The sequence below is a fragment of the Streptomyces sp. NPDC101151 genome (genome assembly GCF_044768335.1).
Taxonomy (GTDB): Bacteria; Actinomycetota; Actinomycetes; order Streptomycetales; family Streptomycetaceae; genus Streptomyces.
The window spans coordinates 1-57398 of the sequence record NZ_JBIWPP010000010.1 but is presented as its reverse complement, the minus strand read 5'-3'; the positions used below and the strand labels follow the sequence as shown (position 1 = coordinate 57398).

Here is a 57398-nt window from a genome sequence, read left to right as displayed (position 1 = left end):
GCCGGTCATCGGCCGCCCTCGGCCGCGAGCGCGGTCGGCACGACGTCCGCCGCAGGACCGGGACCGGTGATCGGCGGCACCGGCGCGTCCACCGTACGGGCCAGTCGCGCGCCCTCGGGTCCGTACACCGCCCGGGGCTCGGGGAACAGCCGCAGCAGGGCGAGGAACAGGACGGCGGCCGTCGCGAGCGACAGCGGCAGGCTGATGTCGACGCCGTTCACCAGGTTCCCCAGCGGGCCGACGAACTGGCCCGGGATGTTGGTGAACAGGACACCGATCACCGCGGCGACCCACCAGGCCGTCATGCCGCGCCAGTTCCAGCCGTGCGCGAACCAGTAACGGCCGCCGCGCTGACGGCGGTTGAAGACCTGCAGCGCGTCCGGGTCGTACCAGCCGCGCCGGGTGTAGAAGCCGAGCATCATCACGACCATCCACGGCGTGGTGCAGGTGATGATCATCGTGGCGAACGTCGAGATCGACTGCACCAGGTCCAGGCCGAACCGGCCGATGAAGATGAAGGCGATGGACAGCGCGCCGACCAGCAGCGTCGCCTGGACACGGGACAGCTTCGGGAATACCGACGAGAAGTCCAGGCCGGTGCCGTACAGCGAGGTGGTGCCCGTGGACATGCCGCCGATCAGGGCGAGCAGACACACCGGCAGGAAGAACCAGCTCGGCGAGATCGCGAGCAGCCCGCCCACGAAGTCGGGCGCGGCCGGGTCGACGTACTTCGGTGCCTTGGTCGCGATGATGCTGGCGGTCGCCAGACCGAACACGAACGGCAGGAGGGTCGCGATCTGGGAGAGGAACGCGGCGCCGACCACCTTGCGGCGCGGAGTGCCGGCCGGGATGTAGCGCGACCAGTCGCCGAGGAACGCGCCGAACGACACCGGGTTGGACAGCACGATCAGCGCCGCACCGATGAACGACGGCCAGAAGAGCGACTGGGTCGAGGCGTCCGCCGAAGCCGTGAAGACACCGGCGTACGACGGGTCGAAGTCACCGGCGAACGCGATCGCACCGAGCAGGAACAGCACGGTCGCCGAGGCAACGGCGATCTTGTTGACGAAGAGCATGAACCGGAAGCCGTAGACGCACACCGCGAGGACCAGCCCGGCGAACAGGGCGTACGCGACGACGTACGACAGCGTGCCGCGTTCCAGGCCGAACAGCCGGTGCGCGCCGCCGACCAGGGCGTCGCCCGAGCTCCACACCGAGATGGAGAAGAAGGCGACGGCGGTCAGCAGCGACAGGAACGAGCCGACCACCCGGCCGTGCACGCCCAGGTGCGCGGATGAGGACACCGCGTTGTTGGTGCCGTTGACCGGACCGAACACGGCCATCGGGCACAGGATCAGCGCGCCCGCGAGGACACCGAGGAGGGTGGCGGCGAGCCCTTGCCAGAAGGAGAGCCCGAACAGGATCGGGAACGCGCCGAGGACACAGGTGGAGAAGGTGTTGGCGCCGCCGAAAGCGACCCGGAACAGATCGAGCGGGGTCGCGGTGCGGTCCGCGTCGGGGATGCGCTCGACACCGTAGGGCTCGACCTCGGTGAGCGAAGGCGGCGGCGCGGTGGGGGAGTCGGGGGGCGGAGGGGTCAACGGGGGCTCCAGCGAGGATGCGGCGATGGAGCGCTTGGTGGCGCGGCGGTGGCGAACGACCGTCGGTGCCGCGGGGTGTGCGGCACGGGCTGGGGCCGTCCCGGAGGGTTCTGCCGACGCTACGGCGCCGGCAGAACCCCTGCCAGAGGATGAATCATCCATCTTCACCGTCGTCGGTGGAGGAATCAGCCACCTCCTCGGAGTCCGGCCCCTGCGCCCGTACCCGCTGGACGTGTTCCAGGGACTCGCGCAGCTCGGTCAGCCAGTCGTCGGTGTGCCGCTGGACCAGGCGCACGCACCAGGCGAGGGCGTCACTGCGGCTGCGTGCCACGCCCCCCGCGATGAGCGTGTCCAGGACCTGGCGTTCCGGCTGGCGCAGCCGGGTCATCACCGGCGCGGCCACATGCGTGAACAGGGCGCGCTCCGTGCCGCAGACGACACCCCAGGACACCTTCCGGCGGAACAGGTGCTCGGCCTCGCGGGCCGCCTCCATCCGGGCCTCGCGGGTCCGCTCCCGGAACTCCTGGATCCGTGCCCGTACGGCGGACTCCCGCTCGGCGTCCGAGGCGTTGCCGGCGAGCCGGGGCTCCGGGATGCGTCCGATCACCGTGATCTCCTCGCGGTCGGCGGTCACCTCGACCAGTTCCTCGAAGAGATCGTCGGACAGCCGGCCGGCGAACCAGCCGCGCAGCTTCGCTTTCTGCTCAGTTGTAATCATGTAATGAGGATTACTCCAGCCATTCCATGAACACAAGGCGTCACGAAGGGGTTCGCCGTGGGCAGAGCCGGAATGTTTCAGGCCTATTAACGAAGCGGTGTTTTTCAGCCATCCGGCCGTCGCCCACGATCAAGAGCGGCTCAGTTGAGCGGTCGGCGTGTTCGAATTCCGTGACTTCACGCCACTGTTTCAACACGCAAGGTTACTGAAAGCTGTGGGTCGGATGTGTGTTTCGACGGCGGACTCGGCAGAGTGGCGCTCGCCGCTCCGGCGCCTACCGGGCCGAAGCTGGCACCCGTCTATTCGAGCGGAAGGATGCACACAATGCGGAACACCGCGCGCTGGGCAGCGACCCTCGGCCTCGCGGCCGCCGCCGTCTGCGGACCCCTCACCGGGGGCGCCGCCGCTGCACCGGATGCCGCGCCGTCGTCGCTCTACGCCCCCTCGGCGCTGGTGCTCACCACCGGTCACGGCGACAACGCGGCCTTGGCCACTCCAGAGCGCGCCGTCACCCTGAACTGCGCCCCGACGGCCTCCGGCACCCACCCGGCCGCAGCCCTGGCCTGCGCCGAACTGCGCGGCATCGGCGGCAACTTCGAGGCCCTCAAGTCCCGCGACGACGTCTGGTGCACCAAGGTGTACAACCCCGTGGTCGTCACGGTGGACGGCGTCTGGCAGGGCAAGCGCGTCTCGTACGAACGTACTTTCGGCAACTCGTGCGTGAAGGACGCACTGAACAGCAGCGTCTTCGCGTTCTAGGGACCGGGATCGCGCGGTCACCCCGTATCACCGGATCAGGCCCGCAAATGGGGAGTGCGGCCCCTGGGGCGGGGAACCTGCGATCTCGTACCGGGGCCGACGGGCGGAGTGGGGCCGCCCGCCGGCTACCGGGCACGATGCCGCTCCCCGGGCTGGCCTGTGGGGGGTCGTCCCGGGGAGCGGCGAAAAACAACTGGTTTCAACAGGACCCATGTCACGTACTGGTGACTCGTGTCGCACCAGGCGTGACGGCGGCCGCCCAGGCCTGTGCACGGACTGTTGCCACGCCACGCCGCGGTCGACCGCCAGGGCGCGCCGAGGCCGACCGCCAGGGTGTTCCGCGAGCGATCGCGACGACCCGCCGCAGCGCCCTCAGGCGCCCCGCCGGTGCATGCGCCGCGGCCACCAGGCCGGTACCGCCCGCCGGTAGACCCCGTACTCGGCGCCGAACCGGCGCGCCAGCCCCGGCTCCTCGTGCGGCGCACGAAGGCCCAGATCAGCACCCAGGTCCCGGCCGCGTACGCGAACAGCACCGACCGGGCGACCAGCAGACCCTGGCCGCACAGCGCGGCGACGACCGCGACGTGGATCGGATGGCGTACGTACCGGTACGGCCCGTTCACCACCAGCCGCGCGGGCGGCGCGACGGGCGCCGGGTGCCGAGTCCCTCCGGGCGAACCGGGCAGAGGACTCAAGGATCACGGCGGCTCCGGCCGCCAGGGGAGCGAGGCCGGGCAGTCGCAGCGGAAGCCACCGGTCACCGGCCCGCCGGCCGCCGGTCCACCACGGCACCAGCACGGCGGCACTTCCCGGGATCACGACGAGGCAGAGGGCGCCGCCGTCGCCGACCCCTCGCCTCGCGCATGCCCACACCATGACAGCGGAGAGGGGCCGCCGTCTCCCTGCTGACGGCGGCCCCTCTGACCGGAGGGCTCCGCTAGGCGGTTCGGCGGAGCGGACGCGGCTGTCACATGTGGACGACCGGTGCGGCCCCGGCGTCCTGCTTCGGCACCCCGCGCCGGTAGAGCAGGAACGCGATCACCGTGCCCGCGGCGAAGAAGCCCGCAGACCACCCGAAGGCGGTGGTGTAGCTCTCGATCGTCGCCTGCGCCTGGACCGGCCTGCTCGCGGGGTTGTGGCCCGACAGGTAGTCGGTGGCCGCGCTCGCCGCGAGGGTGTTCAGCAGGGCCGTGCCGATCGAACCGCCCACCTGCTGCATGGCGTTGACCGTCGCCGAGGCGACACCCGCGTCCTCGGCCGCGACCCCGCCGGTGGCCAGCTGCATCGCGGGCGGCATGACCAGGCCGAGGCCCGCGCCGATCACGATCAGCTGCGGCAGCACCGCGCTGACGTAGTCGGAGCCGAGGCCGATGCCGGTCAGCCAGGCCATGCCGGCCGTGGCGATCGCGAAGCCCAGCGGGATGACGGCCTTCGGGCCGATCCGGGGCATCAGGACGGTCGTGCCCACCTGGGAGGCCACCATCAGAGCGCCGACCATCGGCAGGAACGCCACACCGGTCCTCGTGGGGCTGAAGCCGAGGTTGAGCTGGAGGTAGTAGGTCAGGAAGAGGAACACGCCGAACATGCCCGCGCCGGTGATCAGCACCGCGAGGAACGAGGCGCCGCGGTCGCGGTCGAGCAGGATGCGCAGTGGCAGCAGCGGGTGTGCGGTCCGCGTCTGCCACCAGGCGAAGGTGGCCAGCAGCAGCCCGCCCGCGCCGAGGAAGCCCCAGGTCAGCGGCGAACCCCAGTCGTGGGTCTCGGCGTTGGAGAAGCCGTACACCACAGAGAACAGGCCGGCGGCGACCAGGACCGTGCCCGGCACGTCCAGCCTGGCGTTCGCCGCGTCCCGGTGGTTGCCCAGCAGCACCCAGCCGCCGATGAAGGCGACGACCGCGATGGCCACGTTCACGTAGAGCGTCCAGCGCCAGTCGAACGCATCGGTCAGTACACCGCCGAGCAGCAGACCGACCGCACCGCCGGCACCCGCGATGGCGCCGTACACGCTGAACGCGCGGGCCCGCTCCCGGGCGTCGGTGAACGTCGTGTTGAGCAGCGACAGCGCGGCCGGGGCGAGGAGTGCGCCGAAGACGCCCTGCAGGGCGCGCGCGATGACCAGCATGGTGAAGCCGTTCGCGGCACCGCCGAGCGCGGAGGCGGCGGCGAAGCCGACGACGCCGACGAGGAAGGCGGGCTTGCGGCCGAACAGGTCGGCGATCCGGCCGCCGAGCAGCAGCAGTGAGGCGAAGGCCAGCGCGTAGGCGGTGACGATCCACTGCCGGTTGCCGTCGGAGAAGCCGAGGTCGGCCTGGGCGGAGGGCAGGGCGATGTTCACGATCGTGGCGTCGAGCACCACCATCAGCTGGGCTATGGCGATGACCGCGAGGATCCACCACCGCTTGCCCGAGGCCTCGGCGTGGGCTTTCGCGAGAGCCCCGGTGCGGGGACCGTCGGTCAGGGTCTTCTGGGGCATGGGGGCCACTCCAGGGAAGTCGTTCGGCAAGGGCGCGCAACGGCCGCGTAAACGAAACTGTTTCGTACACATTGTAGGCTAGAGGAGATTTAGCGAAACGGCAACGTTTCGTTTTCCGGGCTGCCCCGACCCGGTCCCCAGGGCGGAGCGCGTCCGCTACGGTGGCGCCGTCGGCATGGGGGCTCTGAGTCGAGAATCGGTTACAGGTGGCAGACACTTCTTCTGGTCCCGTAGCGGTGATCCTGACCGCGCTGCACGTCGAGTACGACGCGGTGCGCGCCCGGCTCGAGGACCTCACCCGCAGCAGCGAGAGCGGCACGATCTTCGAGCGGGGCCGGCTGCCCGGCTCCCCGTGGACCGTCGTCCTGGCGCAGACCGGTCCCGGCAACGACAACGCGGCCGTGGTCACCAAGCACGCCTACGACCTGTACCGGCCGAGGGTGCTGTTCTTCGTCGGTGTGGCGGGCGGGCTGAAGGACGACGTCCGGATCGGCGACGTGGTGATCGGCGAGCGCATCTACGACTACCGCGAGAAGCAGAGTCCGCGCGGCGGTCACTACCGGCCCCGGGGCTGGGAGGCGCCGTGGTGGCTCGTCCAGCACGTACAGCGCATCGCCTTCGGGTCCGAGGTGGCCGGCCGGGTGCGGGTCGCGCCGATCGCCTCCGGGAACGTCGTTCTCGACCGGGAGACCTCCGAGCTGGGCGAACTGCTGCGCGGGAACTACGACGACGCCGTCGCGATCGAGATGGAGAGCGCCGGCGTGTGCCGGGCCGCCCATCTCGTCGGCGGGCTCGACACGTTGACGATCCGGGGGATCAGCGACAAGGCCGACGGCGGCAAGCACCGGGCGGATTCGGGCGGTTCCCAGGAGATCGCGGCGTGGTGCGCGGCCGCGACGGCCGTGCGGATCCTCACGTCGCTGCCGCCCGAGCGCACGGTGGGTGCCTCGGCCGGCCCTGACACCGTGGGCTTCGAGGGTCGGTCCGGTGCCGGTTCCGGTTCCGGTTCCGCGTCCCCCGCGTCCGAACACGCGTCGGCCGCCGGCACCGACGCGTCCGAGCCGGGCGGCGGTGATGCCGTCGTATACGGAGCGCGTGGTACGGACTCCGCCGCAGCCGGGACGGACGGTGACGAGCCGCTCGTGTCGGAGGTGGCCGCATCGGAGGTGGCTGGGTCGGAGGTACCCGAATCGGAGGTGCCCGCTACCGCGGCGGTCGTGTCGGAGGCGGCGGATGACGATTCCGTCGTCTCCCCGGTCCGCCGCGAGCGCAGCACCCCGCAGGGTTCCGGCACCTCCGCGGAGCGCCGGGGTGACCCGCCCGTACCCCCGGCTCGCCGCCGCCGGGCGCTGCTGCCGGCGGCCGCGGGACGCGTCCGATTAGGCGAGCGGTCCGCCGGCAGGTTGTCCGGGCGTACCCGAGCCGTCCTCGTGGCCTGTGTCGCGATGGCCGTGGCCGGTGCGCTCGTCGCCTTCCTGCTGAAGGCCACGGGCGACTCCGGCACGGATGACAAGAACTCGGCGCTGGCGCGCTGTTCGCTCGCCCGCGTCAAACTGCACGTCGCCGCGTCCATCGACGTCTCGACCTCGCTGAGCGAGGCCGCCGCGCAGTACAACGCGCGGACCAGCACGGACGGCACCTGTGTCAAGGTCGAGGTCTCCTCCGTCAACTCCGGTACGGCGATGCGCGCGCTGGCCACGGGCTGGGGCGAGGACGACGGTGACCGGCCCGACGTGTGGTCGCCCGCCGGCAGCGAGTGGCTCACCCTGGCCCGCGCCCGGGCGAAGGGGGCGGCGAAGAGGCTGCTGCCCGAGACGGCCGAGCCCATCGTGACCAGCCCGCTGACGATCGCCATGCCCAAGCCGATGGCCGAGGCCCTCGGCTGGCCGGAGTCCACCATCGGCTGGGGCAAGCTCGCCGAATGGGCCGCCGACCCGGCCAAGTTCTGGGAGAGCGTCGGGCAGAAACAGTGGGGCGCGTTCAAGCTGGGCAAGACGAACCCCTCGTACTCCACCTCCGGCCTGAACGCCACCATCGGCGCCTACTACGCCAAGACCCGCACCAGCGCCGAACTGTCCGCCGAGGACATCGACGCGCCGGACAACCAGGCCTTCGTCCGCGCCATCGAGAAGTCCGTGGTCCACTACGGCGACACCACGCTGACGTTCCTGGCCAACCTGCGCGCCGCCGACGACCGGGGCGGTGCCGACGAGGCGCTGAAGTACATCTCGGCCGTCACGGTCGAGGAGGACGCCGTCGTCGCGTACAACGAGGGCTACCCCTGCGGGGCCTACAGCAAGGCGCGCGGCTGCGAGAAGCGGAGCCGCCCGCGCACCCCGTTGGTCTCCTTCTACCCGAGCGACAGCGACCCGGTCAGCGACCATCCGTATGTCGAACTCGCCGGCATGGGCAAGGTCAAGCGGCCGGTGGCCCGGGACTTCCTGGCCTACCTGCACCGCCCGGAGGTCTACGGCAAGTACTTCGCGCCGTACGGCTTCCGGACCCACACGGGCGCCGCCGGCGCCGCCCCGGCCCTGTCGCCGGACAACGGCGCACTGCCCACGGCGAGTATCTCTCAGTACGCGGCCCCCGACGGTGACGTCCTCGACCGGCTGCAGACCGTCTGGCCCACCCTGCGGCGGCGGGCGAACGTCCTCGTGCTGATCGACACCTCCAAGTCGATGGGCGACAAGGTGCCCGGCACCGGCGGCAGCAAGATGGAGCTGCTGCGCAACGCCGAACCCGCGCTCTTCGGCGGGCTCGCGGCCACCGACCGGGTCGGCCTGTGGAAGTTCTCCAACGCGGCCGGTCTCGACGGCAAGCACCACTACGTCCCGCTGGTGGACATCGGGCCGATGGGGGAGAAGCCGGCCGGGCGCGGCGGTGCGACGCGGCGCGCGGTGCTCGCGGACGAGGTCGGCAACCTGGTGCCGAGCGGCGCGACCGGCCTGTACGGCACGGTCGAGGCGGCGGTGGACGCCATGCGCAAGGACTACGACCCGGGCGCCATCAACGCGATCGTCCTGCTCACCGACGGCCGCAACGAGGGCGTGCCGCCCACGCCGTCCCTCAAGCAGGTGCTCGCCGGGATCGGCACCCCCGAGAAGAGGGTCCGCGTGTTCACGGTGGCCTACGGATCGCAGGCCGACCAGCAGGACTCGAACGGCCGGACGGTGCTGGAGGAGATCGCCGCGGCCACCGGGGCGCACGCCTACGACGCCAAGAACCCGAACATCATCAGCGAGGTGCTGACCAGTGTGATCTCGAACTTCTGAGAGCTCGCGCGCCGAGGCCCGGGCAGTCTTCCATTCCTTGACAGGAATATAACCGCAGAGGCATATTGGTCTCATGTCCGACGCCGCGCTCTGGACCGCTCTCGCCGACCCCCACCGGCGGGCCATCGTCGCTCTGCTCCTGGAGCGGCCCCGGCCCGTCGGGGAGATCGTGGAGGCATGCGGGCTGAGCCAGCCGAGCACCTCCAAGCACCTGAAGGTGCTGCGGGAGGCGGGTCTGGTGCGGGTCAGGCAGGACGCGCAGCGCCGCGTCTACGCCCTCGACCCGGCCCCGATCGCCGCCCTCGACGCCTGGCTGGCGCCGTACCGCAGACTGTGGAACAGCAGCCTCGACGCCCTGGGCCGCCGCCTCGACGAGGCCAACGAGCCGAGCGAGCCGAGCGAGGCGAACGAGTCCCAGGACTCCGTCGAGCGGGACGAGATATCGGACGCCACCTGAATCCCCCCATCGTGAAGGACCCGAGCACCATGTCCGTCGACCTCACCGGCACCTATCTGACCCTCGACGACGGCCGCCCAGCCGTCCGCTTCAGCCGTACCTACGACCACCCGATCGACCGCGTCTGGCACTTCGTCACCGACCCGGACGAACTCGCCGCGTGGTTCCCCTCCCGCGCCGAGGCGGACCTGCGCCCCGGCGGCGCCATCCGGTTCAGCGGCGACCCCAACATGCCCGAGTCCACCGGCCGGGTGCTCGCCGTCGACCCGCCCCGGCACCTGTCCTTCGAGTGGGGCGGCGACGAACTCCACTTCGACCTGGAGGCGGCGGACGAAGGGCGCACCCGGTTCACCCTGACCAACGTCCTCGTCGCCGAGAACACCGCCGCCCGCAACGGCGCCGGCTGGGAGGTCTGCCTGACCGCCCTGGACGCCATGGCACGCGGCGAGCGCTCGGCGGGGCCGCACGCAGGGGCGGGCGCGCCGTGGAAGGAGTTCTACGACGGCTACATCGGGGCCGGAATGCCCTCGGGTGCACCCGTCCCGGGGCTGGACTGACCCGCGCTCTCAGCCTGCGAACACCCGGGCCAGGGCCGCGGAGAGCGGCCCGGGACCGGCCGGGGACACCCGTGCGCCGAGATAGCCGTCCGGGCGCACGAGGAACGCGTTGCTCCCACCGGTCCCGTACCGCTCGCGGAACTCGCCCCGGCCATCTCGCAGCACCGGCAGGGACAGGGGACCGGCGTCCTCGTGTTCCGGCAGCACGCAGTAGCAGGCCAGCCGGCCGTGCGCCATGCGGCGCGCGGTGCCGGCCAGCTCGTCGAACCCCTTCGCCCCGTCGGCGCGGTCCGCGTACAGAAGCAGGACGTGGTCCCGCTCGCGCAACACGTCGTAGAGACGGAGCGGGAAGTTCGCGAGCGGGTCCAGCAGGCCGCCGCAGTCCGGTGCGCGCTCACCCGCGGCCGGGCCGGGACCGGCTGCCGGTCCCGGTTCGACGAGCGGGCTGTCCGGGTAGGCGATCAGCAGCTGTGCCTCCCGCAGTCCCACGGTCAGGGGATCGTCCGGGTCGGCCTGGATGCCCTGCGCCGAGTGCCGCAGGGTGCGGCCCACCACTTCCTGTCCCACCGGCCTGCGTTCGGCGTCGTAGCTCGCCGGCAGCCCGGGCCGGGCGACGCCCTGTGTCGCGAGGGCCAGTTTCCACGCCAGGTTGCAGGCGTCCTGGATCCCGGTGTTCATGCCCTGGGCGCCGGTCGGCGGATGGATGTGCGCGGCATCGCCGGCCACGAAGACGCGGCCCTCGCCGTAGCGGTCCACGATGCGGTGGCTGATGCGGAACACCGACGACCAGCGCATCGCCGACGCGGTCGTCGGCCGTGGGGACAGCCGGTCGAGGACGGCCTGGACGTGCTCCAGGCGCGGGGCCGGCCCGGTCTCCAGGCCGTGGGTCACCGCGTCGACCGCCTCCGGCCGGTCCCGCAGCGAGAGTTCGGGCGGGACCAGCATGGACATGCGGTAGCGGTACCGGCCCGGCAGCGGGATGCACACGAGTATGTCGTCCACCGCACCGCCGGGATCGCGGTGCATCGCGCGCACCGTCCATCCCGGTGCCAGGTCCCAGTCCACCTCCACGTCCGCGAGCATGTACTCCTCCGGCAGCGCCCCGCCTTCGAAGGACAGCCCCAGCGTCTTGCGCACGACGCTGTGCGCGCCGTCGCAGCCGACCAGGAAGCGCGAGCGGATCTCCGTCTCCTCGCCGTCCGAGGTGCGCAGCCGGCCGGTGACCCCGTCGGCGTCCTGGGTGAAGGACAACAGCTCCGTTCCGCGCTCGATGCGGTTGCCGAAGCAGGCCAGGCGCTCTTCGAGGATGCGCTCGGTCTCGTACTGCGGCAGCGCGGCGAACCCGTACGGCACCTCGGGCGGCAGCGACATCTCCATGCGCCCCTGTTCGGTGCCGTTCACATAGGTGAGCTGTCCGCGCAACGGAACCGCCGCGTCCAGGGCCGCGCGGGCCACGCCCATCCGGTCCCAGATCTCGATCGTCCTCGGCTGGATCCCCACCGCCTTCGCATACGGCAGCCGCTTCGGAAGTCTGTCGACGAGCCGGCAGCCGACCCCCCGTCTGCTCAGTTCGAGGGCGGCGGTCAGACCGACCGGGCCCGCCCCGGCGATCAGTACGTCGGTGTCCGTCATGCGCTGCTCCCGCCCGGCGGCGGGCGAACGGCCCCGGGGCCGGCTCCGTGCGGCCCCGGCCCGTCCGGGCCCCGCCGTGCTCGTTCTCGGTTCCATGGTCGTCCGCGGGAACCGGCACGGCGACCCGGCCACCCGGCACGGGCGGCCCTCGGCCCTACGCGAGCTGCCTGCGCACCAGCTCGTGCAGCCGCCCCGCGGTGTCCGCCAGCAGCTCGGCGGGCCGGCCCTGCTGGATGACCTTGCCGTCCTCCATGACGACGACCCGGTCCGCGTCCAGCACCGTCGACAGGCGGTGGGCGATGACGATGCGCGTGGCGTTGAGCTTGCGGGTGCTCTCGATGACGATCCGCTGGGTGTCGTTGTCGAGGGCGCTGGTCGCCTCGTCGAAGAACAGGATGCGCGGGCGCCGGATCAGCGCCTGGGCGATCATCAGACGCTGGCGCTGCCCGCCGGAGATCGCGCCGTTGCCCGCGACGATCGTGTGCAGGCCCATGGGCATGCGCTTGATGTCCTCCGCGAGCCCCGCCATCTCGGCGGCCGCCATCGCCTCCTCCGGCGTGTACGGCTCGGTGCCGCAGATGACGTCCAGGATGGAGCCGGTGAACGGCTGGGCGTGCTGCAGCACGACCCCGCACTGGCGGCGCACCGCCGACTGGTCGAGGGCCGCCAGGTCCTGGCCGTCGTACAGGACGCTGCCCGAGACCGGCTTGTCGAAGCCGATGAGCAGCCTCAGCAGCGTGGACTTGCCGCACCCGCTCGGGCCGACGATCGCCACGAACTCGCCCGGCCGGATCGCGAAGGACACGTCGTCCAGGACGAGCGGGCCGTCGTCGGCGTACCGGAAGGACAGCCGGCGGGCCTCCACCGCTCCGGACAGCGGGCCCGGGCGGGTGCTGGCCGTGCGCACCTCGGGGGTGGCGTCCAGGACCGGCCTGATCTCCTCGAACAGCGGCAGCGCGGCCACCGCCGAGACGAACGAACCCGTGAGCTGGGTGACCGAGGTCAGCAGCATCGTCACCGACGTGTTGAACGTGAGGAACGCCGCCGCCGACATCGCGCCCTTGGCCGGCCCCGCCAGCAGCATGAACATCAGCAGGGTGCACACCGGCAGATAGACCGCGCCCAGCACTGTGGTGAGGTTCTTGATCCGGCCGACCCTCTGCTGGAGTTCCCGGCTGCGCGCGAACTCCCGCGCCCAGGCGGCGTACGCGTAGTTCTCCGCTGCCGCCACCCGCAGCTTGGGCAGGCCCCGCAGCGTCTGGAACGCCTGGTTGTTCAGCTTGTTGCCGAGCACCACCAGCCGTCGCTGCCAGCGCACCTGCCACAGTCCGAGCCCCAGGAACACGGCCGCGATGACGACGAGCATGCCGATCGCCGCCAGCGCCATCGGCACGCTGTACCACAGCAGCAGACCGAGGTTCATCGCACCGACCGTCACCGACTGCGCGACCACCGGGCCGACGCCCGCCAGCAGCCGCCGGATCGCGCTGATGCCCATGGCGGCGCTGGCCAGTTCGCCGGTGGAGCGCTGGGTGAAGAACCGGGTCGGGAGCCTGAGCAGCCGGTCCCAGACGGCCGGCTGGAGCGCCGACTCGATACGGCCCTCCAGCCGCAGGATGGTCAGGTTCTCCAGCAGCGTGAACGCGGCCGACACCACGCCGCTGACCATCACCGCCAGGCACACCTGGACGATCAGGCCCTCCTGCGCCCGCGGCACGTACTCGCCGAGCACCTTGCCCGTGGCGATCGGCACCAGCGCACCGATCGCCACCGTCACCAGCCCGGCGAGCATCAGGTTGACCAGGTCGCCGCGCGTGCCGCGCAGGCTGAACCGCAGCAGCCCGAGCGGTCCGAGCCGCCGCTCGGGCAGCGGCCGGTAGAACATCACCGCGCGCGGCTCGAACTCCTCCGCGTTCGCCTTCTCGATCGGCGTCTCACGACCGGTGCCCGGGTGCACGGCCACGTACCCGCCGCGCCGCCACAGGAGCGCGACCGGCGCCCCGGACAGGGCCCGGTGCCCGACCAGCGGGCCCACGTTCTCCCGCCACCAGCGCCCGTCCAGGCGCACGGCCCGGGTACGCACCCGGGAGGCCAGGGCCACCCGCTCCACCGGGTCGAGCCGCTCGCTCTCGGTGCCGCTCTGCGCGGGCTCGGCGAGGGTGATCCCCGCCGCCTCGGCGACGAGCTTGCAGGCCGCGTAGCCGGCGTCGGCGTCGGCGGCCGTCGTACGGCGCGCCGAGCGCTTGCCGATGGAGGCGAGCAGGGTCTGGTCGGCCTGGGCGCGCACCTCCTCACCGGCCTTGATCCCGGCGGCCGTTCGCGTCTCGTGGGTGCGCTCCAGCTGTTCGATCCAGCGGTCCAGCGCGGTCAGCAGCCGGTACTGCTGGTCGACCATGCTCTGCCACAGGGCCGGGTCCATCAGCAGGTCTGCGGAGGCCTCCGCGCCGTACAGCGAGCCGTACTGCGCGCTGCCCGGCGGCACCTGCATCCAGAACACGTCGTCGTCCGCGGGTGCGACGGCCCGTTCCTCGGCCATCGGCGCCTGGAAGAGGACCGACAGGCCGCGGCCGACGCCCAGCGCGAGGGCGTACTCCAGCGGGCTCGACGTGGGCGGAACGTACTGCGGGTTGCCGTACTCGTCGTACGACCAGGTCTGGGTGTGGGCGGGCTGGTACAGCTCGCGCAGGTTGATGCGGTGCACCACGCAGTCCCGCACCGGGCGCGCCACCAGGGTGTGCTGGGGGCCCGCGACCGGGCCGAGCAGCAGCGCGCCCGCCTCCAGCCGGCCGAGATGGTGCCAGTGGCCCTGCTGCGCGGCGTCCACCGCGAACAGGTCGATGGCGCCGGCCGCGACCAGCCACAGCACCTGCGGACCCTCCAGGTCCACGCGGTTGAAACCGGCGCAGTCGACGCGCGTGCCCAGCGAGCCGAGCGCGCCGAGGACGAGGTCGCCTTCGTACCCCTCCTGAACAGTCGTCATCTCACCGCTCCCTGACCAGCGCGGCGTACGCGCCGCCGCGCGCCACCAGCTCCTCGTGCCGCCCGCGCTCCACGACCGTGCCGTGCTGCAGCACCACGATCTCGTCGCTGTCCCGGACCGTGCTCAGCCGGTGGGCGATCACCACACAGGCGCAGCCGCGCCGGCGCAGGTTGTCCATCACGGCCAGCTCGGTCTCCGCGTCCAGCGCGCTGGTCACCTCGTCCAGCACGAGGATGCTGGGCCGCCGTACCAGCGCGCGCGCGATCTCCAGGCGCTGGCGCTGCCCGCCGGAGAAGTTCCGCCCGTCCTGCTCCACCTTGCTGTGGATGCCGCCGGGGCGGCGCATCACGACCTCGTACAGGGCCGCGTCCTTCAGCGCCTCCACCACGGCCTCGTCCGGGATCGACGGGTCCCACAGGGCCACGTTGTCGCGGATCGAGCCCTCGAAGAGGAAGACGTCCTGGTCGACGAAGGAGACGGAGGCGGAGAGCGCGCCGCGCGGAATGTCCTCCAGGCGGCGGCCGTCGATGCGGATCACACCGTCCCAGGGCGTGTACAGGCCGGAAATCAGCCGGGACACCGTCGACTTGCCGCTGCCCGAGCCGCCCACCAGCGCCACCTGCTGTCCGGGGCCCACGATCAGGTCGAAGCCGGTCAGCAGCGGCTTGTCCAGCGGGCTGTACCCGAACGTCACGTTCTCCAGCTCGACATGCCCGTGCAGCCGGCGCGTGGAGTCGCCCCCGCCGGGACGGGCGTAGAGCGGGTCGGCCTGGAAGTTCTCCACGTCCTTCAGCCGGGCCACGTCCGCCGCGAAGTCCTGAATACGGCCCGCCACGCCGTTGAGCCGGGTCAGGGGCGCGGTGAAGCGGGTGACCAGCGCCTGGAAGGCGACCAGCAGGCCGACCGAGATGTGCCCCTCGACCGCGCGCAGGCCGCCGATCCACAGGATCAGCGCGCTGTTGAGCGTGGCGAGCGTCGGCGCGACCACACCCAGCCAGGCACTCGGCACACCGAGCCGCTGCTGCTCCTCCAGCGTGGTGGCGTGCTGCCCCGCCCACTTGCGGAAGTAGCCGTCCTCGCCGCCGGTCGCCTTCATCGTCTCGATCAGCTGAAGACCGGTGTACGAGGTGTTGGTGAGCCGAGCGGTGTCCGCGCGCAGCTTCGCCGTACGGGTCGCGCGCAGCCGTACGACCATGCGCATCGCCACCACGTTGAGCAGGGCCACGCCGATGCCGACGAACGTCAGCTGGGGGTCGTAGGTGTACAGCAGCACGGCGTAGAGCACGACGACGATGGCGTCCACGCCCGCCGCCGCGAGGTCGCGGGCCAGGGTCTCGGCGACCTGGTCGTTGGACTGCAGCCGCTGCACCAGGTCGGCCGGGGAGCGCTGGGAGAAGAATGTGACGGGCAGCCGCAGCAGATGGCGCAGGAAGCGGGCGCTGGAGAGCGTGGAGGAGATGATCCGGCCGTGCAGCAGGTTGGCCTGCTGGAGCCAGGTCAGCACCAGCGTGAGCAGCACACAAGTGGCCATCGAGGCGAACAGCACACCCAGCAGCGAGGTCTGCCCGCCGATGAGGAACATGTCGATATAGGTACGGCTGAGCGCGGGCACCGCCGCGCCCACCGCCACCAGCAGCAGGCTGGCCAGCACCGCCGCGGGCAGGGTCCCCGCGGTGCCGCGCAGCCGGGCCGGCATCGCGCCGAGCACGCCCGGCCTGCGTCCGCCCTTGGTGAAGCCCTCACCCGGCTCCATCACCAGCACGACACCCGTGAAGCTGCCGTCGAACTCCTCCATGGGCACGAACCGGCGGCCCTTGGCGGGATCGTTGATGTACACCCCGCGCCGTCCGAAGCGGCGGCCCATACCGTCGTAGACGACGTAGTGGTTGAACTCCCAGAACAGGACGGCCGGCGCCGCGACCTCGGCGAGGGCGGCCAGATCCATCTGCATGCCCTTGGCGGTCAGGCCGTAGCTGCGGGCCGCCTTCAGCAGGTTGCTGGCACGCGAGCCGTCACGGGAGACACCGCAGGCGATGCGCAGTTCCTCCAGCGGGACGTGCCGGCCGTAGTGGCCCAGCACCATCGCCAGGGAGGCGGCACCGCACTCGACGGCCTCCATCTGGAGCACGGTGGGCGTACGGACCGTGCCGCCGCGGGGCTTGGGGACCGGACGCCTCGCGGGGGCGGCCCGTCTGCGGCTGCGGGTTTCCTGGGTGGTGGTCACGGGAGCAGCCAATCGAGGGGGCGCTGGTCGGTCAGCCGGATCGCACCGGTGGCGAGGGTCATGGAGTCCAGCCGGTACGGCGGACCCTCGGCGCTCGACCACCGGTAGCCGCTCTTCGTGGCCGACGACTTGTCCAGGACGACCAGGACGGCCACCGGGCGTCCCTTCCGCGTGAACTGCTCGCCGAGCTGGCTGTCGCCGAGGAACGTGGAGATCGACTGGGCGGACTGGGCGGTGCGGTCCACCGACTTCACATGTCCGCGCAGTACGCCGTACCGCTGGGTCGGCACCGAGGACACGGTGAGGTCCACGGCGGCGTGCGCCGGGATGGCGGCCGCGTTCTCGGCGGGGACGTACACCGTCGCGTACAGGGGGTCGGAGGCGTGGGCGACCTTCTCGACGGCCGCCACGTCGGTGCCGGTCTGGATGATCTGGCCGATGGTGGCGGCGAGCGCCGTGATGCGGCCCGCGGCGACCGTGCGGACCACGGAATCGCCCTGGCCGGTACGGACCTTGAGCACGGGAGCGTCGGCAGGCAGCCGCTCGCCCTGCCGGGCGAGTACGGCCGTCACCTGGCCGGCCACGGGGCTCTGCAGCACATAGCTGCCCTGCCCGTGGGTGAGGACGGCCTGCGCGCTCACCGTGGAGGCGACCGAACCGGTCACCGCCCACACGGAGGCCGCCGCCATCACGACGACGGTGACGCCGAGCGCGAGCCAGCCCTGGGGACGGGCCAGCCGCACCGGAAGATCCAGCTCCTCCGGGGACTGGAGCTTGGCGAGGGCCTGTTGGCGGAACTGCACGGAACTTCCCTCACCCGAGGAGAGACATCGTCACGACATGCTTCGGAACACCCGAGAGTCCCGGAGCCGGGGGGCGGCTCCGGGACTTCGGTGACACCGAGGTGCGATCAGAGACCGGCAACCAGGCCGGAAACCGGGGCAACGCTCAGGCCGGTGACACCCTCGACGGTGCCGACGGCGGTGTCCACCAGGCCGGAAAGCGGGGCAACGCCGTTCAGGGCGCCGGTCACGGTGTTGAGGGCGTTCACGGAAAGACCGCCGGAGACGTTGTCCAGCTCGGCGTCCGAGATCTCGACGGTCTCAACCTGGGGGGTGGAGTTCATGGTGGAACTTCCCTTCGTATGGATATTTCACAAGGGGGGAAGCGGCCCCCTCTGGGGACAGACGGACGGCCGCGCCCACGGGCACCGGGCCCCCGTTTCCGGGAACCCGGGGGAGTCCCGCGGTGCGATGGATCAAAGCACGCACGCGGGTTGCGCTTCCAATCAAGCAGGCCTCTCACCAGCGCACTTGGCTCGCCCGCAGGCCCAACCGTGCAGGTGTGCGCACGGCATGTCGGCGACTCCTTCACATGGCGCACGGCATCGGCGCAACCCGCCTCTTGCTCGCCCCGCCGCGAATCCGGCACTCCGCGCCAAAGGCGTACCGGGGGGCGTGCGGATGTGCAGAACCGGGGGCGTCAGTGACTTGGTTGAGTATTCAATGTGTAGATTCTCTGAAGCAGGGATTCCGGTACGTGATCGGAACGTACCGCTACCGATCAGTAGCTGAGCGTGTCAGCCCATGAGTGCATAGACCGTGCTCGCGCGGGCGGCGAGCGCACCCGATCCGGCATCGCCCAGCGTGATGTCCGCGAACGCCATCCGCCGGCCCAGCTTGGTCAGGACCGCTTCGATCAGGACATCCGAACCGGTCACCGCCCGCAGGAACGACGTCGACTGCTGCACGGTCGTCATCGGCACGAAGCCCCCTCGCGCGGCCGAGACCGCGATCACCGTCGCCGTGTCGGCGGCGGCCATCAGCGCCTGCCCCGACAGCCCGCCGCCCTCCCGGGCCAGCCGGTCCGACCAGGGCAGACGCAGAACGGCTCGGTCCTCGCCCAACGCCTCCACGGTCAGCCCGAGGTCGAGGACCCAGGGCGCGAAGTTGGCGGAGAGGATCTTGTCGGCTTCGGCGGTGGTCATCGTCATATGGGGGATTCTTCCCGGCCGCACGGCGCGACACGCGGTGCCTGGCCGATTCGCGGCCATGGCACGGAAGTTGGCAAGCGGAATTGAACGCACCGCGTGACCCGCCCGTACCTAGGGCCATCCAGGCGCCCCGATCAGCTGCCCCAGAGCGGCATACCCCCCGTCCCAGGAGGTCGAGAAGTTTGAGTCACAAGCGAATGCCCAAGCGCAAAGCCGCGATAGCGGTGGGCGGTGTCGCGGCGCTCGGAGCGGCGGCCCTCCTGCTGCCCAACGCCAACGCGTCCCAGGATCAGAACAAGGCCTCAGGCGCCGGCGCCGCGAAGACCCTGAAGGCCGCGGACGCCTCGGACCTCTCCGCGCAGCTGCAGAAGCTGCTCGGCGACGCGCTCGCCGGTTCCTACTACGACAGCGGCAAGCAGCAGCTGGTCGTCAACGTGGTCAGCGGTGACAACAACGTCATCCAGCAGGCGGAGAAGGCCGGCGCGGTCGTCCGCCAGGTCGAGAACAGCATCTCCGAACTCAAGTCCGCCGCGCAGGCCCTGAAGACCAAGGCGACCGTCCCGGGCACCGCCTGGGCCGTCGACCCGCGGACCAACAAGGTCGTGGTCACCGCCGACTCCAGTGTCACCGGCGCCAAGTGGAACCGGCTGCAGTCGACCGTGCAGGGCCTCGGCTCGGGCATGGCGACCCTGAAGAAGTCCTCCGGCACCTTCAAGACCTTCGTCTCGGGCGGCGACGCCATCTTCTCCCAGGTGCAGGGCGGCAATGTGCGCTGCTCCCTCGGCTTCAACGTCAAGGCCTCCGACGGCAGCCCCGCCTTCCTGACGGCCGGTCACTGCGGGGTCGCCGCCAAGGACTGGTCCGACTCCGAGACCGGCCAGCCCATCGCCACCGTGGACCAGGCCACCTTCCCCGGCGAGGGCGACTTCTCGCTCGTGAAGTACAACGACGCGAACACCCAGGCGCCCAGTGAGGTCAACACCGGCAACGGCCAGACCGTGCAGATCACCCAGGCCGCGGACGCCACCGTCGGCGAGAACGTGTTCCGGATGGGTTCCACCACCGGGCTGCACAACGGCCAGGTGACCGGCCTCGACGCGACCGTCAACTTCCAGAGCGAGACCGACCCGAACGGCGTGGACACCGTCACCGGGCTCATCCAGACCAACGTCTGCGCCGAGGCCGGCGACAGCGGCGGCTCCCTGTTCACCCAGGACGGCGGCGCCGTCGGCCTCACCTCCGGCGGCAGCGGCGACTGCACCAGCGGCGGCGAGACCTTCTTCCAGCCGGTGACCGCCGCCCTGCAGGCCACCGGGGCCACCCTGGGCGACGGCGGCAACGGCGCGGGCGACCAGGCCGGCGGAGGCGACCAGGCGGGCGGAGGCGACCAGGCGGGCGGAGGCGACCAGGCGGGCGGAGGCGACCAGGCGGGCACCGCCGATCCCTCGGCCTCCGCCGGGGACGAGGCCGGCGCCGGTGACCAGGCCGGCGGCGACCAGATCGGCGGCGCCGCCGACCCGTCCGCCACGGCGGGTGACCAGAGCGGTGCCGGTGACCAGAGCGGTACCGGCGACGCCTCGGGCACCGGGGACCAGTCCGGCGAGGGCACGGGCGACGGGTCGGACTCCCTCACCGGGACCCACTGAGCCGCTCCGCACCGGGACGGCCGTTGAGCCGTCCCGCACCGGGGACCCGACGATTCGTCCCACCCCGGGCCTGACGAGCCGTCTCGCCCCGGGAACCTGACGAACCATCCCGTCCCGGGACCTGACGAGCCGCCCCTTCACCGGGACCCGGCAAGCCGTCCCGACACTCCCTGACCGGCCCACAGCGGTTCCGGCCGGCAGGGACGGTCCGGCCCTCCGGCGGGAGGGCCGGACCGCGGCTGTCGGGGGTGGCGGCTCAGCGGTCCTCGCGCGCCCGCAGCAGCAGCACCGCCACGTCGTCCATCCGCTCCCGCGCCGCCGCGCTGTGCCGTACGAGCTCGTCGGCCAGGTTCTCCAGCGGCTGGTCGCCGACCTCGGCGAGCAGCGCGCCGAGTTCGACCAGCGAGTCCTCGATGTCCACGCCGGGAGACTCCACGAGACCGTCCGTGTAGAGGGCGAGGACCGTGCCGGGCGTCAGGCACACCTCGGTCGTCGGGTACGTGGCCGCCGCGTCGATCCCGAGCAGCGGGCCGCCGGCCAGGTCCAGCACCCGTACCCGTCCGTCCGGGCGTCTGAGCAGCGGCGGCGGATGCCCGGCACGCGCCATCACGGCCTGCCCCCGCGCCGGGTCCAGCCGCAGATACAGGCAGCTGGCGAACAGGTCGGCACCGAGGTCGATGAGCAGCCGGTTGGTGCTGCGCATCACCTCGTGGGGCGCCTGACCCACCGTCGTGTACGCCCGTACCCCGGTGCGGATCTGGCCCATCAGCGCGGCCGCCGTGACGTTGTGCCCCTGGACGTCCCCGATCACCGCCGCGGCCAGCGGAGGGGTCGGCACCAGGTCGTAGAAGTCGCCGCCGATCTCCATGCCGTGGGTGGCGGGCAGATAGCGGGCGGCCGCCTCGATGCCGGGCAGCGGCGCCAGTGAGTGCGGCAGCAGCGACTCCTGCAGCCCCTGCGCCAGCCGATGCTTGGCGTCGTACAGCAGGGCACGCTCCAGTGCCTGCGCGATCAGGCCGCCGAGGCTGGTCAGGACGGCTCGTTCGTCGGCCGGGAAGACGTGCCGGTCGGCGTAGGCCAGCACGCAGGTGCCCACCGGCCGCCCGGATGCGATCAACGGAAGATACGCCCACGCCGCGTACCCGTCCGGGGTTTCGTACCGCTCCGGGTACAGCCGCTCCAGCTGCTCCCGCGAGTCGAAGAAGGCCGGCACCCCGCTGGTCAGGACATGGGTGCCCGGGGTGCGTTCGCTCAACGGCACCCCGTCGAACCGCTCCACGACGTGCGGGTCGACATACCCGCGCTGCCCGAGCACATGCAGCCGCCCGGCCTGCGAGCCGAGGATCGCCATCGCCTGGCAGCCGACCGACGGGGCGACCTCCTCCCACACCAACTGCACGACGTCCTGCACCCCCACCGCCTCGGTCAGCGCCCCGGCCAGACTCAGCACCTGCGAGATGGTCACCAGCCGCGAGGGCCCCGGCCCCGACTGCGGCGCCGCCCGCGCCATCTCGGCCACCGCCCGGGCCCGGCTGATGCGCACGCTCAGTCCGGTCGTGCTCGGATACAGCCGGAACGACAGCCACTCGCCCGGCGGGCGCAACGCCACGAACGACGTCGTCTGCTGGCTGATCAGCGCGGCCCGGTAGCGGTCCTCGTAGATCGGGTCGTTCAGCCAGGGCACCGACGCCCACGGCAGCGTCCCCAGCAGTTCCGCGACGGGTCTACCGAGCAGGTCGGCGGCCGCCGTGTTGGCGAAGGCGATCCGGCCGTGCAGATCCAGCGACACCAGTCCGTACGGCAGCCGGGAGACCATCCGCGCCGCCTCCACCGTGCCCAGCGTGCCCGACACGCCCGACGCCGGCGCCGCCAGCAGGTCGGCCTCGGGGCCGATCGGCAGGTTCTGAGCGGTGGCCCGCTCCAGCCGCAGGGCCAGCCGTGCGCAGCCCGTCGTCAGAATGTCGCGTTCCCGGTCGGACAGTTCCGGCGGATGCGCTCCGGGCCAGGTCACGAACAGTGCGCCGTACACCCTGCTCGCCGTCGCCACCGGCAGCGCGGCCAGCGCGAACGGGTACGGCAGCACCACCGCGATACGCGGATAGCGGCGCGCCATCTGCTCCTCGCCGCCCACCCACACCAGGCGCCGCTCGCGCACCGCCTCCGACACCGGGACCGGCGCGCTCAGCCCCACCCGCTCCCACGGTGCCGCGAACGCACGGGGCATGCCCGCCATCACCGCCATCTCAAGGACCGGCTCATCGGGCTTGAGCAGATACACCGCGCCGGAGTGCGCGTCCACGTCCTCGATCATCGAGGCCAGCGCGAGCGAGAGCAGCGGCTGGCCGACCGGGGTTCTGGCGGCCGCCGGTGCCTGAGCGGGCCCTGGCCCGTCGGACAAGCCGACCACCTCCTCGTACGGCCGCGCGCCGCATCCCCGGGTCAAGGCTCCCTCGCGGCGGCGTGCGGCGCACGGCGAGCGCCTCCCGCGCGCGTCCATCGGCTGTCCGGACCTGCGGACGCGCCCCGGCGCCCCGGTCGCACCCGGCTACCCCCTCCGGCCGGGCCCATGCGCCGGCAGCCGAAGCGCGTGGCGGCGTACGGGCGCCCTCCGTGCGCCCCCACGCACCCTGATGGCCGGTTCTACGCGCCCGCGAACGGTGATCGCACCCAAGAATGGGGCACGCGGTCAACACCTGAAGACGAGAGCACGGCGATGCGGGCGAAGTACGGCCTACTGGAGGGGCGGGAAGTGATCCGGGTACTTCTGGTGCACGACGCGTGTCTGGTGCGATCGGTTCTTGCCGAATGGCTGCGGGGGGAACCCGGCCTGCACGTGGAGGACACGCCATGGCCCGCCGCGCTCGCGCGGGCACGGTCCGTGCGCCCGGACGTGTGCGCGGCGGACCTGGACTGTGCCGACGGTCATGGGGTGCCGCCGCTCGGCGAGTTATGCCCGCCCGGCACGGGCGGCCGGTCACCGGCGCTCGTGGTCCTTGCGAGTGCGAAAAGGCCGGGGCTGCTGAAGCGGGCGGCCGAGGCGGGGGCGCTCGGCTTCGTGGACAAGGCGGGCTCGCCGGACCGGCTGGTGCGGGCGATCCACTCCGTCGCAGCGAGGGAACGTTTCGTCGACGAGTCCTTGGGCTTCGGATTCCTCAAGGCGGCGCAGATGCCGTTGACGAGACGCGAGCTGAGCGTGCTGTCCCTGGCGGCGGGCGGGGCGTCCATCGCGGAGATCGCCGGGAGCCTGCACCTGTCCAACGGCACGGTCCGCAACTACATGGCGGCGATCACCCGGAAGACGGGGGCGCGCAACCGCATCGACGCGATCCGGATATCGCAGGGGGAGGGCTGGGTGTGATCACCGCACCGGTGCGGCCGGCCGCACCGTCCAGCCGCCGACCAGGTCCCGGTACAGGGCCGAGGTCCGCAGCAGCTCGTCGTGGGTGCCACAGACCGTGCGCGGCCCGTCCAGCACCAGGACCCGGCCGGCCCGGCGGGCGGAGCTGATGCGGTGCGCGACGACCACCAGGGTGCCGCCCGGGCGCGCCGCGAACGCCCGCTCGGCGCGGTCCTCCGCCTCCGGGTCCAGATGGCAGGTCGCCTCGTCGAGCAGGGCGAGCGGCGCTGGTGACAGATAGGCCCGGGTCAGGGCGATCAGCTGCCGCTCGCCCGCCGACAGCGCCGCCGGGTCGACCGTGCCCGCGGGCCCGCCCAGCGCACGCAGCAGCGGGGTCAGGCCGACGGCCTCGGCGGCGGCCAGCAGCTCCGCCTCCGGCACCGGGTCCCGGCGGAAGAGGCCCAGATTCTCGGCGAGGGTCCCGCCGTGGACGTACGCCTCCTGCGGGATCAGCACCCGGGAGGCGCCCGCTTCTGGACCCGGCACGGTGTGCCCGTACACCCGGACGGCCCCCTCCCGGGGTTTCAGCAGCCCGGCGACCAGCCCCGTGAGCGTCGACTTCCCGATCCCGCTCGGCCCTACGACGGCGAGGTGCGCGCCCGCGGGGACGGTGAGATCGAGTCCGTGGAGGACGGGCTCACCGGCCGAGCCGTACGCGAAGGTGACGGAGACGAGGGCCAGGGCGGGTGCGTCGTGCGGTACGGACTGCTCGCACGGCCCGGGCGAGTCGTCCCGCTCCGGCCGGGCGTGCCGCGGTGTCGGCGTCGTCGGCCGCGGTGGGGCGGGCCGGGCGTCCGGCCGGGTTGCTCCAGTGCCTGCCGGCGGGGTCAGGCGGCGCAGGACGACCATGAGGCGGGAGCCGCTGGTGCCGAGGCCGTGGACGAGGTTCTGGAGGGCGGGGAGGAGGGACTGGGTGACGTAGGCGAGCGCACCGACCAGCGCACCCGGAGTCACGTCGTGGCCCAGCAGCCAGGGCGCGGTGGCGAGCAGCAGGACCACGGGCAGTTCGCCGCCCACCGCCAGCGCGGCCACCCGGGCCAGGCTCCAGCGGGCCAGGGCGCGGGCGGCCCGTCGTTCCGCGTCGATCAGCTCCGACGTGCGGGCCGCGACCTGCGCCTCGGCTCCGGCGGCGGTGACATCGCGCAGCCCCGGACACACCGCACCCAGGTCCTCGGCCAGCGCTTCGTCGGCGACGAGGAAGGCCTCCTGGCGGCGGGCCAGCGGCCGCAGGGTCGCCGCGAACAGGCACATCCCGGCCAGCAGCGGAGGCACGACGACGGCCAGCAGCAGCGGGGCCAGCGAGAACAGTCCGATCAGCGCTCCGGCGGCGGTGAACAGGAAGGAACGGGAGACCAGGACCAGGCCCGCGAGGGTGTCCCGGGCGATCTCCACCTGCTGGGTGAGCCCGGACAGCGCCCGGGCGTCCGCCTCCCGCACGCCACGCCCGACCACGGCCTCCACCAGCCGGTCCCGGACCGGTTCGACCAGCGCGGCGACCACGCCGTACACGCGCCCGGTCCCGTACGCGCCCGCGACCACCGCAAGCCCGGCCGCCCCGAGCCACAGCAACCCGGCCCGCGTGTTCCCGGCAAGGAAGCCGGCATCCAGCGCCCGCGCCAGCGCATACCCGATCAGAAAGGTCTGCCCGGCCTCCTGAACGGACCACAGCCCGAGCCGGACCACCACCTGCCACCGCGCCCGCAGGACTTCTCGCGCCTGCTGTTGTACGGGCATCAGGGGGTTCCTTCCTCGGCCGGGACCCCGGCCGTCAGGCGTCCCTGCTCCCGGTCACCTGAACAGGCCACGGGCCGAGCGGGACCAGTACCTGCCACTTCACCCGCAGGAACCGTCCCGCCCGCCGTCGTACGGCCCGCGGGCTCCCTCCCGGGTGCCGGGAAGCCTGCGGACGGCGCACGCCGACGCGACCGCGGCGACCCGAGGACCCCTGCCCGCGCGCTCACGCCCGGCCCTCCTCCCCGAACACGGCCCGGTACTCCGCGTCCCGCCACAGCTCGGCATGCGTGCCGACCGCCCGGACGCGCGCCCCGTCCAGCCAGGCGACCGTGTCGGCGCGGGCTGCCGTGGCCGCGCGGTGGGCGATCAGCAGCCGGGTCCGGCCCGCGTCCGGGGCCAGCAGGGACTCGGTGATCCGGTGCTCGGTGACCGTGTCGAGGCTGGAGAGGGCGTCGTCGAGGATCAGCAGGCGGCCGCCGTGGGCGAAGGCGCGGGCGAGGCCGAGGCGCTGGGACTCGCCGCCGGAGCGGGGCGCGTCGGCGCAGCGGGTGGCGTAGCCGTCGGGCAGCCGGCGGACGAACCCGTCGGCGCGGGCCGTGCGCGCGGCCGACCGGATGCGGGCGGGGGAGGGCGCGGTGAGACCGAACGCGATCGTGTCCTCGACGGTCGTGCCGAGCAGGGCGGGGCGTTCGAAGGCGTAGGAGATCGCGCGGCGTACGTCGGCGTGGGTCAGGTCGTGCAGGGGGACGCCGTCGAGAAGGACGACACCGGTGTCCGGGTCGGTGAGCCGGCCGGCGAGTTCGGCGAGCAGGGACTTGCCGGTGCCGGAGCGCCCGACGACGGCGAGGGTCGTGCCGCCGGGGACGACCAGGTCGATGCCGTCCAGGACCGTGCGTTCGCCCCGGCGGGCCGTCACGTTCCGCAGTTCCAGCCGCCCGGAACCGGACGGCAGCCCCAGGGTGCCGTACCCGGGCGCCGGTTCGGACAGCACCTCGGCGAGCCGCCCGGTCGCCGCGCGGGCCCGGGAGAGCGCGGCCAGCTGTCCGACCAGCACGCCGACTCCCGTCGCGAGGACGGCGTACCGGGAGGCGGCCAGCATCTCGCCCACCGACAGGCGATGCCGGGCGAGCAGCAGTCCGGCCACCGCGATCACGCCCAGGTTCAGCAGCGGTGCGACGGTGACCGCCTGTGCGGCGGCCCGCCCCTGCACCCGCCACATGCGGTGGCCGGCGCGGGACAGTTCGGGCAGCGGCGCCAGGATCCGGGCCGTCTCCCGGTCCTCCGCGCCCGCGGCCCGGATCGTGCGGAAGCCGCCGACCGCCTCCGCGAGGGCGGCCGCCATCCGGCCCTGTACCCGCTGGTAGTCGGCCACGCACGCCGAGGTGTCCCGGGCGAACGCCCGCAGCAGCAGCGCCAGCACCGGCGCACCGGCGAGAAACACGGCAGCCAGCCACGGGTCGATGAGGCCGAGCGCCACCACGCCCCCGACCGGCCCGGCGAGCGCGGCGACCAGCGCGGCCAGCGCGGCCGGCGCCGTCCCGGCCTGCGCGGCACTGCCGACGAGCCGCGCCACGAGATCTCCGGCGCCGAACCGGGCGCCCGCACGCGGGCCCACGGCGAGCACATGTCCGGTGACCCGGCGGCGCAGCCATGCGGTGGACCGGGCGTCGACCGTGCCGCTGAGCACGCCCGCGCACCCGTCCAGCACGGCGAGCAGCAGCACCAGTCCCGCACAGCAGGCCACCCAGCGGGCCGCCGGAGCGCCGGCGAGCAGGAGGTCGAGGGTCCGGCCGAGCGCGGCGGGCAGCAGCAGTGCGGCGGCCGTGGTGGCCGTGCTCACGGCGCACAGGGCGGCACAGCGGGCGCCGCCGTGCCGGAGGACGGCACGCGGCAGACGAGCGGGGGAGTCGGGAGAGGGTGTCATCGGCTGCGGCCTCGCGTCGGGGCGGACGGGAAGGCTCCGGGGCCCCTCCCGAACGGGGGAGTGGGCTGCCCGGAGCCGTGGACTCACCGACCGGTCACAGACAGAGCAGAACGCTCGCCGCCGAGACGCAGGAGAGCAGGCTCACCGTGCTCGCGCCGGTGTGGGACAGCTCGTCGGACTCGAGGGTCTGCAGGTCGAGAAGTGCCATGGTCGTGTCCTTTCATCGGGGACGGGGTTGTGTCACGACTCCGTCAGCTCGCGGAGCCGCGTGTGGGGGCCGCCGACGGCGGCGGAAGGAAGGGCAGGTACGCGGTGGTCCCGGCGTCGCGGGCCGCCGCGAGCGCCAGCAGGCAGCCTGCCGTTCCGGTGGCGAGGTCCATGGAGAGCCGCATCATCTGGTGCCCGGGGAAGGCGAGTTGGCCGTGGTAGGCCATCGCGAACCAGCCGAGCCCCGCGATCTGCTGCTCCAGCCGCTCCCGGCCGGCGCCCGGCGCGGTGCTGCGCGCGAGGTGCAGAACCATGCCGGCGCGGCCCTGGAAGAGACCGGGCTGCGCGTAGAAGCGGGAGGTGGCGGCGGTGAGGATGCCGGCCCGGGCCTGCTCGAACTCCCCTGCGGCGCCGGCCGCGTGGGCGAGCAGAGCCGCGTCCCGGCTGTCGTCACGCGCCCGGGCGGCGGAGTCGAGTGTGCGGCCGCCGTCGCCCGCGTGCGCCAGGTAGTCGTCGAGGACCAGCCCGATCCCCACGCTCCCGTCGCCGAGGTAGGGCAGCGTCCGCCGGCCCTCGTCCACCTCCAGGCCGCCGCCCGCCTCCTGGACGACGCAGCAGGCCAGGTCGCGCCGGAGGGCCTCGGCCGCCGCAGCCAGAAGCCGCGGCTCACCGGTCTCCTCGTACCAGCGGAGCAGGAACAGCGCGGGTCCGGTCGCGCCCCGCAGCAGCCCGGCCCGCCGCCGCGGCGGGTCCGGGACGGGTTCGGCGAGGCGGCGTACGAGGATCTCGGCGGCCTCGGCGGCACGGTCGCGCAGCGCCGGATCACCGGTCGTGGCCGCCAAGTGGCCGAGGACCAGGCCGAGTCCGGCGAGCCCGCCGTGCAGGTCGGAGGAGAGGTTGCGCCAGTTCTCCCGCAGGACGCCGGCCAGCAGGTCAAGGGCCCGCTGCCGGTGGCCGAGCCGGTCCAGGACCAGGGCCACGCCCGCGAGACCGTCGTACAGGCCGAGCGGGGTGCCGGGCGGCGGCGGGGCGGTGTGGTCCAGCAGCCAGCGCTCGCCCTCGTCGTACCGGCCGGCGCCGGACGCGTCCAGCGCGTACAGCACCCCGGCGGCGCCGTGCGCGAGCCCGAGGCCGCCGCCGTCGGCGAACTGGGCGATGTCGCCGGGGAAGAGCCGGTCGTCACGCTCCGGGGTCGCGGAGGCGAGGATCGCCTTGACCATCGAGTCCCGGCTGTAGGGCCAGTCGCCCGGCACCACCCAAGGGGAGGACGCACCATGGGCCGTGCCGCCCCCCGTGTCCCGGGTGATCTCCGCGACCGCCTCGTCCAGGAAGGCGCGAGGCACGTCCGGGAACTGGTCCGCGATCACCTCCGCCAGATGGGCCGCCTTGCCGCGGTCCACCACGAACAACGTGGTCACGGGCAGGAACAGGGCCAGCCGCAGACAGGCCAGCGCATACCGGTCGACGTCCTTGCCACGGCGGTCCGGCGGGGCGAAGAAGCCGGGATGGGCCACTATCTGACGGCCGTTCTCCTCGGCGGGGGCGGCTGCCTCGAAGTCGATGAGGTACACCGTCTCCCCGTCGGGAGCGACCATGACGTTGAAGACGTGCAGGTCGTTGAAGACCAGCCCGGACGCGTGCACCGTCTCCACCGCCCGCTCCACCTTCCGGTGGATGCGCAGGGCCCAGGCCGTGTACGCGGCGACCTTCGCCGGATCCGGATCGGACGTGAGCAGCGGATGCCGTTCCGCGAAGAACGAGTTGAGGGGGCGGCCCTCCAGGAAGTCCATCACCAGGAACCGGTGCTCGCCCAGCGTGAACCAGTCCCGTACCTCGGGCACCACACCCGTCCCGGCGACCCGCTCCAGCGCGGCCTTCTCCCGCTCCAGCCGGGCCACCGCGTCGGCGCCGTCTGCGGCGAGCCCCGCGTGCGGACGCCCCTCCTTCAGCACCACCCGGCGCCCGTCCCGGGAGTCCGTTCCGACGTACACCCCGCCGCCGTTGGAGAAGTGCAGCGCCTTCTCGATGCGGTACGGCAGTTCGCCCACCGTCGTGGTGTTGCGGGCCTCCAGATGCGGCCGCAGGAACTCCGGCAGCGTCACCCACTCGGGCACCTGGAAGGACGGTGCCCGCCCGTCCGGGACCAAGCGCCCCGCGCCGTCGGTCACCGCCAGGACCAGCGAGCCGCGCTCGTCGACGACGTACCGGCGCGCGAAGGCGCCGTAGCGGACGTAGAGCGGACCGTCGTGCCAGCGCAGGTCGGTCAGGATGTACGGCCCGGCGCAGCCCTCCAGACGCGTGCCCAGCTCCCGCAGCACCTGGTGGAGCTGCTCCTCGTCGGCGGGGTAGACGGTGACGAACTTGCCGCTGGTGTCGCGGCCCGCGTACTTGGCGTTGCGCAGATGCAGCAGATGCGCGGACGGCACGAATTTGAACGGGATGCGGCGCGGCACGCAGTAGTCCCAGACGATCCCGGCGATCCGCTCCGCGTTCGCCGCGGTCGCCGACGAGTGGATCTTCCAGCCCTGGGCCGGCGACGGAAGCGGCACGCCGTCCTCGCCCAGCGGGGTCATCGTCAGCCAGTCGCCGGTACGCGCCGTGTGCCAGCCCTCCGGGACCGTGCGACACGCCGTCGCGAACAGCGGTGCCGGCTCGCTCCCGTCCGCCGAGAGCCGGTCGGGCGTGTCGTAGAAATGCCCGTCGGCGAGTGCGTACACCTCGTACCGCTTGTCCATGCGCCTCCCGCCCTCCTTCGGTGACCCGGAAGACACTCGCAGCAGGGGTAAGGTCGCGGACAGTAATGACTGTCACGAGATCACCGTGCGGAACGCACGGGTAAAGATGTGTTCGGCGGCTTTCGAGCGAACCGGGAACGCGCGGCGCGCGGAGGGTTCACGGGGGCTGCGCAGGCGGCTCATACGCGCTGTAATGGCCAAGTGGCCAGTGAGGGTGCTGCGGTGCGCAGAACGAGAGCCGGGCGTGCCGAAATTGCCCTTGAAACGATTACCGCCGCGCCCGCCTCTCCCGACCGGCTTCGCCGCGTACTCGAACAGGCACTCGTGTTCGCAGGGGCGGCGTTCGTGGGTGTCTACGTGCCCGGCGACGACCCCTCGCTGCTGTGCCTGACCGAGTCGGCGGGTCTGCCGCGCACGCTGTACGGCCTGCGCGACGGCTATCCGGCCACGGGCCGCTCCCCGGTCGCCCACGCCCACCGCACCGGACGGCCCCTGTGGCTCGGCCCGGACGAACTGGCCGACTGCCCCGAGGCACGCCGGACGCCGTCGGCGGACTTCTCCGTGGCCGTCCTGCCGTTCGTTCCGGCCGGCACCGGCTGCCTGCTCGCCGTCGGCGAGCACCCCGGTGGCTTCGGCACCGACGACCGCGCCTGCCTGGAGCTGATCGCCCGGGCGGTCGCCGTGCCGGTGCCGGTCGGCCCGGCCGCCGACACCGGCGAACTGCCCGCCGACGCGTTCGGCCTGGCCATGGACACCGGCCGGATCGAGGTCGGCGACGACATCCTGCGGCTCTTCGGGATCGGCCGGGACGCGTTCGACGGCAAGGTGGAGACACTGCTAGGCCTCACCGTGCCCGAGGACCTGCCCGCGCTGATGTCGGTGGTCGAGGCCGACCACATGTCCATCGGCGACCGCGAGCTGGAGTTCCGCATCCTGCAGCCCTCCGGCCCGCCCAAGTGGCTCCGGCTGCGCGGCCGCCTGCTGCCCGGCGGGGAGGGTCGCCCCTCCCGGCTGGTCGGTACCGTCGCGGACGCCTCCACCCTGCGCTCCGACGTCACCGACGTGGCCCGCGTGCAGCGCCTGGCCGCCGCCCTCGCCATGGCCGGAACGGTCAAGGACGTCGGCCGGGCCGTCGTCGACGCCCTGCGCAAACCCCTGAAGGCCGATCGCATCGCCCTTGCCGAACTGGAGAACGACCGCCTCGTCGTCACCGTCCTCGACCCGCCCGACCCCGAGGCATGGCCCGAGCTGTGGCGCACCGAATGGCGCACCGAGTGGCCGGACGCGCCGGTGCGCGCCATGCCGACCCTCGCCGCCGCCCTGCGCGAGGGCCGCGCCCGGATCTGGCCCGCCGGTTCCGCGCTGGAGCCCGCCCTCGCGGACGTCGGCCCCGGCGGCCTCGCCGTGCTGCCGCTGCCCGCGGGCGGCCGCATGGCCGGCGCCTGTCTGATCGGCTGGGACCGGCCGCACGAGTTCGGCGCCGACGAGCGCGCCCTGCTCACCGCCTGTGCGGCCCTCGCCGGTCAGGCCCTGCTGCGCGCCCACGCCTTCGACGCCGAGCACGAACTGGTCGGCATGCTCCAGCGCACCCTGCTGCCCCGCCGCCTGCCCCGGCTGCCCGGCGCGGTCGCCGTCGCCCGGTATCTGCCGACCACCGCCGGGCTGGAGGTCGGCGGCGACTGGTACGACGTGATCCCGCTCGCCGACAACCACGTGGCCTTCGTCATCGGCGACGTCCAGGGCCACAACGCGGGCGCCGCGACCCTCATGGGCCAGATGCGCACCGCCCTGCGCGCCTACGCGACCGAGGGGCACGCGCCGGATGTCGTCATCGCCCTTGCCAACCGGCTGCTGCTGGAGATGGAGACCGAGCTCTTCGCGACCTGCTGCTACGTCGCGGTGGACATGGAGGAGGGCACCGCGTGGTGCGTGCGGGCCGGTCATCCGCCGCCGGTGCTGCGTCATCCGGACGGCACCACCGAGATCGTCCAGGCCGAGGGCGGTCCGCCGCTCGGCGTGCTCGGCCAGGCCGACTTCCCGATGACCCCGCTCCGGCTCCAGCCCGGCGCGGTCCTCGCGCTCACCACCGACGGCCTGGTGGAGTCCCGCGACACTGACATCGACACGGGCATGGAGCGGCTCGTGAGGGCACTTGCCGCCGGCGACCCTGGCCACCTCGGTCCGGTCGCCGACGCCCTGCTCACGGGTGCCCACCGCGGCGACGACGTCGCGCTGCTGCTGATGCGGTACGACGGCATGGCCGTACGGCCGCTGCGCGAGACCTGGACCGTGTGGCGGCTCCCCGAGGCAGTCCGGCACGCCCGCCGCTTCACCCAGCGCACCCTGCGCACCTGGCACGTGCCGTCCGGCATCGTCGACGCGGCGCTGCTGGTCGTCTCCGAGCTGGTCACCAACGCCCTCGTGCACACCGGCGGCCCGGTCCGCCTCGACCTCAGCCTGGTCAACCACCGGCTGCGGCTCGCCGTCACCGACACCTCGCCGCGCAGCCCGGTCAAGCCCACCAACATCGGCTGGGAGGCCACCGGCGGCCGCGGCATCCTGCTGGTGGAGGCGGTGTCCGCGGCCTGGGGGACGGTGCCGGTCAGCGGCGGCAAACAGGTGTGGGCCGACCTCGTACCCGAGGGCTGACCCGCCACTCGGGTACCGGTGGGGGCCGCTCCCGGCAGGTCGGAGGGGCCCGCACGCCACCCGTGCCTAGGGTCGGTCGGTGTGGCACACACCTTCGAGGAACTGGTGGAGAAGCAGCGCGCGGCCGACGCGGCGCACCGCATGGTCGACGAACTGCGGGACACCTACGGGCCGCCGGCCGGGCGGCAGATGACGGGCGCCCAGTCGGGCACCTACGAGACGGCCCTGCGTGCCTGGCGGGACCTCGCCCGGGACGTGCAGACCGCGGTGAGCGAGTACGCGCGCGAGTCCGGCCGGCCGCGCACCGAGGTGGAGGCCGAGGTGGAGCGGGCGGCGGCCCCGGAGGACACATGAGCCGAGCCGGCCACCGCGCCGAGCGGCTCGCGGACGCGGCGGACGCACGGCTGCCCGTCCTGGAGGGCGGCGCGCTGCTGCGCAAGGCGTTCCCCGAGCACTGGTCCTTCCTGCTCGGCGAACTCGCCCTCTACAGCCTCCTCGTGCTGATCGTGACCGGGGTGTGGCTGACGTTCTTCTTCCAGCCGGAGATGCGGGAGGTCGTCTATGCCGGCTCCTACGCGCCGCTGCGCGGCGTGCTCATGTCGGCGGCCTTCGACTCCACCCTGCGGATCAGCTTCGACGTGCGCGGCGGCCTGCTGATCCGGCAGGCCCACCACTGGGCCGCGCTCGTGTTCGTCGCCGCGATCGGCCTGCACATGCTGCGGATCTTCTTCACCGGCGCCTTCCGTCGGCCCCGCGAGCTGAACTGGGCGATCGGGCTCACCCTGTTCGTCCTCGCGCTCGCCGAGGGCTTCGCCGGATACTCGCTCCCCGACGACCTGCTCTCCGGCACCGGCCTGCGCATCGCCCAGGGCATCATGCTGTCCCTCCCGGTGGTGGGGACGTACGTGGCCTTCTTCGTCTTCGGCGGTGAGTACCCGGGCAGTGACATCATCACCCGGCTCTACCCGATGCACATCCTGCTGCTGCCGGGCGCGCTCGTCGCCCTGGTGACGGTGCATCTGATCCTGGTCTTCCACCTCAAGCACACCCAGTGGCGCGGCCCCGGCCGCACAGGGCGCAACGTCCTCGGCAAGCCGCTCTTCCCGCAGTTCGCCGCCTTCTCCACGGGCCTCGCCCTGACCGTCTCCGGCCTCCTCGTGCTGCTGTCCGGCCTCGTCCAGGTCAACCCGGTCTGGAACTACGGCCCCTACCGCCCGGACCTGGTGTCCACCGGCTCCCAGCCGGACTGGTACGTCGGCTTCCTGGAGGGCGCCCTGCGGCTGGTACCGCCGTGGGAGACCGACTTCGCCGGACACACCCTCATGTGGAATGTGCTGCTGCCGGCCGTCGTCCTGCCCGGGCTGCTCTTCGCCGTGCTGTACGCCTACCCGTTCGTGGAACAGCGCCTGACCGGGGAGTGGCATCGCGAGCAGCACCAGTGCGACCGGCCGCGCGAACGCCCCGTCCGCACCGGCCTCGGCGTGGCGGGCACCGTCTTCTACGCCGTGCTGCTGCTGGCCGGCGGCAACGACATCATCGCCCAGACCTTCCGTATCTCCGTCAACGCCCTGACCTGGATTCTGCGCGTCGCCCTGGTGGTGGCGCCCGTCCTCGCCTTCCTGCTGACCCGCTGGCTGTGCCGCGCGCTGACGGAGGCCGAGTGCGAGCGTCTCGCCCAGGGCGTGCCGACCGGCGACATCCGCCAGAGCGTGACCGGCGGTTACGACGACGACCACGAGCCCGTCGAGCGGTTCCGGCCCGGTGCGCCGCGCCGGCCGCTCACCGGTGCGCGTACTGGAACACCATCCCGAACACACCGCGCGCCAGAACGCCCAGACCGATGAGGAACAGCCACAGCCCGTAGACCACACCGGTCGCCGTCACCGCGAACCCGAGCCCGGTGACGATCGGCCACAGGCTCTCGTCCGGGAAGAACGCCACCGGCCCGGCACCGTCCGCCACGTCCGCGTCCGTACGGTCCTGCGGCCGCGTACCCCGGCGCCGGTACTGGATCAGACAGAAGAACGAGACCAGCGCCGCCATCCCGAACGCGACGACCAGCGCGGTCGTGCCCGTCTCGTCCTGCGACCACACCCCGTACAGGGCCGCGGCCCCGCCGAAGAACAGCGCCACCCCGCCGAACAGCATCGCCTCGGCCTTCATCGCGGTGCCCTCCGCTCGGTGTCCTCGCCGATCCGCCCGACCTCCGGATGGTGCAGGTCGAAGGCCGGCGACTCGGACCGCACCCGGGGCAGGGCCAGGAAGTTGTGGCGCGGCGGCGGACAGGACGTCGCCCATTCCAGGCTCCGTCCCCAGCCCCACGGGTCGTCCTCGGAGACCTTCCCGGCCTTCGTGGAGGTGCGCCAGACGTTGTAGAGGAACGGCAGTGTGGAGACGCCGAGCAGCAACGCACCTGCCGACGACAGGGTGTTGAGCAGCGTGAAGCCGTCCGACGGCAGATAGTCCGCGTAGCGGCGGGGCATGCCTTCCTCGCCGAGCCAGTGCTGCACCAGGAAGGTCAGCTGGAACGCCGGGAACAGCAGCCAGAAGTGCACTTTGCCGAGTCGCTCGTCCAGCATCTTCCCGGTGAACTTGGGCCACCAGAAGTAGAACCCGGCGAACATCGCGAACACCACCGTGCCGAACAGCACGTAGTGCAGATGGGCGACGATGAAGTACGAGTCGGTCAGATGGAAGTCCAGCGGCGGCGAGGCGATCAGCACCCCGCTGAGGCCGCCCAGCAGGAAGGACACCAAGAACCCCAGCGACCACAGCATCGGCGTCTCGAACGAGAGGGAGCCGCGGAGCATCGTCCCGATCCACGCGAAGAACTTGATGCCCGTGGGCACAGCGATCAGGAACGACATGAGCGAGAAGAACGGCAGCAGCACGGCGCCGGTCGCGAACATGTGGTGGGCCCACACCACCGCGGACAGCATGGTGATCGCGATCGTCGCCCCGATCATCGGCAGATAGCCGAACAGCGGCTTGCGGGAGAACACCGGCAGGATCTCCGAGATGATCCCGAAGAACGGCAGCGCCACGATGTACACCTCGGGATGCCCGAAGAACCAGAACAGGTGCTGCCACAGCAGCGCGCCCCCGTTCGCCGCGTCGAAGACGTGCGCCCCGAACTTCCGGTCCGCCTCCAGCGCCAGCAGCGCCGCCGTCAGCACCGGGAACGCGGGCAGCACCAGGATCGAGGTGAACAGCACGTTCCAGGTGAAGATCGGCATCCGGAACATCGTCATGCCGGGCGCGCGCAGGCACATGATCGTCACGATGAAGTTGACCGCGCCCAGCGTCGTCGACACACCGGCGACCACCAGGCCCATCACCCACAGGTCTCCGCCCGCGCCGGGGGAGAAGTAGGCGCTGTTCAGCGGTGCGTACGCGAACCAGCCGAAGGCGGCCGCACCGCCCGGCACCAGGAACCCGGACACCACCATCAGCCCGCCGAACAGGTACATCCAGTACGACAGCGCGTTCAGCCGCGGGAAGGCCACGTCCGGCGCGCCGATCTGCAGCGGCATCACGGCGTTCGTGAACCCGGCGAACATCGGCGTCGCGAACAGCAGCATCATGATCGTGCCGTGGATGGTGAAGAACTGGTCGTAGCCCTGCTTGCTGAGCAACTGCAGGCCCGGCCGGGCCAGTTCGGCGCGCATGCCGAGCGCGAGCAGCCCGGCCAGCAGGAAGAAGCAGAACGCCGTGACCATGTAGAGCCGGCCGATCACCTTGTGGTCGGTCGTGGAGACCCAGCGCAGCACGGCCCGGCCGGGCCGCGGGGCGGGGGCCGTGTACCGCGCGACGATCTCTCGGGTGTCCGGCAATTCGGGTAGTTCGGTCATCGCCGGTGACGCTACTCCCCGTGACCGAAGCGCCATCCGCGCCACGCCCGGCGCACCCGGCCCCGTAGATCGCTCGCGGCACCTGAGCGACGCCGCCGCGGCGCACAGCAGGTGGGTGGGGCGACACTGACCTCGACCGGCGTCCGGTTCCGGGTTCCTCGGTGCGCTCTCCGTGGACTGGGTGGCACGGTGCGCGTGGCCGCATGCCGGCGCGGCCCCATGCGCGGGCGACGTCCTGCCCGCACAAGGGTGACCAACTTGCCGGTCAGGCGTGGGTCTTGGCGAGCAGCTCCAGGATCTCCGCCGTCGTGCCGCTCTCGCCGAGCCGCGGGAAGATCCGGTCGACGCTGCCCGCGTGCGCCTCCGGGTCGCTGTCGGACATGGCGTCCGTGGCGAGGGTGACGTGGTAGCCGTGGGCGTAGGCGTCGCGGGCGGTGGACTCGACGCCGATGCTGGTGGAGATGCCGGTCAGCACGATCTGGGTGATGCCGCGGCGGCGCAGCTGGACGTCCAGGTCGGTGCCGTGCAGGGCGCTCCAGTTGTGCTTGGTGACGTGGATGGCGCCGGGGTGGCCGGACAGTTCGTCGACGATGACGTCCCAGCCCTCCGGGAAGGCGAGACCGCGCGCCTGGGTCTCGGTCCGGCCGGGGACGGCGTCCGCCCAGTCGGGCGCGAAGGAGACCCGGACCAGGACCACGGGCAGGTCGCGGGCCCGGAAGGCGTCGGCGAGTTCGGCCGTGCGGGCGACCACGTCCGCGGCCGCGTGCGGCTGGGTGGGCATGCTCACGATGCCGCGCTGCAGGTCGATCACGACGAGGGCGGTACGGGGGTCGAGGGTGCTGACGGACATGGGTCGATCAGGCCTTTCGGGGGGTGGGCCGGCCGAGTGAACGGCCGGGGAGGGGCGTCGCCGGCAGGGGGCCCGAGCCGGCGAGCGTGAACGGGGCCGGGGCGTGCGGCCCGGCCGTGTCGGCGCGGCGCGGGCGGCACGCCGCGGTGGCGGCGGACGCGCCCGGCGCGCCGAGGTACAGGAAGGTCCGCAGCGGTCCCGCGGCCGAGGCGGTCCGCGCCCGGCCGGCCTGCCGGTACCGGGCGTGCCGGGCGGCGGGCCCGAGGAGGCGCCGCGGGACACCGGGCAGCGCGCCGGCCGAGGGCAGCGGCCGCAGCGGACCGTCCGCGCGGACCCGGGGCAGGACGGCGCAGCCGGGGCCGGCGGTCGAGTCCTGCGGGGAGGGGCGGGTGGTCCCCCCCCGATGGGCGCGGTGAGCCTCGGTATCACGGCCGCGAGAGCCGTTCCAGCAGCTCCAGTGCCTGCAGAACCGTCTGCCGCTCCGCCTCGGTGTAGCGGTCCTCGAAGGCGCGGGCCAGCCACTCCTCGCGCAGTTGCTTGTTGCCCTCGACGCGGGCCCGGCCGGCCTCGGTGAGGGTGACCAGCTGGCGGCGGCCGTCGTCGGGGTCGGGGGCACGGCGGATCAGGTCGTGCTGCTCCAGGGCGGCCAGCGTGGTCGCCATCGACTGCGGCCGCACGCCCTCCGCGGCGGCCAGGGCACTCGCCGTGGCGGCGCCGTGCTTGCCGACCAGGGAGAGCGCCGACTCCTGCGACGGAGTCAGGTCGGAGTCCTGCGCGACCTCGCGGATACGGCGCCGCAGCCGGCTGAACACCACACGCAGGTCGCGCGCGGTCCGGGCGGCGGAGTCCGAGATGTGAGCCATGCCGTCAGCGTAGAACCGCCAGACGAGACTGTCCAGCTGAAACTGTTCAGTTCTGCCTGAGTAAATTCCGCCCGAGGAGTCATGGGAGCCGTCCGGTTCCCTAGGCTGGGGATGTGCGTCTGCTCCTGATCTCCGACACCCACCTCCCGAAGCGCGCCAAGCGGCTCCCGGCGGAGCTGCTCGCCGAACTCCCGCACGCGGATGTCGTGTTCCACGCCGGGGACTGGGTCGACACCGCCACCCTCGATCTGCTGGAGAGCCGCAGTCGCCGCCTGATCGGCGTGTACGGCAACAACGACGGCCCGGACCTGCGCGCCCGGCTCCCCGAGGTGGCCTACGCCGAACTGGGCGGCCTGCGCTTCGGCGTGGTCCACGAGACCGGTGCCGCGCAGGGCCGCGAGGCCCGCTGTGCCGCCCGATTCCCGGACCTCGACGTGCTGGTATTCGGCCACAGCCACATCCCCTGGGACACCGTCGCCCCCGGCGGGCTGCGGCTGCTCAACCCCGGCTCCCCGACCGACCGCCGCCGCCAGGCGCACTGCACGTACCTCACGGCGACCCTCGCCGACGGCGCGCTCACCGACGTCACCCTGCACGCGCTGCCCCAGCGGTAGCGGGCCTGTGGCACGATGCGGCGATGATCTTCGAGAACCGCATACCCGACGCCGTACCGGCGGGCAGCCTGGCCGGCCGCGACCAGCCCGTCCTCGACCTGCCGGGCGGTCTGGAGCTGCGGCCCTGGCGGACCGACGACGCCGACGCCGACGCGCTGCTCGCCGCCGGGCAGGACCCGGCGATCCAGCTGTGGAACCTGTTCTCCGTCGGCAGCCGTGACGAGGCCCGCGCCCGGATCGGGCGCATGCACGAGCGGTGGCGGGCCGAGACCGGCGCGGTCTGGGCGATCGCCCGGCCCGGCGGCGCGCCCCTCGGGCTCACCGGGCTCCACGCCGTCGACCTGGCAGGCGGCCGAGCCGAGATCATGTACTGGGTGCTGCCCGGGGCACGCGGCGGCGGCATCGTCGTCGAGGCGGCTCGGCGGCTCAGCCGGTGGGCCCTGGACGACCTGGGCCTGCATCGACTGCAGCTGTGCCACGCGGTGGCCAACCAGGCGTCCTGCCGGGTCGCCGAGAAGGTCGGATACGCCTTCGAAGGCACCATGCGGTCCTCCCTGCTGCACGCCGACGGCCGGCACGACGAACATCTGCACGCGCTGGTGGCAGAGGCTGCCTGAGCACCGGCGGGCGCATCCTCGGCGGGGCGGGGACTTCCGGCGCCGCGTGCTACCCGTGCCCCATGGCCGGCAGCCGTGGCCGGTCGCCCCGTGCCCCATGGCCGTGGCAGCCGTGGCCGGTCGCCCCGTGGGCCGGCCTGCCGTCTCCCCGCCGCCCCGGTCCGGCACGGACGACGCCACGACGACTACCGGCGCCACGCCCCCCGGCCCGCCCGGGCCCGCCGTCGGCGTCGTACACACACGGCGACCAGGACCAGCACCAGCCCCGCCGCCAGCGCGCCGGCGGCGGCCCGCTTCGCCACCGGCAGCCCGGCCGCGCGCAGAAGGTCGAGCGGCTCCGCCGCCTCCTGGACAGGCGGTTCCGGTTCCTCCTCGGCCCGTTCGCCCAGCCGTTCCGCGAGACATGCCGCGAACTGCCCCACCAGCCGGTCGCCCACCTCCGCCAGCACACCGCGGCCGAACTGCGCCGGACGCCCGGTCACCGTCAGATCGGTCCGCACCGACACCGCCGTACCGCCGGCGCGCTCGCTCAGCGTGCCGGTGACCGTCGCCCTGGCCGTGCCCTGCCCCCGCGTCTCCCGCCCGCCGGCCACGAGCACCATCCGGTGTGCCGCCTCGTCCTGCTCCTCGAAGACCGCCGTGCCCCGGTACGCCACGGTGACCGGGCCGACCTTGACCTTCACCGACCCGGTCACGGTCGTGCCGTCGTACTCCTCCACCACCGCGCCCGGCAGACACGGCGCGATGCGTTCGATGTCGAGGAGAGCGTGCCACGCGTCGTCGACCGGGACGGGGACGGTGAATTCGTGGTGCAGCTCCATGACTTCCTCCTCGCGCTCAGGCGGTGACGGGCCGGTGGATGGCCCCGGCGGTCGCGCTCAGGGGCGCACCGCTGCCGCCCCACCGCAGCGCGACGATCTCTCCGGCCACGGACACGGCGACCTCCTCGGGCGTGCGGGCCCCGAGGTCCAGTCCGAGGGGCGAGCGCAGCCGGGCCATCTCGGCCTCCGCGACCCCCTCCTCGGTCAGCCTCTTTCTGCGTTCGTCATGGGTGCGGCGGCTGCCCATCGCCCCGATGTACGCGGCCGGCCGCCGCAGCGCCTCCCGCAGCAGCGGCACGTCGAACTTCGGGTCGTGCGTGAGGACGCAGATCACCGTGCGCTCGTCGGTCTCCGTACCCCGCAGATAGCGGTGCGGCCAGTCCACGACGACCTCGACGCCCGCCGGAAAGCGCTTGGGCGTGGCGAAGACCGGGCGGGCGTCGCACACGGTGACCCGGTAGCCGAGGAAGTCGCCGATGCGGGCCACCGCGGCCGCGTAGTCGATCGCGCCGAACACCAGCATCCGGGGCGGCGGAGCGAAGGACTGCAGGAACACCGTGACGGAGTCCTCGCGCCGCTCCCCGTCCGGCCCGTAGTGCCTCAGCCCCGTGGCGCCGAGGGCGAGTTCGCCGCGCGCGTCGGCGGCCACGGCGGCGTCCAGGCCCGTCGAGCCCAGCCCGCCGGCGGCGGTCCGCGGCCAGACGGCGAGGGTGGCCCCACGCGGTGCCGGGCCGTCGACCACCGTCGCCACGATCACCGGCTCCCCGTCCGCGACCGACTGGGCGACCGCCCCGAACACCGGATCCGTGCCGGGCGTGACCGGCCGCACCAGCAGGGTGATCTCGCCGCCGCAGGTCAGTCCGACGGCGAAGGCGTCCTCGTCGCTGTAGCCGAAGGTCTCCAGCCGCGCCTCACCGCTCCTCACCACCTCCTGGGCCAGCTCGAAGACCGCGCCCTCGACACAGCCCCCGGACACACTCCCCAGGACCTCGTCGTCCGGACCGACGGCCATCGCCGCGCCAGGACCGCGCGGGGCGCTGCGGCTGACCGCGACGACCGTGGCGAGCCCGAAGGGGACGTGAGCCGCGTACCAGCGGTTCAGCGCCGGCAGAATCTCACGCACGATCCGCTCCTCTCAGGCCGGTCTCCGCCCTGGCGACCCGGTCGGCAGCCTCCGCCCCGCGCACCACCGCCGCCAGCCGCTCCAGCGCCGCCAGGCTGTGCCCCTCGACGAAGTCGTCCACGCTGGGCAGCGCCGCCGCCATCCCGGCGGCCAACGGCGCGTAGCCGGGGCGCGCCTTGCGCGGGTTGGCCCAGATCACCCGGTGGGCCAGACCGTGCAGACGGCGCATCTGCGTCCCGAGCAGGTCCGGATCGTCGCGTTCCCAGCCGTCGGAGAGCAGGACGACGACCGCGCCGCGTGCCATGCCCCGCTGGCCCCAGCGATTGAGGAACTCGCGCAGCAGCTCGCCCAGCCGGGTACCGCCGCGCCAGTCGGGTACGGCGGCCGCGAGAGCCGCCATCGCCAGGTCGGGGTCGCGGTGCGAGAGCTCGCGGGTTACCCGGGTCAGCCGGGTGCTCATCGTGAACACCTCCGTACGGCCGCCGCGCACGGCAGCGTGCGCGAACCGCAGCAGCGCGTCCGCGTACGGCGCCATCGAGCCGCTGACATCGACGAGCAGGACGACCCGGCGGGGACGCGGCACGCGCGCGTGCCGCCGCAGCCGGGCCGGTTCCCCGCCGCGCCGCAGCAGTTCCCGTACGGTCCGTCGTGGATCGACGTCACCGCGCCGGGCGGGCCGCCGCCGCGCCGAGCGCCGGGTCTGCCCGCGCAGCGCGAACGCCGCAAGCAGCCGGTTGAGCTGGGCGCGCTCGGCCGCGTCCAGCTCGCCGACGTCGCGACGGCGCAGCACCTCGGCGGAGCTGGCGAGCGTGGCGGTGGGCGGCCCCGACGGCTCGCCGTCCCCAGGGGCCCGGGAGCCGGCCGGCGCGTCCCGTACGACGAGCCTCAGCCGGGGCGGGGGAGCGGCCCGCACCGGCTGCCGGGCCGGCTCGCCGGCCGGACCGAAGTACGCGCCGAACACCCTGTCGTACCGCTCCAGGTCGTCGTGTCCGCCGCACAGCGTCGCCCGCCCCGCCCAGTACACGTCCGCCCGCATCCCGGGCCGCAGCACATCCACGGCGCGCAGGAAGGCGTACACCCGCTCGGTGCTCGCGTCGACGCCGGCCGCCCGCAGCGCGCGTACGAAGCCGACCAGCACGGCATCGGCGGCCGGCGGCCGGATCTCCCGGCCCTCGTCGCCCGCCTCGCGTCCCGCTCCCGCCATGCCGATCACGCTCCCCGGTCCGCCAGCACCGCCGTGAGGTCGAGCCCCCGCGCCCGCTCGGTGTCCTCCCGGTACTTCAGCACCGACCCCAGCGTCGCCAGTGCCAGTTCGGCGTCCACCTCGCTCGCCCCCAGCGCGTCCAGGGCCTGCGCCCAGTCGATCGTCTCGGCCACTCCCGGCGGCTTGAGCAGGTCCGCACCCCGCAGGGCCTGCACCAGTGCCGTGACCTGCTCGGCCAGGCGCGCGGACACCTGCGGCAACCGGCGCCGCACGATGGCCAGTTCACGGACGAAGGAAGGGTGGTCGAACCAGTGGTACAGGCAGCGCCGCTTCAGCGCGTCGTGCACCTCCCGGGTGCGGTTCGAGGTCAGCACGACCACCGGCGGCACCTCGGCCCGCAGCGTCCCCAGCTCCGGGATCGTGACGGAGTACTCGGACAGCAACTCCAGCAGGAACGCCTCGAACTCGTCGTCGGCCCGGTCGATCTCGTCGACCAGCAGCACCGACCGCCGTGTCTGCAACGCCAGCAGCAGCGGCCGGGCGATGAGGAAGCGCCGGTCGTACAGCTCGCTCTCCAGGCGGTCCGCGTCCTGCACGCCGGCGGCTTCGGCGGCCCTCAGATGCAGCAACTGGCGCGGGAAGTCCCAGTCGTACAGGGCCTGCGAGGCGTCGATGCCCTCGTGGCACTGCAGCCGGATCAACGGCGCGCCGAGCGCCTGCCCGAGGGCGGCGGCGAGCGCGGTCTTGCCGACGCCCGCGTCGCCCTCGCAGAACAGCGGCCGGTGCAGCTTCACGGCCAGGAAGCAGGTGACGGCCAGCCCTTCGTCGACGAGGTAGCCCGTCTCCTCCAGCCGCGCCCGTACCTGCTCCGGGTCGTCCATCCGGGTGATCGGCGCTCACCCCATTCCGGTGGCGGTCAGCACCGCCCGTCCGGTCAGCACCCGTGCGAGGTGCTCCCGGTACTCGGGCGAGGCGGACAGGTCCTGCGACGGCCGGGTGCCCTCGGCCGCCGATCCGGCGGCCCGTGCGACGGCCTCGGGACCGTCGGCGCCGGACAGCGCCTGCTCGGCCGCAGCGGCCCGCAGCGGGGTGGAGCCCATGTTGGTGAGTCCGATGCGGGCCTCGGCGATGTGCCCGTCCTCGCGCCGCACCAGGGCCGCGACCCCGACGATGGCCCAGGACTGGGCGACCGGATGGAACTTCTCGTAGTGGAAGTCCCAGCCGTCCGTCTTCGGGATCCGCACCTCCACCAGCAGCTCGTCGGGCGCCAGCGCGGACTGCAGGTAGTCGACGAAGAACTCGCGCGCCGCAATCGTGCGCCGTCCGCCGGGACCGGCGACGACCAGTTCGGCGTCCAGGGCCAGGGCCACGGCGGGCAGGTCACCGGCCGGATCGGCGTGCGCGAGCGAGCCACCGAGGGTGCCCCGGTGCCGCACGGCCGGATCGGCCACCGTGGCCGTCGCCTCCGCCAGCAGACCGGCGTACCGGCGCACCAGCGGGTCGTGGACCACCTCGTGGTGCGTGGTCATGGCTCCGACGACCAGGCTGCCGCCGTCCTCGCGGACCCCGCGCAGCTCGGGGATCCGGCCGACGTCCACGACCATGTCAGGGAAGGCCAGCCGCAGCCTGAGCAGCGGCAGCAGGCTCTGCCCGCCGGCCAGTACCTTCGCTTCCTCGCCCGCGTCGGCGAGCGCGCGCACCGCCTCGTCCACACTGCCCGGACGGGTGTACTCGAACGTGGGAGGAATCATGCCGGACCCTCCGTCCCCGGCTGCCCCGGCCGACCGGGCTCGCCGTACTGACCGATGTCGCCGGACCGGGCCGCCTGCCCCGACTGCCCGGACTGCGCCGGACCCGTCCCGCCGGGCTCCTCGGCCGCACCCGAGCGTGCCGCCCGAATGGTCTGCCACACCCGGTGGGGTGAGCACGGCATCCGCACGTCCTGCACACCGAGCGGCCTGAGCGCGTCCACCACGGCGTTCACGACGGCGGGTGTCGACGCGATCGTTCCGGCCTCCCCGACTCCCTTGACCCCCATGGAGTTCGACGACGCCGGCGTCTCGGTCCGCCCGGTCACGAAGTCCGGCAGGTCCGCCGCCGAGGGCACGAGGTAGTCGGCCATGGTGCCGGAGACGAGATTGCCCTCGTCGTCGTAGACGGCCTCCTCGTACAGCGCCTGTGCGATGCCCTGGGCGAGCCCGCCGTGCACCTGCCCCTCGACGATCATCGGGTTGACGACGCGGCCCACGTCGTCGACGCAGACGTACGACCGGATGCGCGTCGCGCCCGTCTCGGTGTCGACCTCGACCGCGCACAGATGGGTGCCGTGCGGATAGGAGAAGTTCTCCGGGTCGACCAGGGTCTCGGCGTTGATGGACGGCTCGATGCCGTCGGGCAGGTCGTGCGAGGTGAACGTCTCGAAGGCGATCTCCTGAATGGTCTTCCGTGCCTCCGGGGAGCCCTTCACGCAGAACACGCCGTTCGTGAACTCCAGGTCCTGCTCGCTGGCCTCCAGCAGGTGAGCGGCGACCTTTCGCGCCTTCTCCACCACCTTCGTCGCCGCCCGGTGCACGGCCTCGCCGCCGACGACCAGGGATCGCGAGCCGTAGGTGTCCATGCCCTGCGGTGCCGCTTTGGTGTCGCCGTGCAGCACCTCGACGTCCTCGAAGGGCACGCCGAGCACGTCGGCGGCGATCTGGCTCCAGCAGGTCTCGTGACTCTGCCCGTGCGGACTGGTGCCGGTGACCACCTCGACCTTGCCGGTGGGCAGCATGCGGATGCTCGCCGCCTCCCAGCCGCCGGCCGCGTAGCGCAGGTCCCTGAGCACCCGGCTCGGCGCGAGGCCGCACATCTCGGTGTACGTCGACACGCCGATGCCGAGGCGTACGGGGTCGCCGCGCTCGTTGCGCCTGTGCTGCTCGGCGCGCAGGCCGTCGTAGCCGAACAGGGCGAGGGCCTTCTCGGTGGCCGCCTCGTAGTTGCCGCTGTCGTAGGTCAGCCCGGCGATCGTGGTGTACGGGAACTCCTCGTGACGGATCCAGTTCCGCCGCCGCAACTCGACCGGGTCCAGGCCGAGTTCGGCGGCCAGCTCGTCCATGATCCGCTCGATGGCGAACGTCGCCTCGGGGCGTCCGGCGCCGCGGTAGGCGTCGGTGGGGGTGCGGGTGGTGAAGACGCCGGTGCAGGTGAACTCGTAGGCGTCCATCTTGTAGATCGCCGGGTACATGAAGGCGCCGAGGATCGGGATGCCCGGGGTGACGAGCATCAGGTAGGCGCCCATGTCGGCGAGGAGGTCGACCTTCAGGCCGAGCAGCTTTCCCTCACGCGTGGCGGCGACCTCGATGTCCTGGATCATGCCGCGGCCGTGATGGGTGGCGAGGTAGCCCTCGGAGCGGGACTCGGTCCACTTCACCGGGCGTCCCAGCCGGCGCGCGACCGCGAGCGCGAGGGCCTCCTCGCCGTACACCTGGAGCTTGGAGCCGAAGCCGCCGCCCACGTCCGGGGCGATCACCCGGAGCTTGTGCTCGGGGACGCCGGTGACCGTCGCCAGCATGATCCGCAGGATGTGCGGGATCTGCGTCGCCGAGTAGACGGTGTACTCGCCGGAGGCGGCGAGCGGGGTGACGACCACCGCGCGCGGCTCGATGGCGTTGGGGATCAGCCGCTGCTGGTGGTAGCGGCGCTTCAGGGTCACCTCGGCGCGCTGCCGGACCGAGTCGAAGCTCTCTCCGGTGGCGAGCGGCCAGGTGTAGCAGCGGTTGGTGCCCTTGTCGGCGTGGACCAGCGGGGCGCCGTCGGCCAGCGCTGCCTCCAGGTCCAGGACCGCAGGCAGCGGGTCGTAGTCGACCTCGACCGCCTCCAGCGCGTCGGCGGCCGCGTACCGGTCGCGGGCCACCACGACCGCCACCGGGTCGCCGGCGTGGCGCACCTCGTCGACGGCGACGGGCGGGTGGTCGGGCAGCACGATGTCCTCGGTCACCGGCCAGGCGCAGGGCAGCGAGCCCAGCCCCTCGGCGAGGTCGGCGCCGCTGAACGCCGCGACGACACCGGGTCGTTCGAGGGCGCCGGAGACGTCGACCCGGGTGATCCGGGCGTGGGCCATGGGGCTGCGCAGGACGGCCAGGTGCAGCAGCCCGGCGACCTGGATGTTGTCGGTCCAGTTGGTCTGGCCCGTGATCAGGTGGGCGTCCTCCTTGCGCAGGCGGGCGCGGCCGACCTCGTGTTCAACGGCCTGATCGGTCATGCCGTGGCCTCCTCGGCGACCTGTTGCCCGGAGGCGGCGAGCACCGCGCGGACGATGTTCTGGTAGCCGGTGCACCGGCAGAGGTTGCCCTCCAGGCCCTGCCGGACCTCGTCGGAGGTGGGGTGCGGGTTCTCGCGCAACAGATCGCGCGCCGCCATGATCATCCCGGGGGTGCAGTAGCCGCACTGCAGCCCGTGCCGCTCGTGGAAGGCGTTCTGCAGCGCCGTCCACTCGCCGTTCACGGCCAGTCCCTGGACGGTGGTCACCTCGCTCCCGTCCGCCTGTACGGCCAGCACCGAGCAGCTCTTGACGGTCGCCCCGTCCAGGTCGACCGTGCACGCCCCGCAGTTCGAGGTGTCGCAGCCGATCGGGGTGCCGGTCAGGCCGAGGCGGTCACGCAGGTAGTGGGCCAGGAGGAGACGGGGTTCCACGTCGTCCTCGTACGTCGTGCCGTCCACGTTCACCTTGATGTGGGTCATGTGCCCTCCAGACCGTGTGGGCAGGAGCGAGGGGAAAGCCAGGGGAAAGCGAGGGGATTGCGCGAGGAAAGCGGTGGAAATCAGTCGGACTGGCGTGATGTAGGTCACTCTAGGGCCGCGCCAGGGAGGCGGCGAGTGCTGCGGCGGCCTTTTGTTGAGCGTTAATCCATTGCCGTCGCCGGGGCTGCCCTGCTGCACTGCTCCTCACCCGACGTCACACAGAGAGGACCAGAGATGCGCGCTGCGTGCATGTCCACCCAGGAAGGAATCCCACCCATGCCGAAGGACATCACGCTCAGTGCATCTGCTCAATCTTGGCATTCTCGCGCACGTAGACGCAGGTAAGACCAGCCTGACCGAACGACTGCTGCACGCGGCCGGAGTCACCGACGAGATCGGCAGCGTCGACGACGGCAGCACCCGGACGGACACCCTCGCGCTGGAGCGGCAGCGCGGCATCACCATCAAGTCGGCGGTCGTGTCGTTCCCGCTGGACTCGGTGACGGTCAACCTCATCGACACCCCCGGTCACCCGGACTTCATCGCCGAGGTGGAGCGGGTGCTCGGCGTGCTGGACGGCGCGGTCCTGGTCGTCTCGGCCGTCGAGGGAGTCCAGGCGCAGACCAGGGTGCTCATGCGGACCCTGCGCCGGCTGCGCATCCCCACCCTCGTCTTCGTCAACAAGATCGACCGCCGGGGCGCCCGCGACGAGGCCGTGCTGCGGGAGATGGCCCGCAGGCTGGCTGTGCCGCTGGTCCCCATGGGGGCGGCCACCGCGCTCGGCACCCGTGGCGCCCGCTTCGTCCCCGGCCTCGGCCCCTCCGCCCTGGACGCCCTCGCGGATCACGACGACGACCTGCTCACCGCCTATGTGAACGGCGGCGTCCGCGACGAGCGCCTCCGGGCCGCTCTCGCCGCCCAGACCCGGCAGGCCCGGGTCCACCCGGCCTACTTCGGCTCGGCCGTCACCGGCGCCGGCGTGGCCGAACTGATCACCGGGGTCGAACGGCTGCTGCCCACCGCCGACGGCGACCCGGACGGCCCGCTGTCCGGCACGGTGTTCAAGGTCGAACGGGGCCCGGCGGGGGAGAAGATCGCCTACGCGCGGATCTTCTCCGGCGCCCTGCGTGTGCGCGACCGGATCCCGTTCGGCGAAGGCCGCGAGAAGGGCAGGATCACCGCGCTCGCCGTCTTCGAACGGGGCACGGACATCCGGCAGGACGCCGTCGGCGCAGGGCGGATCGCCAAGGTGTGGGGCCTCGGCGGCATCCGGATCGGTGACGTGCTCGGCGCGCCGGGGCGGCCGTACGAGCACTACTTCGCGCCGCCCACCCTGGAGACCGTCGTCGTCCCGGGGCCCGGCACCGACCGGCGGTCCCTGCACCTCGCCCTCACTCAGCTGGCCGAACAGGACCCGCTGATCGGCGTCCGCCACGACGAGCTGCGCAGGGAGACGTCCGTGTCCCTCTACGGCGAGGTCCAGAAGGAGGTCGTCCAGGCCACCCTCGCCGACGAGTACGGCCTCGCCGTCTCCTTCCGGGAGACCACCACCCTGTGCATCGAGCGACCTGCCGGCACCGGACAGGCCGTGGAATTCAACAAGAAGGATTCCAATCCCTTCCTCGCCACCGTCGGCCTGCGCGTCGATCCCGCGCCGCCCGGCTCGGGCGTGGAGTTCCGTCTGGAGGTGGAGCTGGGCTCCATGCCGTACGCCTTCTTCAAGGCCGTCGAGGAGACGGTCCGCGAGACCCTCGGCCAGGGGCTGCACGGCTGGCAGGTCCCCGACTGTGTCGTCACCATGACCCACTCCGGCTACTCGCCCCGGCAGAGCCACGCCCACCAGGGCTTCGACAAGAGCATGTCGAGCACCGGATACGACTTCCGGGGCCTGACCCCGCTCGTCCTGACCGAGGCGCTGCGCCGGGCGGGCACCCTGGTGCACGAGCCGATGCACCGGTTCCGCATCGAGGCCCCGGCGGACACGCTGGGCACCCTGCTGCCGGTGCTCGCCCGGCTGGGCGCGGTACCGGAGACCACCGGGGCACAGGGTGCGTCCGGTGTCCTGGAGGGGGCAGTGCCCGCCGCGCGGGTCCATGAACTGGAGCAGCGGCTGCCGGGGCTGACCCGGGGCGAGGGCGAGCTGGAGACGGTATTCGACCACTACGCACCGGTCAGCCGTGGCCCGCTCCCCGAGCGGCCGCGTACCGACCACAACCCGCTCGACCGGAAGGAGTACCTGCTGAACGTGACCCGCAGAGTGGGCGACTGAGGCAGTCGAACTGACTGAGAGTCAACTTACTTCTGAGTCAGCAGTATTGACGCTGTCCCGGGCTCCCCCGGACTGTGGTGTACATGCCGACTATCAGGGCGCGTCTGCTACTTGTGCTGGTCGTCCTCTGCGGATTCCTGACGGTGGCGGGCGCCCCGCCCGCCACCGCCGCCTCACCCGCCGATTCCCTCTGGTTCGACGGCACCCCGCTCACCGTCCAGAACGGCCGCTTCACGGACGGCCAGGACCGCGAGATCGTGCTGCGCGGCTACAACGTGTCCGGCGAGACCAAACTGGAGGAGAACGGCGGTCTGCCCTTCGCCTCGGTCGCCGACGCCCGCAGGTCGGCGACCGCGCTGCGCGCCCTCGGCGGCGGCAACGCGGTCCGCTTCCTGCTCTCCTGGGCGCACGCCGAACCGGTGCGCGGTCTGGTGGACACCGGCTACCTGGCCGCGGCAACCGAGCAGATGCGCGCCTTCCTGGACGCGGGCATCCGGGTCTACCCCGACTTCCACCAGGACCTCTACTCCCGCCACCTGTTCAACAGCGGCAGCTGGTACTCGGGCGACGGAGCGCCCAAGTGGGCGGTGGACACCGGAAGTTATCCCAGGGAGTACTGCGGGATCTGCCTCTTCTGGGGGCAGAACATCACCCAGAACGCGGCCGTGCAGAAGGCGCAGTACGACTTCTGGCACAACGCCCACGGTCTGCAGGACGCCTTCCTGGACACGGCCCAGGCGGCCCTCACCTACCTCCGGCAGCACCTCGGCGACAGCGAGTTCGCGAGCCTCGTCGGCTTCGACCCCTACAACGAGCCGTACGCGGGCAGCTACGACTCCGGCCAGACCTCCCGCACCTGGGAACGCGACCTGCTCTGGCCGTTCTATGTGAAGTTCCGCGCCCGCATGGACGCCGCCGGCTGGCAGGACAAACCCGCCCTCGTCGAGCCCAACCTCTTCTGGAACGCGAACATCTCCACCCAGAAGCAAGAGGGCGGACTGCTGGACGCGGGCACGCTCGGCTCCCGCTACGTCTTCAACACCCACTTCTACGACCAGAAGGCCATCTCCGGCATCCTGATGTGGGGCAAGGCGGCGGACGGCCAGTACACCCCCGACTTCTCAGCCGTCCGCGACCGCGCCTCGGCCGCCGGGACCGCGGCCGTGGTCAGTGAGTACGGGCACCCGCTGTCCGGCACGGTGTCCGACAAGGCGCCCACCGTGCTCAAGGCGATGTACCAGGCGCTCGACTCCCGTCTCCCCGGCGCGAGATGGTGGACCGGCCCGGCCGCCTCCGGCCCGGCGCTGTCCGGCTCGCAGTGGCAGTGGGACCTCTACAACGGTCGCCACCACGAGCTGATGAACGGCAACCCGGACAAGGTCGTCACCTCCGCCGACGGCTGGAACGACGAGGACCTCTCGGCCGTCAGGCTCGACGACTCCGGAAACGTGGTCCTCCGCCAGGACGCCCGCCTGCTCGACCGGATCTACCCGAGCGCCACCGCCGGCTCGGCCCTCGCCTTCACCTACGAGGACCGCTCCCGGGACGGCTCGACCACCCTGACCTGGAACCCCGTGCCGGGTTCACTCCCGAACGTGGCACGGCTGGTGGGCCCGGGCCAGTACGGGCTGCTGGTCTGGCGCTCCGGCGGCGGCACCGCACCCACCGAACTGCACCTGCCGGCCTCCTTCCCCGCCTCGGCGACCACCGTCGTCTCCGACCTCGGCACGGTCCACGCGCCGCCGGCCCACACCGCCTCGACCCCGGTCGGGGTGGCCCCCGAACCGGGTGGCACCGGAAGCCGCCGGCTGCTGCTCACCGACACGGACTCCGGGGTCCTGCACTACGCCCTGGTCACCAACGGGGCGACGGCACCCTCGGCGGACCTGCTGACCGCGGCGAGGTCCGAGCTGGCAGCGTGGGCGACGGCGCACTTCTGACAGCCGTACGGCCTCCGGGGGTGCGTGGCGCAACCCCGGAGGCCGTGGGCGGTCCGCTCAACTCCCGCCCGGACCGGTCCAGTCGGTCTGGACGTGCCCGAGCCGCACGCGCTGCGGATGGTCGCCGACCGGGATCGACGTCACCTTCCGCCCGGTGGCGAAGTCGATCGCCGTGACCTGGTCCGCGCCGCTCTCGGAGACGATGCAGTCCTTGCCGTCGCCGCTGACCGTGGCCCAGTACGGCTTGGACGCGGTGACCAGCGGGCCCTCCTGGAGGGTGGCGCGGTCGACCACCGTGGCGTAGTCGTCCATGGTGCCCGCGACACACAGTTCGGCGCCGTCGGGGCTCATCGCAATGCCGTGGTGGCGCGAGTCGTTGACCCAGGTGGTGCGGTCCTCGCTGGTCGCCGGGTTCTTCGGCAGCGTCTTCACCCGGGTGATCTTGTCGGTCGCGACGTCGTACTCCAGGAACCCGTTGAAGAACGACACCTGGAAGTACAGCTTCGACTCGTCGGGCGAGAAGACGGCCGGACGCACGGCGTCCGAGTAGTTCTTCAGTCCGATCGCGTCCAGCCGCTGGCGCATGTCGATGACCTTGACCTGCTTGTACGTCGTCGCGTCCACGACCGTGATGTGCCGGTCGCCCTTCGTCCAGTCCCAGACCGGGTCGTCCAGGGCGGTGTTGACGTCCCCGATGGCCATGTTCCAGATGTACTTGCCGTCCCTGGTGAAGATGTTCTCGTGCGGCTTGTCGCCGGTCGCGAACGACCCCAGCTGCTTGCCGGTGCCGATGTCCAGCACGTGCACGGTGTTCGCGGTCGAGGCGGAGACCGCCACCCGGGTGCCGTCCGGCGAGACCGCCATGTGGTCGGCACGGTAACCGGACACCGCGAAACGCCAGTTGACCTTTCCGGTGGCCAGGTCGATCGAGACGACGTCCGCGAAGCTCGGGCGGGAGACCACGACCGACTTCCCGTCGGGCGTGGAGTACATGTCGTCGGCGAACTGGTCGTGTCCCTCCCCGACGCTGTTGCGGATCGCCATGAAGTAGATCCACTTGACGGGGTCCGCGTTGATCTCCGCCATCCGCTGGTCCTGGTCCGGGACGACGCTGATACGGCCGACCTTCGCGAAGTCCCCGGAGGACTTGATGACATCGGCGGTGCCGTCCCAGTTGTTGCCCACGAACAGCACCTCGCGCAGGCCGGCGGCGTCGGACGCGGCCGGGGCCGCCGAGGCGGCGGTCGCCGGGCCGACGGCGGTCAGGGCGAGGGCGGCGGCAACGGTGCAAAGGTGCCTGGTTCTGGAGGCAGGCATGACTGCTCTCTTTCCTCGGAAAGTCTGAACACGGGCGCTTTCACAGTGAACTTACTGAAAAGTAAGGAGGGGGCGGGCTTCTCGACAAGATGTGTGCACGACAAGATTGGGCCACCGGTGGGTGACGGAGGGGGGAAGCGTGACAGGGAGGCTCAAGGCACCGACGGGCCGCTACGGCGGCAAGACCGCCGAGGAACGGCAGGCGGAGCGGCGGCGCCGTTTCCTGGACGCGGCGCTGCGGTTGTTCGGCGACAGCCCCGGCTTCCGAGGGACCACGGTCGCCGCGCTGAGCCAGGCCGCGGGCCTGTCCACCCGCCAGTTCTACGAGGAGTTCCGCACCCTGGAGGACGTCCTCGCCGCGCTGCACCTGGAGGTGAACGGCTGGGCGGAGCAGGCCGTGCTGGACGCGCTGACGGCGGCGGAGGGGCTGCCGCTGGCGGAACGGGTGGCCGTGCTGTTCCGCGCCTACGCCCGCGACGTCACCTCCGACCCGCGCCGCATGCGCATCACCTTCGTGGAGATCATCGGCGTCAGCCCGCGCCTGGAGGAACAGCGGCTCGCCCGCCGCGCCCGGTGGGTCGACCTGATCCGCACCGAGGCCGACGCGGCGGTGGCCCGCGGGGAGGCGGCGCCGCGCGACTACCGCCTCGCCGCCACGGCCTTCATCGGCAGCGTCAACGGTCTGCTGCACGACTGGAGCGCCGGCTGGGTGGACGCGAGCCCGGACGAGGTCGTCGACGAACTCGTCCGTCAACTGCTCGGCATCCTGCGACCCGAAGGCTGGCGTCCCGAAGCCGGGTGACCGAGGTCGTCAGCGGTCGGCCGCTGCTCCGGCGGGGGTGTCGGACCAGGTCATCGGGGCACCGGGAGGTTCGACGCGCGCGATCGGCCCGGAGCTGGTGTGCTGGAGCGAGGGGCATTGTCACCCGTTCTCCGGAGAGACGCAGATGAGTACCTATCGAGTCGCGCAGGTGACCGCCCCGGACGGCACGTTCGAACTCGCCGAGCGAGAGGTGCCGCAGCCGGGTTTCGGTCAGGTGAGGATCGCCGTCGAGGCGTGCGGGATCTGCCACAGTGACGCGCTCTTCGTGAGCGGCGCACTACCGGGCGTGTCGTTCCCGGAGGTGCCCGGGCACGAGATCGCCGGACATGTCGAGGAGCTGGGCCAGGGCGTGCTGGAACGTGGCTGGCAGGTCGGCGACCGTGTGGCGGTCGGCTGGTTCGGCGGCAGCTGCGGGCACTGCACGCCCTGCCGTGAGGGCGACTTCATGGTGTGCCCGAACCTGACGGTCCCGGGGTGGGCGTACGACGGAGGATTCGCCGAGAAGGTGATCGCACCCGCCGACGCGCTGGCCCGCATCCCCGTCGGGCTGGCGGCGAGCGACGCCGGGCCCATGGCCTGCGCGGGCGTGACCACGTTCAACGGGCTGCGGCGCAGCTCCGCCGGACCGGGAGACCTGGTGGCCGTGCTCGGCCTCGGCGGCCTCGGCCACCTCGGAGTGCAGTACGCGGTCGCGATGGGCTTCGAGACCGTGGGGATCGCCCGCGGCCCCGAGAAGGCCGACCTCGCCAAGCAGCTCGGCGCCCACCACTACATCGACAGCACCTCCGGCACCCCGGTCGCCGAGGCCCTGCAGTCCCTCGGCGGCGCCAAGGCCGTCCTGGCCACCGCCGGAAACTCCGACGCGATCACGGCCACCGTGGACGGCCTGGCCCCCCGCGGGGAGCTGGTGGTCATCGGAGCGGACACCGTGCCGCTCGGCATCAACCCGGCCCAGCTGCTCATGAGCGGGCGCGTCGTGCGCGGCCACCCGGCCGGGACCTCGCAGGACGTGGAGGACACCATGGCGTTCAGCGCCCTGCACGGCATCCGCCCGATGACCGAGCACGCACCGCTGGAGCACGCCGGCGAGGCCTACCAGAAGATGCTCGCCGGCAAGGCCCGCTTCCGGATGGTGCTCACCGACCACTGATCCGGATGGTGCTCAGGCCACTGAGGGTCAGCCGCCCAGCGCGTTCACCGCGTCCAGTACCGGTGTCACCCCGTCCTCCGCCCGGATCCGCGCGCCCAGCGCGCGGGCCCGGGCGCCGTACGACGGTTCGCGTGTGGCCCGGAGCAGCGCCGTGGACAGGGCGTCGGCGGTCAGCCGGCGCAGCGGCACGGCGTTCGGGGCGACGCCCAGCGACACGAGCCGGGCGGACCAGAACCCCTCGTCGAACTGGATCGGGACCGGCACGGCCGGCACCCCGGCGCGCAGTCCCGCCGCGGTCGTGCCCGCCCCGGCGTGGTGGACCACGGCCGCCATCCTCGGGAACAGCACCGAGTGCGGCACCTCGCCGATGGTCAGCATGTCGTCGCCGTCCGCCGCGAGCCCGCCCCAGCCGCGCTGGATCACCCCGCGCAGCCCGGCCCGGCGCAGCGCCGCCACGACCTGTGCGCTCAGCCGGCCGGCGTCCGGCACGGTGGCGCTGCCCAGCCCCACGAACACCGGCGGCGGACCCGCCTCGATGAACTCGTCCAGTTCTGCCGGAAGTCGGCTCTGGGTGTCGTACGGCCACCAGTAGCCGCACACGCCGAGGCCCGGCCGCCAGTCCCGGGGCCGGGGCACCACCAGCGGGCTGAAGCCGTGGTGCACCGGCCAGAGCCGCCGCTCCCTGGCGCGACGCGCGGCGCCGCTGCGGAGCGGGGGCAGCCCGAGGCGGGCGCGGACCGCGGGCACGGTGGCCGCGAAGACATGTTCCACGGCGAGGTTCACACCGTGCCCGGTGAGCCGGTTGCCCGATGTCCCGAAGGAGCCGCCACCGAGCACCGGCGGGGCAAACTCCCGGGTGGGGGCAAGCGGTTGAAGATAGAGGCCCATGCTCGGCAGCCGCAGTCCCTCGGCGACTGCATGCCCGAGCGGCGCGAGCGAGGCCGACAGCAGCAGCACGTCGCTCTCCCGCGCCGCCGCCACCAGGTCGTCGGTCATCCGGCCGACCAGCCGCCGGGCCAGCTCGACCACCCGCACCAGCTTTCCGGTGCCGCTGGCGCTGCGGTGCAGTCCCCGGCCCTGCGGGGACTCCAGCTCCGCGCGCGGGTCGAGCGGCAGCGCGTGGAAGCGCACCCCGGAGCCCGCCAGCAGCGGCTCGAAGCAGCCGTGCGTGACCAGGGTGACCTCGTGCCCGGCACGGCCGAGCCGGTGCCCCAGGCCGGTGTAGGGAGCCACATCGCCCCGTGATCCCGCCGTCATGATCGCAATCCGCACGACGTCCAGTATGGCGGGAGGACGGCCCGCGCAGGTCCGACAACCCACGCCCGGGTGAAGTCGACGGATGCAACGGGCGTGAAGCCGTCGGCCCACGGCGACAAGTGCCTCGACCCCTACGACCTCGGCACCGCCAACGGCACCGAGGCCGTCAACCGGGACTGCAACGGCCAGAACAACCAGAAGTGGTCCCGCACCTGACACCGCTGCCTAGGCGGCGGCGAGCACCAGCAGGCTCGTCGCCGCCAGCACGGCACCGCCCAGCACGCACCAGGCCACCAGCCGCTGCCGCAGCGCCCGGTACCTGGTCTCGTACGTGTGCCGCAGCTCCTCGGCGCGTTCGGCGGTGCGCCGCCACGAGGCACGGGCCAGCGCCAGGTACTCCGTCTCGAAGTGCCGCTCCAGGTCGTCGCGCTCGGTGTCGGTGAGCCAGCCGAGGCGGGAGGCGACACGGGCCGCCGCCGTGCGACCCTCCTCCCGGGCGGCGGCGAGCAGCAGGTGCCCCTCGATCTCCTGGACGAGCACCCGCTCGTCGGGCGTGCGGTTCCCGCCGGCGTTCATCGCGCGCTCGACTCCAGCTCCCTGCCGGCCACCTGAGGATGGTGCAGGTCGAACGCCGGGGACTCGCTGCGGACCTTGGGCAGGGAACGGAAGTTGTGCCGGGGCGGCGGGCAGGACGTCGCCCACTCCAGCGAACGGCCGTAGCCCCAGGGGTCGTCGGCCTCGATCCGTTCGCCGTACTTGGCGGTCTTCCAGACGTTGTAGAAGAACGGGAGCATGGAGGCGCCCAGCAGGAACGAGAAGATCGTCGAGACCGTGTTGAGCGTGGTGAGCCCCTCGACCGCCAGATAGTCGGGGATCCGGCGCTGCATACCGTTCGCACCCAGCCAGTGCTGGACGAGGAACGTGCCGTGGAAGCCGACGAACAGCGTCCAGAAGGTGATCTTGCCGAGGCGCTCGTCCAGCATCTTGCCCGTCATCTTCGGCCACCAGAAGTGGAA

47 protein-coding genes (1 of these 47 running past the window's edge) are annotated in these 57398 nt (G+C 72.6%); 16 read left to right on the top strand and 31 right to left on the bottom strand.

All coding sequences use genetic code 11. The features are described from left to right. The 3 genes from ACIRU3_RS20305 to ACIRU3_RS20295 all read right to left on the bottom strand — a co-directional run. On the bottom strand, positions 1 to 9 hold the 5' portion of the coding sequence (locus ACIRU3_RS20305) for a cyclase family protein (protein WP_404058023.1). 663 nt of this gene lie to the left of the window's left edge; the window shows 9 of its 672 coding nt (coding positions 1-9); its start codon is at positions 7 to 9; its stop codon lies off the left edge, out of view. Beyond that, on the bottom strand, positions 6 to 1601 hold the full coding sequence (locus ACIRU3_RS20300; RefSeq protein ID WP_404058021.1) for a purine-cytosine permease family protein: 1596 nt from the start codon (positions 1599 to 1601) through the stop codon (positions 6 to 8). The genes ACIRU3_RS20305 and ACIRU3_RS20300 overlap by 4 nt, the downstream gene beginning before the upstream one ends. A 154-nt stretch (positions 1602 to 1755) precedes the next feature. Then, complete coding sequence (locus ACIRU3_RS20295) at positions 1756 to 2319, bottom strand: hypothetical protein (protein ID WP_404058019.1); 564 nt, start codon at positions 2317 to 2319, stop codon at positions 1756 to 1758. A gap of 324 nt (positions 2320 to 2643) precedes the next feature. On the opposite strand from ACIRU3_RS20295, the gene ACIRU3_RS20290 reads away from it, so the two are divergent. Continuing rightward, positions 2644 to 3078, top strand: coding sequence for a protease inhibitor (locus ACIRU3_RS20290; protein WP_404058017.1), 435 nt, complete (start codon positions 2644 to 2646; stop codon positions 3076 to 3078). 125 nt (positions 3079 to 3203) lie between these two features. Here the strand turns inward: ACIRU3_RS20290 and ACIRU3_RS20285 are convergent, their stop codons facing one another. Both ACIRU3_RS20285 and ACIRU3_RS20280 read right to left on the bottom strand, forming a co-directional pair. After that, a complete protein-coding gene (locus ACIRU3_RS20285; RefSeq protein ID WP_404058455.1) occupies positions 3204 to 3701 on the bottom strand; it encodes a hypothetical protein in 498 nt (165 codons plus the stop codon). 344 nt (positions 3702 to 4045) lie between these two features. Next, the gene (locus ACIRU3_RS20280; RefSeq protein WP_404058015.1) at positions 4046 to 5551 is read right to left on the bottom strand and encodes an MFS transporter; all 1506 of its coding nucleotides are present in this window, start codon (positions 5549 to 5551) and stop codon (positions 4046 to 4048) included. A 206-nt stretch (positions 5552 to 5757) separates the two neighbouring features. On the opposite strand from ACIRU3_RS20280, the gene ACIRU3_RS20275 reads away from it, so the two are divergent. The 3 genes from ACIRU3_RS20275 to ACIRU3_RS20265 all read left to right on the top strand — a co-directional run bounded on the left by ACIRU3_RS20275 (position 5758) and on the right by ACIRU3_RS20265 (position 9840). Next, positions 5758 to 8826 carry a substrate-binding domain-containing protein gene (locus tag ACIRU3_RS20275; protein WP_404058013.1) on the top strand — a complete coding sequence of 1023 codons (3069 nt, stop codon included), beginning with the start codon at positions 5758 to 5760 and terminating at the stop codon, positions 8824 to 8826. A 73-nt stretch (positions 8827 to 8899) separates the two neighbouring features. Beyond that, the gene (locus ACIRU3_RS20270) at positions 8900 to 9283 is read left to right on the top strand and encodes an ArsR/SmtB family transcription factor (RefSeq protein ID WP_404058011.1); all 384 of its coding nucleotides are present in this window, start codon (positions 8900 to 8902) and stop codon (positions 9281 to 9283) included. A gap of 29 nt (positions 9284 to 9312) precedes the next feature. After that, positions 9313 to 9840, top strand: coding sequence for an SRPBCC family protein (locus ACIRU3_RS20265; RefSeq protein WP_404058009.1), 528 nt, complete (start codon positions 9313 to 9315; stop codon positions 9838 to 9840). A 9-nt stretch (positions 9841 to 9849) separates the two neighbouring features. On the opposite strand, the gene ACIRU3_RS20260 is transcribed toward ACIRU3_RS20265, so the two are convergent. From ACIRU3_RS20260 to ACIRU3_RS20235, 6 genes are all read right to left on the bottom strand, one after another. Next, positions 9850 to 11472, bottom strand: coding sequence for an FAD-dependent monooxygenase (locus ACIRU3_RS20260; protein WP_404058007.1), 1623 nt, complete (start codon positions 11470 to 11472; stop codon positions 9850 to 9852). A 154-nt stretch (positions 11473 to 11626) separates the two neighbouring features. Continuing rightward, positions 11627 to 14452, bottom strand: coding sequence for an NHLP bacteriocin export ABC transporter permease/ATPase subunit (locus ACIRU3_RS20255; protein WP_404058005.1), 2826 nt, complete (start codon positions 14450 to 14452; stop codon positions 11627 to 11629). A 1-nt stretch (position 14453) separates the two neighbouring features. Further along, positions 14454 to 16676, bottom strand: a complete 2223-nt coding sequence (locus ACIRU3_RS20250) for an NHLP family bacteriocin export ABC transporter peptidase/permease/ATPase subunit (RefSeq protein ID WP_404058003.1) — start codon at positions 16674 to 16676, stop codon at positions 14454 to 14456. Beyond that, entirely contained in the window at positions 16673 to 17479 is an 807-nt protein-coding gene (locus ACIRU3_RS20245) for an HlyD family efflux transporter periplasmic adaptor subunit (RefSeq protein WP_404058001.1), read from the bottom strand. The genes ACIRU3_RS20250 and ACIRU3_RS20245 overlap by 4 nt, the downstream gene beginning before the upstream one ends. 107 nt (positions 17480 to 17586) lie before the next feature. Further along, positions 17587 to 17802, bottom strand: a complete 216-nt coding sequence (locus ACIRU3_RS20240) for a type A2 lantipeptide (RefSeq protein WP_404057999.1) — start codon at positions 17800 to 17802, stop codon at positions 17587 to 17589. Between the two features lie 453 nt (positions 17803 to 18255). Then, positions 18256 to 18669, bottom strand: a complete 414-nt coding sequence (locus tag ACIRU3_RS20235) for a PaaI family thioesterase (protein ID WP_404057997.1) — start codon at positions 18667 to 18669, stop codon at positions 18256 to 18258. Between the two features lie 197 nt (positions 18670 to 18866). On the opposite strand from ACIRU3_RS20235, the gene ACIRU3_RS20230 reads away from it, so the two are divergent. Further along, complete coding sequence (locus tag ACIRU3_RS20230; RefSeq protein WP_404057995.1) at positions 18867 to 20315, top strand: S1 family peptidase; 1449 nt, start codon at positions 18867 to 18869, stop codon at positions 20313 to 20315. A 256-nt stretch (positions 20316 to 20571) separates the two neighbouring features. On the opposite strand, the gene ACIRU3_RS20225 is transcribed toward ACIRU3_RS20230, so the two are convergent. Continuing rightward, positions 20572 to 22713 (bottom strand): SpoIIE family protein phosphatase, encoded by a 2142-nt coding sequence (locus ACIRU3_RS20225; protein WP_404057993.1) that lies wholly within the window; start codon positions 22711 to 22713, stop codon positions 20572 to 20574. A 351-nt stretch (positions 22714 to 23064) separates the two neighbouring features. Between ACIRU3_RS20225 and ACIRU3_RS20220 the strand changes: the two genes are divergently transcribed. Then, the gene (locus ACIRU3_RS20220; RefSeq protein ID WP_404057991.1) at positions 23065 to 23673 is read left to right on the top strand and encodes a LuxR C-terminal-related transcriptional regulator; all 609 of its coding nucleotides are present in this window, start codon (positions 23065 to 23067) and stop codon (positions 23671 to 23673) included. Here the strand turns inward: ACIRU3_RS20220 and ACIRU3_RS20215 are convergent, their stop codons facing one another. The 4 genes from ACIRU3_RS20215 to lanKC all read right to left on the bottom strand — a co-directional run bounded on the left by ACIRU3_RS20215 (position 23674) and on the right by lanKC (position 30312). Next, on the bottom strand, positions 23674 to 25446 hold the full coding sequence (locus ACIRU3_RS20215; RefSeq protein ID WP_404057989.1) for an ATP-binding cassette domain-containing protein: 1773 nt from the start codon (positions 25444 to 25446) through the stop codon (positions 23674 to 23676). A gap of 223 nt (positions 25447 to 25669) precedes the next feature. Beyond that, positions 25670 to 27370, bottom strand: a complete 1701-nt coding sequence (locus tag ACIRU3_RS20210) for an ABC transporter ATP-binding protein (RefSeq protein WP_404057987.1) — start codon at positions 27368 to 27370, stop codon at positions 25670 to 25672. 94 nt (positions 27371 to 27464) lie between these two features. After that, a complete protein-coding gene (locus ACIRU3_RS20205) occupies positions 27465 to 27578 on the bottom strand; it encodes a SapB/AmfS family lanthipeptide (protein WP_359072654.1) in 114 nt (37 codons plus the stop codon). Positions 27579 to 27621: 43 nt separating this feature from the next. Continuing rightward, positions 27622 to 30312 (bottom strand): class III lanthionine synthetase LanKC, encoded by a 2691-nt coding sequence (gene lanKC / locus ACIRU3_RS20200; protein ID WP_404057985.1) that lies wholly within the window; start codon positions 30310 to 30312, stop codon positions 27622 to 27624. A 201-nt stretch (positions 30313 to 30513) separates the two neighbouring features. Here lanKC and ACIRU3_RS20195 point away from each other — a divergent pair, with 201 nt between their 5' ends. The 3 genes from ACIRU3_RS20195 (at position 30514) to ACIRU3_RS20185 (ending at position 34805) form a co-directional block, all read left to right on the top strand. Then, positions 30514 to 32961, top strand: a complete 2448-nt coding sequence (locus ACIRU3_RS20195) for a SpoIIE family protein phosphatase (RefSeq protein ID WP_404057983.1) — start codon at positions 30514 to 30516, stop codon at positions 32959 to 32961. 81 nt (positions 32962 to 33042) lie between these two features. After that, positions 33043 to 33315 carry a hypothetical protein gene (locus tag ACIRU3_RS20190; protein WP_404057981.1) on the top strand — a complete coding sequence of 91 codons (273 nt, stop codon included), beginning with the start codon at positions 33043 to 33045 and terminating at the stop codon, positions 33313 to 33315. Then, positions 33312 to 34805, top strand: a complete 1494-nt coding sequence (locus tag ACIRU3_RS20185; protein WP_404057979.1) for a cytochrome bc complex cytochrome b subunit — start codon at positions 33312 to 33314, stop codon at positions 34803 to 34805. Before ACIRU3_RS20190 ends, ACIRU3_RS20185 begins: the two co-directional genes overlap by 4 nt. Here the strand turns inward: ACIRU3_RS20185 and ACIRU3_RS20180 are convergent. From ACIRU3_RS20180 to ACIRU3_RS20165, 4 genes are all read right to left on the bottom strand, one after another. After that, positions 34741 to 35124: a cytochrome c oxidase subunit 4 gene (locus ACIRU3_RS20180; RefSeq protein WP_404057977.1), complete on the bottom strand. Its 384-nt coding sequence runs from the start codon at positions 35122 to 35124 to the stop codon at positions 34741 to 34743. The genes ACIRU3_RS20185 and ACIRU3_RS20180 overlap by 65 nt on opposite strands. Then, complete coding sequence (gene ctaD, locus ACIRU3_RS20175; protein WP_404057975.1) at positions 35121 to 36848, bottom strand: cytochrome c oxidase subunit I; 1728 nt, start codon at positions 36846 to 36848, stop codon at positions 35121 to 35123. The genes ACIRU3_RS20180 and ctaD overlap by 4 nt, the downstream gene beginning before the upstream one ends. A gap of 229 nt (positions 36849 to 37077) precedes the next feature. Continuing rightward, positions 37078 to 37662 (bottom strand): hydrolase, encoded by a 585-nt coding sequence (locus tag ACIRU3_RS20170; RefSeq protein ID WP_404057973.1) that lies wholly within the window; start codon positions 37660 to 37662, stop codon positions 37078 to 37080. 425 nt (positions 37663 to 38087) lie between these two features. Further along, entirely contained in the window at positions 38088 to 38525 is a 438-nt protein-coding gene (locus ACIRU3_RS20165) for a MarR family winged helix-turn-helix transcriptional regulator (protein ID WP_404057971.1), read from the bottom strand. Positions 38526 to 38638: 113 nt separating this feature from the next. Here ACIRU3_RS20165 and ACIRU3_RS20160 point away from each other — a divergent pair, with 113 nt between their 5' ends. Both ACIRU3_RS20160 and ACIRU3_RS20155 read left to right on the top strand, forming a co-directional pair. Next, entirely contained in the window at positions 38639 to 39139 is a 501-nt protein-coding gene (locus ACIRU3_RS20160; RefSeq protein WP_404057969.1) for a metallophosphoesterase family protein, read from the top strand. A 23-nt stretch (positions 39140 to 39162) separates the two neighbouring features. Then, positions 39163 to 39756: a GNAT family N-acetyltransferase gene (locus ACIRU3_RS20155; protein WP_404057968.1), complete on the top strand. Its 594-nt coding sequence runs from the start codon at positions 39163 to 39165 to the stop codon at positions 39754 to 39756. A gap of 185 nt (positions 39757 to 39941) precedes the next feature. Here the strand turns inward: ACIRU3_RS20155 and ACIRU3_RS20150 are convergent, their stop codons facing one another. Genes ACIRU3_RS20150 through ACIRU3_RS20120 form a run of 7 tightly spaced genes read right to left on the bottom strand, consistent with a single transcriptional unit; the run spans position 39942 to position 47626 of the window. Further along, entirely contained in the window at positions 39942 to 40577 is a 636-nt protein-coding gene (locus ACIRU3_RS20150) for an SRPBCC family protein (RefSeq protein WP_404057966.1), read from the bottom strand. A gap of 16 nt (positions 40578 to 40593) precedes the next feature. Beyond that, complete coding sequence (locus tag ACIRU3_RS20145) at positions 40594 to 41700, bottom strand: XdhC family protein (RefSeq protein WP_404057965.1); 1107 nt, start codon at positions 41698 to 41700, stop codon at positions 40594 to 40596. Continuing rightward, positions 41693 to 42904, bottom strand: coding sequence for a VWA domain-containing protein (locus tag ACIRU3_RS20140; RefSeq protein WP_404057963.1), 1212 nt, complete (start codon positions 42902 to 42904; stop codon positions 41693 to 41695). The genes ACIRU3_RS20145 and ACIRU3_RS20140 overlap by 8 nt, the downstream gene beginning before the upstream one ends. Before the next feature lie 5 nt (positions 42905 to 42909). Further along, positions 42910 to 43785 (bottom strand): AAA family ATPase, encoded by an 876-nt coding sequence (locus ACIRU3_RS20135; RefSeq protein ID WP_404057961.1) that lies wholly within the window; start codon positions 43783 to 43785, stop codon positions 42910 to 42912. A 15-nt stretch (positions 43786 to 43800) separates the two neighbouring features. Then, positions 43801 to 44655: an FAD binding domain-containing protein gene (locus ACIRU3_RS20130; protein WP_404057959.1), complete on the bottom strand. Its 855-nt coding sequence runs from the start codon at positions 44653 to 44655 to the stop codon at positions 43801 to 43803. Continuing rightward, positions 44652 to 47147, bottom strand: a complete 2496-nt coding sequence (locus ACIRU3_RS20125) for a molybdopterin cofactor-binding domain-containing protein (protein WP_404057957.1) — start codon at positions 47145 to 47147, stop codon at positions 44652 to 44654. The genes ACIRU3_RS20130 and ACIRU3_RS20125 overlap by 4 nt, the downstream gene beginning before the upstream one ends. After that, on the bottom strand, positions 47144 to 47626 hold the full coding sequence (locus ACIRU3_RS20120; protein WP_404057955.1) for a (2Fe-2S)-binding protein: 483 nt from the start codon (positions 47624 to 47626) through the stop codon (positions 47144 to 47146). The genes ACIRU3_RS20125 and ACIRU3_RS20120 overlap by 4 nt, the downstream gene beginning before the upstream one ends. A 298-nt stretch (positions 47627 to 47924) precedes the next feature. Here ACIRU3_RS20120 and ACIRU3_RS20115 point away from each other — a divergent pair, with 298 nt between their 5' ends. Then, positions 47925 to 49895 carry a GTP-binding protein gene (locus ACIRU3_RS20115; RefSeq protein ID WP_404057953.1) on the top strand — a complete coding sequence of 657 codons (1971 nt, stop codon included), beginning with the start codon at positions 47925 to 47927 and terminating at the stop codon, positions 49893 to 49895. An 83-nt stretch (positions 49896 to 49978) separates the two neighbouring features. After that, positions 49979 to 51835 carry an endoglycosylceramidase gene (locus ACIRU3_RS20110; protein WP_404057951.1) on the top strand — a complete coding sequence of 619 codons (1857 nt, stop codon included), beginning with the start codon at positions 49979 to 49981 and terminating at the stop codon, positions 51833 to 51835. Between the two features lie 57 nt (positions 51836 to 51892). Here ACIRU3_RS20110 and ACIRU3_RS20105 read toward each other — a convergent pair whose 3' ends face one another. Beyond that, positions 51893 to 53152: a YncE family protein gene (locus tag ACIRU3_RS20105; RefSeq protein WP_404057949.1), complete on the bottom strand. Its 1260-nt coding sequence runs from the start codon at positions 53150 to 53152 to the stop codon at positions 51893 to 51895. 139 nt (positions 53153 to 53291) lie between these two features. Here ACIRU3_RS20105 and ACIRU3_RS20100 point away from each other — a divergent pair, with 139 nt between their 5' ends. Together ACIRU3_RS20100 and ACIRU3_RS20095 are read left to right on the top strand one after the other, a co-directional pair. Beyond that, positions 53292 to 53954 carry a TetR/AcrR family transcriptional regulator gene (locus tag ACIRU3_RS20100; RefSeq protein WP_404057948.1) on the top strand — a complete coding sequence of 221 codons (663 nt, stop codon included), beginning with the start codon at positions 53292 to 53294 and terminating at the stop codon, positions 53952 to 53954. A 145-nt stretch (positions 53955 to 54099) separates the two neighbouring features. Continuing rightward, positions 54100 to 55125, top strand: a complete 1026-nt coding sequence (locus tag ACIRU3_RS20095; RefSeq protein WP_404057946.1) for an alcohol dehydrogenase catalytic domain-containing protein — start codon at positions 54100 to 54102, stop codon at positions 55123 to 55125. A gap of 27 nt (positions 55126 to 55152) precedes the next feature. Here ACIRU3_RS20095 and ACIRU3_RS20090 read toward each other — a convergent pair whose 3' ends face one another. Continuing rightward, positions 55153 to 56382 carry a glycosyltransferase gene (locus ACIRU3_RS20090; protein WP_404058453.1) on the bottom strand — a complete coding sequence of 410 codons (1230 nt, stop codon included), beginning with the start codon at positions 56380 to 56382 and terminating at the stop codon, positions 55153 to 55155. A gap of 93 nt (positions 56383 to 56475) precedes the next feature. On the opposite strand from ACIRU3_RS20090, the gene ACIRU3_RS20085 reads away from it, so the two are divergent. Then, the gene (locus ACIRU3_RS20085) at positions 56476 to 56598 is read left to right on the top strand and encodes a hypothetical protein (protein WP_404057944.1); all 123 of its coding nucleotides are present in this window, start codon (positions 56476 to 56478) and stop codon (positions 56596 to 56598) included. A gap of 9 nt (positions 56599 to 56607) precedes the next feature. Here ACIRU3_RS20085 and ACIRU3_RS20080 read toward each other — a convergent pair whose 3' ends face one another. Beyond that, the gene (locus ACIRU3_RS20080; RefSeq protein ID WP_404057942.1) at positions 56608 to 56958 is read right to left on the bottom strand and encodes a hypothetical protein; all 351 of its coding nucleotides are present in this window, start codon (positions 56956 to 56958) and stop codon (positions 56608 to 56610) included. Beyond that, positions 56955 to 57398: cbb3-type cytochrome c oxidase subunit I (locus ACIRU3_RS20075; protein WP_404057940.1), on the bottom strand; the 444-nt coding region annotated here is incomplete at its 5' end. The genes ACIRU3_RS20080 and ACIRU3_RS20075, both read right to left, overlap by 4 nt.

Bases quoted from the DNA above. Each gene is read 5' to 3' on its own strand.
- ACIRU3_RS20130 (WP_404057959.1), bottom strand. From the start codon at position 44,655: ATGATTCCTCCCACGTTCGAGTACACCCGTCCGGGCAGTGTGGACGAG.
- ACIRU3_RS20205 (WP_359072654.1), bottom strand. From the start codon at position 27,578: ATGGCACTTCTCGACCTGCAGACCCTCGAGTCCGACGAGCTGTCCCAC.
- ACIRU3_RS20120 (WP_404057955.1), bottom strand. From the start codon at position 47,626: ATGACCCACATCAAGGTGAACGTGGACGGCACGACGTACGAGGACGAC.
- ACIRU3_RS20180 (WP_404057977.1), bottom strand. From the start codon at position 35,124: ATGAAGGCCGAGGCGATGCTGTTCGGCGGGGTGGCGCTGTTCTTCGGC.
- ACIRU3_RS20170 (WP_404057973.1), bottom strand. From the start codon at position 37,662: ATGTCCGTCAGCACCCTCGACCCCCGTACCGCCCTCGTCGTGATCGAC.
- ACIRU3_RS20140 (WP_404057963.1), bottom strand. From the start codon at position 42,904: ATGGCGGGAGCGGGACGCGAGGCGGGCGACGAGGGCCGGGAGATCCGG.
- ACIRU3_RS20255 (WP_404058005.1), bottom strand. From the start codon at position 14,452: ATGACGACTGTTCAGGAGGGGTACGAAGGCGACCTCGTCCTCGGCGCG.
- ACIRU3_RS20095 (WP_404057946.1), top strand. From the start codon at position 54,100: ATGAGTACCTATCGAGTCGCGCAGGTGACCGCCCCGGACGGCACGTTC.
- ACIRU3_RS20260 (WP_404058007.1), bottom strand. From the start codon at position 11,472: ATGACGGACACCGACGTACTGATCGCCGGGGCGGGCCCGGTCGGTCTG.
- ACIRU3_RS20135 (WP_404057961.1), bottom strand. From the start codon at position 43,785: ATGGACGACCCGGAGCAGGTACGGGCGCGGCTGGAGGAGACGGGCTAC.
- ACIRU3_RS20150 (WP_404057966.1), bottom strand. From the start codon at position 40,577: ATGGAGCTGCACCACGAATTCACCGTCCCCGTCCCGGTCGACGACGCG.
- ACIRU3_RS20155 (WP_404057968.1), top strand. From the start codon at position 39,163: ATGATCTTCGAGAACCGCATACCCGACGCCGTACCGGCGGGCAGCCTG.
- ACIRU3_RS20295 (WP_404058019.1), bottom strand. From the start codon at position 2,319: ATGATTACAACTGAGCAGAAAGCGAAGCTGCGCGGCTGGTTCGCCGGC.
- ACIRU3_RS20165 (WP_404057971.1), bottom strand. From the start codon at position 38,525: ATGGCTCACATCTCGGACTCCGCCGCCCGGACCGCGCGCGACCTGCGT.
- ACIRU3_RS20210 (WP_404057987.1), bottom strand. From the start codon at position 27,370: ATGACACCCTCTCCCGACTCCCCCGCTCGTCTGCCGCGTGCCGTCCTC.
- ACIRU3_RS20290 (WP_404058017.1), top strand. From the start codon at position 2,644: ATGCGGAACACCGCGCGCTGGGCAGCGACCCTCGGCCTCGCGGCCGCC.
- ACIRU3_RS20105 (WP_404057949.1), bottom strand. From the start codon at position 53,152: ATGCCTGCCTCCAGAACCAGGCACCTTTGCACCGTTGCCGCCGCCCTC.
- ACIRU3_RS20280 (WP_404058015.1), bottom strand. From the start codon at position 5,551: ATGCCCCAGAAGACCCTGACCGACGGTCCCCGCACCGGGGCTCTCGCG.
- ACIRU3_RS20265 (WP_404058009.1), top strand. From the start codon at position 9,313: ATGTCCGTCGACCTCACCGGCACCTATCTGACCCTCGACGACGGCCGC.
- ACIRU3_RS20185 (WP_404057979.1), top strand. From the start codon at position 33,312: ATGAGCCGAGCCGGCCACCGCGCCGAGCGGCTCGCGGACGCGGCGGAC.
- ACIRU3_RS20270 (WP_404058011.1), top strand. From the start codon at position 8,900: ATGTCCGACGCCGCGCTCTGGACCGCTCTCGCCGACCCCCACCGGCGG.
- ACIRU3_RS20090 (WP_404058453.1), bottom strand. From the start codon at position 56,382: ATGACGGCGGGATCACGGGGCGATGTGGCTCCCTACACCGGCCTGGGG.
- ACIRU3_RS20230 (WP_404057995.1), top strand. From the start codon at position 18,867: ATGCCCAAGCGCAAAGCCGCGATAGCGGTGGGCGGTGTCGCGGCGCTC.
- ACIRU3_RS20110 (WP_404057951.1), top strand. From the start codon at position 49,979: ATGCCGACTATCAGGGCGCGTCTGCTACTTGTGCTGGTCGTCCTCTGC.
- ACIRU3_RS20215 (WP_404057989.1), bottom strand. From the start codon at position 25,446: ATGCCCGTACAACAGCAGGCGCGAGAAGTCCTGCGGGCGCGGTGGCAG.
- ACIRU3_RS20235 (WP_404057997.1), bottom strand. From the start codon at position 18,669: ATGACGATGACCACCGCCGAAGCCGACAAGATCCTCTCCGCCAACTTC.
- lanKC (WP_404057985.1), bottom strand. From the start codon at position 30,312: ATGGACAAGCGGTACGAGGTGTACGCACTCGCCGACGGGCATTTCTAC.
- ctaD (WP_404057975.1), bottom strand. From the start codon at position 36,848: ATGGCGCTTCGGTCACGGGGAGTAGCGTCACCGGCGATGACCGAACTA.
- ACIRU3_RS20080 (WP_404057942.1), bottom strand. From the start codon at position 56,958: ATGAACGCCGGCGGGAACCGCACGCCCGACGAGCGGGTGCTCGTCCAG.
- ACIRU3_RS20240 (WP_404057999.1), bottom strand. From the start codon at position 17,802: ATGAACTCCACCCCCCAGGTTGAGACCGTCGAGATCTCGGACGCCGAG.
- ACIRU3_RS20125 (WP_404057957.1), bottom strand. From the start codon at position 47,147: ATGACCGATCAGGCCGTTGAACACGAGGTCGGCCGCGCCCGCCTGCGC.